We start from the raw sequence: 55959 nt of genomic DNA, 5'->3' as shown, positions 1-55959 counted from the left end.
TATCCACCAAAGGCCTTAGCGCGGCACTTACATGGGCGGCGTCGAGCTTCTCCAACTGAAAGTCAGCGGTATGTCCTTCACGGTCGCGAACAACCAAAACGGGTATCTGATCCGGCCCCGTTCCGCGTGTCTTGCCCACACCCCCGCGTTTACGGGGTGGGCGCGGCATCTCGCGCTGACCTTTGAATGACTCGAGAAAGAACGTTTCGTCGGCCTCGACAATGCCGCTTTCACGCGCATCGTGATGCGCCGCCACATCATGCAAAAACCGATGTCGCCAGCGAAATGAAGTGTTCTTGCTGACGCTGCAGTGTCGGGCCGCCGCTCTCACGGTCAATCCAGCAATGAGGGCTTGGGCATAATCCAGCCAGCAGTCCTTTTTGCGTAGGCGCGCCAAGGGTGTTCCAGTCAATGCATTGCACGTGCGCCGACAGACCTTGCAGCGATAGCGCTGCAAGCCACCACTGCGGCCCCATGAGGCCAGTTGCGCGGCGTCGGCGGCACAGTGCGGGCAGGCTTTCAGATCAGGGATGAGCTCTTCAAAGCCATCTCGCTGCACGTTGATCTGGAGAAAATGCTGAACGATGGACTTCTGTTTGATCGTGAGGCGATCAAGCCGAGCCAGTAGGTGTTGAAAGGGTTGGGCATCCATAACGGCACTCCTTGATGAGCACACGTCTTCAGTCTAGGCCTTGCAACAGTTAACGAGTACATAGCCATTAAAAAACCGGCCGTTGGCCGGTTTTTTATTTATCGCGCAATCAGCGCTTCATTGAGGCGGAAAGATGCGGCTGGATGGCCGTCAGCACTGCCTTGAAGCACTTGGTGTTGCCGGCGACGATCTGGCCTTTCTCGAGGAATTCGTGGCCACCGGTGAAGTCGCTGACCAGGCCGCCTGCTTCCTGAATCAGCAGGGCGCCGGCTGCCATGTCCCATTCGGACAGGCCGAATTCCCAGAAGGCATCGAAACGGCCTGCGGCCACGTAGGCCAGGTCCAGGCTGGCGGCGCCCGCACGACGAACGCCGGCTGTCTGGCCGACCAGGTTGCGGAACATGCCCAGGTAGTTTTCCAGGTTGTCGAGCTGGCTGTCGCGGAATGGGAAGCCGGTGCCGAGCAGGGCGCCTTCCAGGCTCTTGCGTGAGCTGACGCGCAGGCGACGGCCGTTGAGGGCGGCGCCACGGCCACGGCTGGCGGTGAATTCTTCCTGGCGTACCGGGTCGATGACCACGGCATGCTCCAGTCGGCCGCGGTACTTGCAGGCCAGGCTGACGGCGAAATGCGGCACACCACGGATAAAGTTGGTGGTGCCGTCCAGTGGATCGATGATCCACAGGTAGTCGGCGCCGTCGCCGCTGCCTTCGATCAGGCCGCCTTCCTCGCCGAGGAAGCCGTGGGTCGGATAAGCCTTGCGCAGCGCTTGGATGATCAGCAACTCGGCAGAGCGATCGATCTCAGTCACGTAATCCTTGGCATCTTTCTCGTCGACCGAGATGACGTCCAAGCGTTCGATCGAGCGGAAAATCATTTCACCGGCGCTACGGGCTGCGCGCAGGGCGATATTCAGCATGGGCTGCATGGGCGATTCACCTGGGTTGTTAAAGAAAGCCGGCAATATTAGCAGAAAAGGCTGGTGGATGAAGTGCCGTCTGTGTCGTGCATGGCATTACCCTGGGTGGTTCTGTAAGCTTTGCTGCCCTTGGCTGCCCATGTGAGCGTTTGCGTTGCTGCAAAATATTCGAGTGGTTCTGGTTAATACCAGTCATCCCGGCAATATCGGTGGTGCTGCGCGCGCCATGAAAAACATGGGTCTGTCGCGCCTGGTGCTGGTCGAGCCGATGGACTTTCCCAGTGGCGATGCGGTGGCTCGGGCCTCGGGGGCGACCGATGTGCTTGAGGCTGCGCAGGTGGTCGGCACGCTTGAAGAGGCGCTGGTCGGTTGCAGCCTGGTGCTGGGGACCAGTGCGCGCGATCGACGCATTCCCTGGCCGTTGCTCGATCCGCGCGAGTGCGGGCTGGCCGCGTGCGAGCAGGCTTTGCAGGGGGGCGAAGTGGCTTTGGTGTTCGGTCGTGAATACGCCGGCCTGACCAACGAGGAACTGCAGCGTTGCCATTTTCATGTGCACATTCCGTCCGATCCGGATTTTAGTTCGCTGAACCTGGCGGCGGCCGTGCAGGTGCTGGCCTATGAGGTGCGCATGGCCTGGTTGGCGGCGCAGAATAAGCCGACCAAGACGCTCAAGTTGGAGACCACGGCGATTCAGAGTTCCCAACCGGTGACGGCGGACGAGTTGGAGTCGTTTTATGCGCATCTGCAGCTCGCCCTGGTCGAGATCGGTTTTCTCGATCCGGCCAAGCCGCGGCACTTGATGAGCCGCTTGCGGCGCCTGTACGGTCGTAGTGGTATCAGTAAGCTGGAAATCAATATCTTGCGTGGCATTTTGACGGAAACCGTCAAGGCGGCGCGTGGTGAGCACCTTAAACAGGGGAAAACTGATGTTTGAGCGCATGCGGGAAGATATCCAGAGCGTATTCCATCGCGATCCGGCGGCGCGCAATGCGCTTGAGGTGGTGACCTGCTACCCGGGCCTGCATGCGGTCTGGTTGCATCGTCTGGCGCATGCGCTGTGGACGTCCGGTTGGAAATGGTTGGCGCGGGTGGTCTCCAATCTGGGGCGCTGGCTGACCGGGATCGAGATCCATCCGGGGGCGAAGATCGGTCGGCGCTTCTTCATCGATCATGGCATGGGCATCGTCATCGGCGAGACGGCCGAAATCGGCAACGATGTCACCCTGTATCAGGGCGTGACTCTGGGCGGTACCAGTTGGAACAAGGGCAAGCGCCATCCGACGCTGGAAGATGGTGTGGTGGTCGGTGCTGGGGCCAAGGTGCTCGGGCCGTTCACGGTGGGCGCGGGGGCCAAGATCGGCTCCAATGCGGTGGTGACCAAGGAGGTGCCGGCGGGGGCGACTGCGGTCGGTATTCCTGGGCGGATCATCGTCAAGGTGGATGACGAGCAGGCAGCCAAGCGTCAGGCCATGGCGGAAAAACTGGGCTTCGATGCCTATGGCGTCGGACAGGACATGCCAGATCCGGTGGCGCGCGCCATTGGCCAGTTGCTCGATCACTTGCAGGCGGTTGATGCGCGCCTGGAAGGCATGTGCAATGCGCTTAACGAGTTGGGCAGTGACTACTGCGCCAAGGAGTTGCCGGCGTTGCGCGACGAGGACTTCGTTGGCGTGTGCAAGGATCAGGATGGCAAGCCGGTAGCGTGATGCGCGCGGGCGAGTGCTTTGCTATGCTGGGCGCCCTCCGGGTGCGGCTAATCCCGAGTAAAGCACTAGGTCTTATAGTTGACTTGAATACTCGGGAATTGCATACTCGCTGCAAATTGTGATCCCGTGGTAACTCCCTTATGCGACTGACCACCAAAGGCCGTTACGCCGTTACCGCCATGCTCGATCTGGCGCTACATGCGCAGCATGGGCCGGTGTCCCTGGCCGATATCTCCGAGCGTCAGGGTATCTCCCTGTCATACCTTGAGCAGCTGTTCGCCAAGCTGCGTCGGAGTAATCTGGTTTCCAGCGTGCGTGGTCCCGGCGGTGGTTACCAGTTGTCCCGCGACATGCAGGGTATCCAGGTAGCCGAAGTAATCGATGCAGTCAACGAGTCGGTCGATGCCACGCGCTGTCAAGGGCAGGGCGATTGCCATGGCGGTGAGACTTGCCTGACCCATCATCTGTGGTGCGACCTGAGTCAGCAGATTCATGAGTTCCTCAGTGGCATCAGTTTGGCTGATCTGGTGACGCGCCGCGAAGTGCAGGAAATCGCGCAGTCTCAGGATCAGCGGCGCAGTAATGGCAGGATGCCGCACCTAGATAAGATTGCAGCATCCACCGTCGATTGAACGTAGGGTGCCGGCCCGCGTGGCCAGAAACCTGATTAGGAGAAGATCAATGAAATTGCCGATTTACCTCGATTATTCCGCCACCACCCCGGTCGATCCGCGTGTGGCGCAAAAGATGAGTGAGTGTTTGCTGGTCGATGGCAACTTCGGCAATCCGGCATCGCGCTCCCATGTGTTTGGCTGGAAGGCCGAGGAGGCTGTTGAGAATGGTCGCCGTCAGGTCGCCGAGCTGGTCAATGCAGACCCGCGCGAGATCGTCTGGACCTCCGGTGCCACAGAGTCGGACAACCTGGCAATCAAGGGCATTGCGCACTTCTACAGTGGCAAGGGCAAGCACATCGTCACCTCGAAGATCGAGCACAAGGCGGTGCTAGACACTACCCGCCAGTTGGAGCGCGAAGGCTTCGAGGTGACCTATATCGAGCCGGGTGAAGACGGGCTGATTACTCCGGCCATGGTCGAGGCGGCGCTGCGCGAGGACACCATTCTGGTGTCGATCATGCATGTGAACAACGAAATTGGCACCATCAACGATATCGCGGGCATCGGTGAAGTGACTCGCGCGCGCGGCGTGTTCTTCCACGTCGATGCGGCGCAGTCCACCGGCAAGGTGGCTATCGATCTGGAAAAACTCAAGGTCGACCTGATGTCCTTCTCGGCGCACAAGACCTACGGGCCCAAGGGCGTTGGTGCGCTCTACGTCCGGCGCAAGCCGCGCGTGCGCCTGGAAGCGCAGACCCATGGCGGTGGTCATGAGCGCGGTATGCGCTCCGGCACCCTGGCGACTCACCAGATCGTCGGCATGGGCGAAGCCTTCCGTATTGCCAAGGAAGAAATGGTCCAGGAAAACCAGCGCATCAAGGCGTTGCGTGATCGTTTCTTCGAGCAGGTCGATGGCCTGGAAGAGTTGTACGTGAACGGCAGCATGACCTCGCGAGTGCCGCACAACCTCAACCTCAGCTTCAACTATGTCGAAGGCGAGTCGTTGATCATGGCGCTCAAGGATCTGGCGGTATCGTCGGGTTCGGCCTGTACCTCGGCTTCACTTGAGCCCTCGTATGTGTTGCGCGCCCTGGGTCGTAACGACGAGTTGGCGCACAGCTCGATCCGTTTCACCTTCGGCCGGTTCTCCACCGAAGAAGAGATCGACTACGCCGCGCAGAAAGTTCGCGAGGCGGTCACCAAACTGCGCGATTTGTCGCCGCTGTGGGATATGTTCAAAGAGGGTGTCGATCTGTCCAAGGTCGAGTGGGCTGCACACTAAAGCTGCCGTTGAGCAGCCCCTGATGAGAGAGGAATACCAGCATGGCTTACAGTGAAAAGGTCATTGACCACTACGAAAACCCGCGCAACGTAGGCAAGATGGACGCGGAAGATCCGGATGTCGGTACCGGCATGGTCGGCGCCCCGGCGTGTGGCGACGTGATGCGCTTGCAGATCAAGGTCAACGAGCAGGGCGTGATTGAAGACGCCAAGTTCAAGACCTATGGCTGCGGTTCCGCGATTGCCTCCAGCTCCCTCGCCACCGAGTGGATGAAGGGTAAGACCCTGGATGAGGCGGAAACCATCAAGAACACCCACCTCGCCGAAGAGTTGGCGTTGCCGCCGGTGAAAATCCACTGCTCGGTACTCGCCGAGGACGCCATCAAGGCGGCCGTGCGTGATTACAAGCAGAAGAAAGGCTTGCTCTAAGGAGGTTGTCGATGGCTATCAGCATGACCGAAGCTGCCGCTCAGCACGTGCGGCGTTCGCTTGAAGGGCGCGGTAAGGGCGACGGCATCCGCCTGGCCGTGCGCACTACTGGCTGTTCGGGCCTGGCTTATGTGCTGGAGTTCGTCGACGAGGCCGCCAGCGAAGACCAGGTGTTCGAGACTCACGGGGTCAAGGTGATCATAGATCCCAAGAGCCTGGTGTACCTCGACGGTACTGAGCTGGACTTCGTCAAGGAAGGTTTGAACGAAGGCTTCAAGTTCAACAATCCTAACGTGCGCGGCGAATGTGGCTGCGGCGAAAGCTTTAATATCTGAGGCATTTGTGGGTAGTCCTTGTCATTTCGCCCTGTTCGCTCTGCAACCAAGCTTCCGTCTGGATCTGGAGCAGTTGGCCGTGCGTTATCGCGAGCTGGCGCGCACTGTCCATCCGGATCGTTTCGCCGATGCCTCTGATCGTGAGCAACGCTTGGCGCTGGAGCATTCGGCCAGCCTCAATGAGGCTTATAGCACGCTGAAAAGCTCGCCCAAGCGCGCGCGTTACCTGTTGGCATTGGGCGGGCCGGAATTGCCCCTGGAAGTCACGGTGCAAGACCCGGACTTCCTGCTGCAGCAGATGCATTGGCGTGAAGAATTGGAAGATCTGCAAGATAGCGCCGATTTGGCGGGCGTGGCGACGTTCAAGCGCCGCCTGAAGATTGCTCAGGATGAGTTGAACGAGAGCTTTGCCGTTTGTTGGGATGATTCGTTGCGTCGCGCCGAGGCCGAGCGCCTGATGCGCCGCATGCAGTTTCTCGACAAGCTTTCCCACGAAGTGCGCCAGCTGGAAGAGCGCCTCGACGATTAACCCTCGCGCAGCCAACGTGGCACGCCTGATATACAGATAAGCATTTATTAATCATGGCCTTACTGCAGATCGCTGAGCCCGGACAGAGCCCCCAGCCCCACCAGCGTCGGTTGGCGGTTGGGATTGATCTGGGAACCACTAATTCGCTGGTCGCAGCCCTGCGCAGCGGCCTATCCGAGCCGATCGCCGATGCCGCAGGGCAGGTCATCCTGCCTTCAGCGGTGCGCTATCACGTCGACCATGTCGAGGTCGGCGAGGCCGCCAGGCTGGCCGCATCGGCTGACCCGCTGAATACCGTGCTGTCAGTCAAGCGCCTGATGGGGCGTGGCCTGGCCGACGTCAAGCAATTGGGCGAGCAGTTGCCCTATCGCTTTGTCGGCGGCGAGTCGCACATGCCCTTCATTGCTACGGTGCAGGGGCCGAAAAGTCCGGTCGAAGTGTCTGCCGATATCCTCAAGGTGCTGCGTCAGCGTGCCGAAGCCGCCCTGGGTGGCGAGCTGGTCGGTGCGGTAATCACGGTGCCGGCCTACTTCGATGACTCCCAGCGCCAGGCCACCAAGGATGCGGCGCGTCTGGCCGGCTTGAATGTGCTGCGCTTGCTCAATGAGCCGACCGCTGCGGCTGTGGCCTATGGTCTGGACCAGCATGCCGAGGGCGTGGTGGCGATTTATGACCTGGGCGGCGGTACCTTCGATATTTCCATTTTGCGTCTGACCGGCGGGGTTTTCGAGGTATTGGCCACCGGTGGTGACAGTGCCTTGGGTGGTGATGACTTCGATCATGCGATTGCTGGCTGGATAATCGAACAGGCCGGTCTGTCTGCCGATCTCGATCCGGGCGAGCAGCGCAGTCTGTTGCAGGCCGCCTGCGCGGCCAAGGAAGCCCTGACCAGTTGTGCTGCGGCCCAGCTCAGTTATGGAACCTGGCAGGGGCAGTTGAGTCGCGAGCAGTTCGACGCATTGATCGAGCCAATGCTGGCGCGCAGCCTCAAGGCCTGTCGGCGAGCCGTGCGCGATGCCGGAATCGAGCTGGAAGAGGTCGAGGCCGTGGTCATGGTCGGTGGTTCGACTCGCGTGCCGCGCGTGCGCCAGGCGGTCGCCGAGATGTTCGCCCGCGAGCCCTTGAGCGATATCGATCCGGATCAGGTGGTGGCCATTGGTGCCGCGATCCAGGCCGATGCCCTGGCGGGTAACAAGCGTGCAGAGGGTGACGAGCTGTTACTGCTGGACGTGATTCCGTTGTCGCTTGGCCTGGAAACCATGGGCGGGCTGATGGAGAAGGTCATTCCGCGCAACACCACCATTCCGGTGGCGCGTGCTCAGGACTTCACCACCTATAAAGATGGCCAGACGGCCATGATGATTCATGTGCTGCAAGGTGAGCGCGAGCTGATCAGCGATTGCCGCTCCCTGGCGCGTTTCGAGTTGCGCGGTATTCCGCCAATGGTCGCCGGTTCGGCGAAGATTCGTGTGACCTTCCAGGTCGATGCCGATGGCTTGCTCGGCGTGGCGGCCCGCGAGCTGGCTTCGGGGGTGGAGGCGAGCATTCAGGTCAAGCCGTCTTACGGGCTTACCGATGGCGAAATCGCGCGAATGCTGCAGGACTCTTTCAAGAATGCCGGTGACGACAAGGTCGCCCGTGTATTGCGTGAACTGCAGGTGGATGCTCAGCGTCTGCTCGAGGCGGTAGAGGCTGCCTTGCAAGCCGACGGTGAACGTTTGCTGGGCGCCGATGAGCGCCTGGCTATCGATGCGCAAATGCAGCAGTTGCGCGCGCTGATGGCGAGTAACGATGGCCTGGCCATCGAGCAACAGACCAAGCGCTTGACCCAGTTGACCGATGCCTTTGCCGCTCGTCGCCTGGATGCCACGGTCAAAGCCGCATTGGCTGGCCGTAGTCTTAATGAAATTGAGGAATAAGCATGCCGCAGGTGATTTTTCTGCCCAACGCCGACCACTGCCCTGAAGGGCTGGTGATCGAAGCGCAGTCGGGCGAAACCGTGCTCAACGTCGCGCTTCGCCACGGTATCGGCATCGAGCATGCCTGTGAGAAATCCTGTGCCTGTACGACGTGTCACGTGGTGGTTCGCGAGGGGTTTGCTTCTATGGAGCCATCCGACGAACTCGAAGACGATATGCTGGACAAGGCCTGGGGGCTGGAGCCTAATTCGCGGCTGTCTTGTCAGGCTGTGGTGGCTGAGCAGGATCTGGTGGTCGAGATCCCCAGGTACACCATCAATCAAGTGTCCGAAGGGCACTGAATATTCGGCATAAGGAGCAGGTCATGAGCCTAAAATGGTCCGATGTGCTGGAAGTCGCGATCCAGTTGGCGGAAAGCAAGCCTGACATCGATCCGCGTTTCGTCAATTTTGTCGACCTGCATCGCTGGGTGCTGGCGTTGCCGGATTTTTCCGACGATCCGCAGCGTGGTGGCGAGAAAGTGCTTGAGGCCATTCAGGCCGCCTGGATCGAAGAGGCGGATTGAGCCAGCTGTAAGTCATAAGCGGCAAGCTTCACGCGAGTTGGTATTTGCCCGAACCATGGGCGCCAACGCTTGCTTGGCGCTGCTCTTATATTTCCCCCCCAAACCCGCGTATAATTCGCGGGTTTAATTTTTCGTATTACCCATCGTTTCTGGAGTTACACATGGCTGTTCAACGTACTTTTTCCATCATCAAGCCTGACGCTGTTGCCAAGAATGTTATCGGCGAGATCGTTAGCCGTTTCGAAAAAGCCGGCCTGCGCGTCGTTGCCTCGAAAATGGTCCAGCTGTCCGAGCGCGAAGCTGGCGGTTTTTACGCCGAGCACAGCGAGCGCGGCTTCTTCAAGGATCTGGTCGCTTTCATGGTTTCGGGTCCGGTCATCGTGCAGGTGCTGGAAGGTGAAGATGCTATCGCCAAGAACCGTGAGCTGATGGGCGCAACCAACCCGAAAGAAGCGGCTGCCGGCACCATTCGCGCCGATTTCGCCGTATCCATCGACGAGAACGCGGTACACGGTTCCGATTCCGAGGCGTCCGCCGCCCGTGAAATCGCCTACTTCTTCTCCGCTACCGAGGTATGTGCGCGCATTCGCTAAGGCGACGCGTGCGAGGGTGAAGCCATGACTGAAGCTACCGGCAAAATTAATCTACTGGGTCTGACCCAGGCAGAGATGGAACAATTCTTCGAGGACATCGGGGAAAAACGTTTCCGTGCCGGTCAGTTGATGAAGTGGATTCACCACTTTGGCGTCGATGATTTCGATGTCATGAGCAACGTCAGCAAGGCCTTGCGGGAAAAACTCAAGGCCTGTGCTGAAATTCGTGGCCCGGAAGTGGTCAGCGAAGATATTTCTACTGATGGCACGCGCAAGTGGGTAGTGCGGGTGGCGTCAGGCAGTTGTGTGGAGACCGTGTATATCCCGCAAGGTTCGCGCGGCACCCTGTGCGTTTCTTCGCAGGCGGGTTGCGCACTGGATTGCAGCTTCTGCTCCACGGGCAAACAGGGTTTCAATAGCGATCTGACAGCCGCCGAAGTGATCGGTCAGGTGTGGATCGCCAGCAAGTCGTTCGGTAGCGTGCCCGCCAGATCCGATCGCGCCATCACCAATGTGGTGATGATGGGCATGGGCGAACCACTGCTGAACTTCGACAACGTGGTCGCCGCCATGAAGATCATGATGGACGACCTCGGTTATGGCATCTCCAAGCGCAAGGTGACCCTGTCCACTTCGGGCGTGGTGCCGATGATCGACAAACTGGGTGAAGTCATCGATGTATCCCTGGCGCTGTCGTTGCACGCGCCGAACGATGAGTTGCGCAACCAGTTGGTGCCGATCAACAAGAAGTATCCGCTGGAGATGTTGCTGGCGGCCTGCCAGCGTTATGTCTCGCGCCTCGGCGAGAAGCGTGTGCTGACCATCGAGTACACCCTGCTCAAGGATGTCAACGATAAGCCCGAGCATGCTGAGCAGATGATCGCACTTCTGCAAAATGTACCTTGCAAGATCAACCTGATTCCGTTTAATCCCTTCCCCTTCTCGGGTTACGAGCGGCCGAGCAACAATGCCATTCGCCGTTTCCAGGATCTGCTGCACAAAGCCGGGCACAATGTCACCGTGCGTACTCCGCGCGGCGAAGACATCGATGCTGCCTGCGGCCAGTTGGTCGGCCAGGTCATGGATCGTACCCGTCGTAGCGAGCGCTACATTGCCGTGCGTGAGTTGAGTAGCGAGGCCGAGACGCCGAGTTCCGCCGCCAATCGAACTTGAAGAGAGGATACCCATGACCCTGCGCCCAGCGCTGTTCTTGTTAATCGCCAGCCTGTTGGCCGGCTGTGTGTCGACAGGCGATGTCGACCCGATGAGAACCGACAAGGGGCGTGACGGTGCGCGTGATGCCTACATTCAGTTGGGGCTCGGCTACCTGCAGCAAGGCGCTAGTGGACGGGCCAAGGTACCGTTGAAAAAGGCGCTCGACCTCGACCCGAGCAGCGCGGATGCACATGCGGCTCTGGCGTTGGTGTTTCAGCGCGAAATGGAATACAAGCTGGCCGATGAGCATTATCGCATCGCGTTATCGCAACGCAGCGACGATGCCCGGCTGCTGAATAACTACGGTGGCTTCCTGTTCGAGCAGGAGCGCTATCAGGAGGCGCTCGAGCATTATCAGCAAGCTTCACGGGATACCCTTTACCCCGAGCGTTCACGGGTGTTCGAGAACCTTGGCTTGACGGCCATGAAGCTCAATCAGCGCGAACAGGCGAAAGCCTATTTCGAGCGCTCGCTCCGCCTGAATAGCCGCCAGCCCCGGGCACTACTCGAGATGGCCGTAATGCTCTACGAGGAGGAGCAATATGTGCCGGCGCGCGGCTATTACGATAGCTACAGCCTGCTGGCCGAGCAGAATGCGCGTAGCCTGTTGCTCGGCGCGAGCCTGGCGACCATCTTCCAGGATCGCGACACGGCTGCCAGCCTGGGTCTGCAATTGAAGCGTTTTTATCCCGGTACGCCGGAATATCAGCAATATCGGTCGGAGCAATGATGAAAGTGGCGCATCCTGAAGTTGTAACAACCCAGCGCGTCAATCCCGGTGAGTCACTGCGCGAGGCGCGCGAGAGCAAGGGCTGGGCCGTTGATGAAGTGGCCGGCCAACTGAATCTCTCGCCACTGCGCCTGAGTCAGATCGAAGCGGGTGCGTTCGATAAATTGCCGGGCAATACCTTTGCCCGTGGCTACGTTCGCGCTTATGGAAAACTCCTAGGCATGGATCAGAGTCGTCTGGTCCTGGAGTTCGATCAGTTCACTGGTAGTGACGCCGTAGGTAGCGATGTACACAGCCTGGGCCACATCGAGGAACCGGTACGTTACTCACAACGCATCCTGCGTTTCGTCAGTTTTGCCTTGCTGGTGGCGCTGGCGGGCGTCGGTTTTTACTGGTGGCAAGAGCAGGCCGCGCGGCTTGCCGGTGAGTCGCCTGTAACCAGTATCGAGCAGGTTGAAGTAGACGGTGCCGATGGCATGACCCAGATTCATCCTCTGGATGAGCCTGAAGATCAGGCCGTGCTGGCGGCTCAGGGGGGGGCTGAGTTGAACCTGATGCCTGCCATCACCGAAGTAGCCGCGGAGTCGGAATTGGACGGCGCTGCAGAGCAGGCAGCGGCTGAGCCGGCTGGCGAAGAGCTGCAGGCCGAACTTGCTGCTGCCGACAGCCCCGCACCGGCCAACACTACCGAGTCGCTGGCCGTCGCTGCCGGCGAGGGCATGGTAAGTGTCAGCTATGTCGCTGACTGCTGGACACAGTTGACCGATGCCAGTGGCAAGGTACTGTTCAGTGCGCTCAAGCGTAAGGGCGATAGTTTGCAGCTCGCCGGCAAGGCGCCGCTGGAGTTACGCCTGGGCTTTGCCCGTGGTGCGCAGGTGAGCTACAACGGTCAGGCGGTCGATGTGACGCCCTATATCACGGGTGAAACCGCACGTATCAAGTTGGGTGGTCAGTAAGATGCATTGCGAATCGCCGATCAAGCGTCGTCTGACGCGCAAGATTTGGGTTGGCTCGGTACCGGTGGGCGGCGATGCACCCATCGCTGTGCAGAGCATGACCAATACCGATACCAACGATGTGGCGGCAACAGTGGCCCAAGTCCGTCGTCTGCAAGATGCCGGTGCGGATATCGTGCGTATTTCGGTGCCGGACATGGACGCCGCCGAAGCCTTTGGCCGGATCAAGCAACAGGTCAGCCTGCCGCTGGTGGCGGATATCCACTTCGATTATCAGATCGCCCTACGGGTGGCCGAGTTGGGCGTCGATTGCCTGCGCATCAATCCGGGCAATATCGGCCGTGCAGACCGGGTCAAGGCGGTGGTCGAGGCGGCCCGTGATCGAGGTATCTCGATTCGCATCGGGGTCAACGCCGGTTCGCTGGAAAAAGACCTGCAGAAGAAATACGGCGAGCCGACCCCGGAAGCACTGGTCGAGTCGGCGCTACGCCATGTAGAGCATCTGGATCGTTTGAACTTCCCGGACTTCAAGGTCAGCGTCAAAGCCTCCGATGTGTTCATGGCGGTGGAGGCCTATCGACTGCTGTCCAAGCAGATCGAACAACCTTTGCACCTGGGCATCACCGAGGCCGGTGGCCTGCGCTCGGGTACTGTGAAGTCGGCAGTGGGGCTGGGCATGCTGCTGGCCGAGGGAATTGGCGATACCATCCGCATCTCCCTGGCCGCTGACCCGGTGGAAGAGATCAAGGTTGGCTTCGATATTCTCAAGTCGCTGCGTCTGCGTTCACGCGGGATCAACTTCATCGCCTGCCCGAGCTGCTCGCGGCAGAATTTCGATGTGGTGAAGACCATGAACGACCTCGAGGGCCGCCTGGAAGACCTGCTGGTGCCGCTGGATGTGGCGGTGATTGGCTGTGTGGTCAATGGACCGGGCGAAGCCAAGGAAGCGGACATCGGCCTCACTGGCGGCTCGCCGAGCAACTTGATCTATATCGATGGCAAGCCGGCGCAAAAATTGAACAACGACAACCTGGTGGATCAGCTGGAAAAGCTGATACGCCAGAAGGCGGCCGAGAAGGTCGCTGCTGACGCCGCGGTCATCGTGCGCAGCTAACCCTGTTAAGGAAATGAATTGAGCAAGTCCCTGCAAGCCATTCGTGGCATGAACGATATCCTGCCCGAGCAGACTCCGCTTTGGCGTTACTTTGAAGACAGCGTGGCGCGCCTGCTGGATGGCTATGGCTATCGGCAGATACGTATGCCGATCGTCGAGTTCACCGAGCTGTTCAAACGCTCGATCGGCGAAGTGACCGACATCGTCGAAAAAGAGATGTACACCTTCGAGGATCGCAACGGTGATTCCCTGACCCTGCGTCCAGAAGGCACTGCCGCCTGCGTGCGGGCCGTGCTAGAGCACGGTCTGGCCGGTGGCGGGCAAACCCAGAAGCTCTGGTATATCGGGCCGATGTTCCGGCACGAACGTCCGCAGAAGGGGCGTTATCGCCAATTTCACCAAATTGGTGTCGAAGTCTTCAATATCGATGGCCCGGATATCGACGCCGAGTTGATCATTCTGACCTGGCGTCTGTGGGGCCTGCTCGGTATTCGCGATGCAGTCACCCTGGAGCTGAACAGTCTGGGCACCAGCGCGGCGCGAGCGGTCTATCGCGAAGCCCTGGTCGAGTACCTCACGGCCCGCGCCGAGCAGCTGGATGAAGACAGTCGCCGGCGCATGACCAGTAATCCGCTGCGTGTGCTCGACAGCAAGCACCCGGAGACCCAGGCGCTGCTGGCCGACGCGCCGAAGCTGGCCGATTACCTGGACGACGAATCGCTGCTGCATTTCGGCGGACTCAAGGCGCGCCTGGATGCGGCTGGGGTTCCTTACGTGATCAATCCCAAGTTGGTGCGTGGCCTGGATTACTACAGCAAGACTGTGTTCGAGTGGGTGACCGATCAGCTCGGTGCCCAGGGCACCGTCTGCGCCGGCGGTCGCTACGATGGCCTGGTCGAGCAGATGGGTGGCAAACCGACGCCGGGCGTGGGTTTCGCCATGGGTATCGAGCGCCTGGTGCTGCTGATCGAAACCTTGGACAAAGTACCGGCTGAAATCTCCCGGCAGGTCGATGTTTACCTGTGTGCTCTGGGTGAGCCTGCGGAATTGGCGGCCTTGGCCTTGGCCGAGCGCCTGCGTGATCAGCTGCCGGCTCTGCGTTTGCAGGTCAATGCCGGCGCAGGCAGTTTCAAGAGTCAACTGAAGAAGGCCGACAAGAGCGGTGCGCTTTACGCCTTGGTCATGGGTGAAGACGAACTGGCCCAGCAAGTGGTAGGTTGCAAGCCGCTGCGGGGCCAGGGTGAACAACAAAGTATCGCCTGGTTGGCATTGGCCGACCATTTGGCGACCTGCGTCTTGCAGGCCTGACAGGCAGTTAAGCGATTTAGCGAATAGGAGTATCTGGGGTGGTTTCGCGTACCGATGATGAAGAGCTGGCGGTAATCAAGGATTGGTGGCAGCGCAACGGCAAGCCATTGCTCACTGGCAGCGCATTGGCGCTGGTGGTGGTGTTTGGCTGGCAGGGCTGGCAGAAATACCAGACCAACCAGGCTCATGGCGCTTCGATGGTTTATCAGCAATTGCTGGAAACCGCATTGAATCCGAGTGGTCAGCCTGATCCGGGCAAGGTCGCTGAATTGGCCAACAGGCTCAAGAGCGATTTTGCCGGCAGTCACTATGCCCAGTACGGCAGTCTGTTCGTCGCCAAGGTAGCAGTAGAGTCCGGCAAGCTGGACGATGCCGCGACCGAGTTGCAAGCGATTGTCGATAAGCCGGTTGACGACACGCTGGCTGAATTGGCCCGTCAGCGTCTGGCCCGTGTTCTGGCTACGCAGGACAAAGTCGAAGAGGCACTCACGCTGCTCGAGGGAGATGCTGATCAAGCCTACCTCGCCAGCCGTGAAGAACTTAAAGGCGACCTGCTGGTGAAATTGGGTCGCAGCGATGATGCCTATAGCGCCTATGTAAAAGCCAAGGCGGCGCTTGCCGAAGAGGCCGCTGTGGGTGGCTTGCAAATGAAGCTCGACGATTTGGCCAAAGGGGATGCGTGACGTGATGCGTTGGAAAAATGCCGCACTGCTGGCCCTGGCCGTTTTGGCTGTAGGTTGCAGCAGCAACAGTAAAAAGGAATTGCCGCCTGCCGATCTGCCTGACTTCGAAGAAGAAGTAGTGCTGCAGAAGGAGTGGAGCCGTTCGATCGGTGAAGGCCAGGGCAAAACCTTCAACATGCTGGTGCCCGCTGTCGAGGGTGACAGCATTTATGCGGCCGATGTTGAAGGCCTGGTCATGGCGCTCGATCGCATGACGGGTAAGGTGATCTGGAAAGAAGACCTGGATCTACCGGTTTCGGGTGCCGTCGGTGCCGGTTACGGCCTGGTGGTTGTCGGCACGCTGAAAGGCGAGATCATTGCCCTCGATGCCAGCTCCGGTGAGGAAAAGTGGCGCGCGCAGGTGGCCAGTGAAGTGCTCGCCGCCCCGGCGATCAATGGCGACATCGTGCTGGTGCAGACCCAGGAAGATAGCCTTATTGCCCTGGATGCCGATACTGGTAGCCAGCGCTGGATCTTTGAAAACACCCCGGCAGTTCTGACCCTGCGTGGCACTGGCAGCCCGGTGCTGACCAACCGCCTGGCAATCGCCGGCTTGTCCAGTGGCAAGGTGATTGCCCTCGATGCCCAGCGCGGTATCCCGGTTTGGGAACAGCGCGTGGCGATTCCGCAAGGGCGTTCCGAGCTTGAGCGCGTGGTGGACATCGACGGAGGCCCGTTGCTTTCGGGTGGCAAACTGTATGTCGTCAGCTACCAGGGTCGTGTGGCTGCGCTGGATTTGGAAAGCGGTCGGGTGCTGTGGCAGCGCGAAGCCTCCAGTTCGGTCGGCGTGGCCCAGGGTTTCGGCAACGTCTACGTCAGCCTGGCTAACGGTACGGTAGAAGGCATCGACGAGCGTTCCTCCTCGGCGCTGTGGAGCAACGATGCTCTGGCGCGTCGCCAGTTGTCGGCGCCGGAAGTGTTTTCCAGCTATATAGCCTTCGGCGATCTGGAAGGTTACCTGCACCTGATCAGCCAGGTGGATGGGCGGTTTGTCGGACGTACGCGCATCGATAGCGATGGCTTGCGTGCTCGTCCGCTGGTGGCCGGTGCCTGGCTGTATGCGTTTGGCAATGGTGGCAAGCTGGTCGCACTGACCATCAAGTGAACCACTGTTAGCGGGCTTGGCTATGCTGCACGGCAATGCTGTGCGGCTGGCTGTGCGGCTGGCTGTTTCGCCCTGTGAATTCCGGCCGCTGCCCATGCAGCGGCTTTTGTATTTTTTGAATTAACGAAGTGGAGAGCCTAATGGTTCCCGTAATTGCCCTGGTGGGCCGCCCTAACGTCGGCAAGTCCACCCTATTTAACCGCTTGACCAAAAGCCGCGACGCGATTGTCGGCGACCTGTCTGGTCTGACCCGTGATCGCCAATACGGTGAGGCCAAGTGGCAGGGGCGAACCTATATCGTCATCGACACCGGCGGTATTTCCGGTGATGAAGAGGGTATCGACGCGAAGATGGCCGAGCAGTCGCTGCAGGCCATCGAAGAGGCCGATGCCGTCTTGTTTATGGTGGACGCCCGCGCCGGTTTGTCGGCGGCGGACCAGATGATTGGCGAGCACCTGCGCAAGCGCAACAAGCGCAGCTTCCTGGTGATCAACAAGGTCGACAATATCGACCCTGACATGGCCCGTGCCGAGTTCGCCTCCATGGCGATGGGCGAGTCCCTGGCGATTGCCGGTGCCCATGGGCGTGGCATCACCCAGATGCTCGAAGCTGTTTTGGGGTCTTTCCCCAAGGATGCAACCGAGCTGCCAGAGGGTGAGGAAGAAGAAATTGTCCTCGAAGGTCAGGAAGCCAAGCGCATCCCGGGCCCGAGCGAGAAGGACGGTATCAAGCTGGCGATCATTGGCCGGCCCAACGTCGGCAAGTCGACCCTGGTTAACCGCATGCTCGGTGAAGACCGGGTCATCGTCTATGACGAGGCCGGCACCACCCGCGACAGCATCTATATCCCGTTCGAGCGCGATGGTGAGAAGTACACCCTGATCGACACCGCCGGCGTGCGTCGCCGCGGCAAGATCTTCGAGGCGGTGGAAAAATTCTCGGTGGTCAAGACCCTGCAGGCGATCCAGGACTCCAACGTGGTGGTGTTCGTCATGGATGCCCGCGAAGGGGTGGTCGATCACGATCTCAACCTGCTCGGCTTCGTCCTGGAAAGCGGTCGTGCCCTGGTTATCGCCCTGAACAAATGGGATGGCATGGAGCCCAGCGAACGCGACTACGTGAAGGTCGAGTTGCAACGGCGGTTGTTCTTCGTCGACTTCGCCGATATTCACTTCATCTCGGCCTTGCACGGTACCGGTGTCGGTCATCTGTACAAATCGGTGCAGGACTCGTTCAAGTCGGCGATTACTCGCTGGCCGACTAACCGCCTGACCCAGATTCTCGAAGATGCGGTCGGCGATCACGCGCCACCAATGGTCAGGAACCGCCGGATCAAGCTGCGTTATGCTCACCTCGGCGGGGCCAACCCGCCGCTGATCGTGATCCACGGCAACCAGGTAGATGCGGTGCCCAAGTCTTATGTGCGCTACCTGGAAAACACCTACCGGCGAGTACTCAAGCTGGTCGGTACGCCGATCCGCATCGAGTTCAAGGGTGGCGAAAACCCTTACGAGGGTAATAAGAATACCCTCACCGACCGCCAGGTGAACAAGAAGCGCCGCATGATGAGCCACCACAAGAAGGCCGAGAAGAAGCGCAAGGACAAAAAATAGCCACAAGCTTCGGGCCGCAAGCCGAAGCAGTACGTAGGGCGGGTGAAACCCGCCGGCCCGGTTTTTTTTGGCGGGTTGCACCCGCCCTACGGAATAACGCGATGCTCCATAGCAAACTGCCGAATGTCGGCACCACCATCTTCACCCGCATGTCGCAGCTCGCCGTGGAAACCGGCGCGCTCAACCTGTCCCAGGGCTTTCCCGATTTCGATGGCCCGCAGGCTTTGCGCGAGGCGGTCGGTCGGCACATAGCCGCCGGGCATAACCAGTACGCGCCTATGACCGGTTTGCCGGCGCTGCGCGAGCAGGTGGCGGCGAAGATCGCGCGCAGCTATGGCCGTACAGCCAATGCCGATACTGAAATCACCATTACCCCAGGGGCGACCCAGGCGATCTTCTGCGCCATTCAGGCGCTGATTCATCCAGGTGATGAAGTGATCGTCTTCGATCCTTGCTACGACAGCTACGAACCCTCGGTTGAATTGGCCGGAGGGCGCTGCGTGCATGTGCCGCTGGCCTTGCCCGGCTTTGCCATCGATTGGCAGGTATTGACCGATGCGCTGAGCGACAAGACCCGCCTGATCATCCTCAATAGCCCGCACAACCCCAGTGGTGCGTTGATCTCGCGGGCCGAGCTGGATCAGTTGGCGGCGCTGATCCGTGAGCGCGACATCTACCTGCTCAGTGACGAAGTCTATGAGCATCTGGTGTTCGCCGGGGTCAGGCATGCCAGCGTGCTGGCCCATGAAGAGCTGTATCAGCGTGCCTTCGTGGTCAGCTCGTTCGGTAAGACCTACCACGTCACCGGTTGGAAGACCGGCTATGTGGTGGCGCCGCCGGCCTTGAGCGCCGAGTTGCGCAAGGTGCACCAGTACGTCAGCTTCTGCGGCGTCACCCCGCTGCAGTGGGCACTGGCCGACTTCATGGCCGAGCATCCCGAGCATGTCGAGGAGTTGCCGGCGTTCTATCAAGCCAAACGCGACCTGTTCTGCGACCTGCTGGTCGAATCGCGCTTCAGCTTCAGTCGCGCCGCCGGCAGCTATTTTCAGCTGGTCGATTATTCGACGATTCGCGATGACCTGGATGATCTGGCGATGGCCGAGTGGATGACCCGCGAGCATGGCGTGGCGACCATTCCAGTGTCGGTGTTCTACCAACAACCGCCTAAGGGCCTGCGCCTGCTGCGCTTGTGCTTCGCCAAACGCGAGGAGACCCTGCGTCAAGCAGCGGAGAAACTATGCGCGATATAAACCTATTGCCCGACCTTGAACTGGCGCTGATCCAGACCGAACTGGCCTGGCATGATCCCGAAGCCAATCGCACACATTTTCAGGCTTTGCTGGAGCAGGCCCGAGGCGCCGACCTGATCGTGCTGCCGGAGATGTTCACCACCGGCTTCTCCATGGACTCCGCCAGCCTGGCTGAGCCGGAGAATGGCCCAACCAGCCAGTGGTTGCTGGAGCAGGCCGCGCGGATGCAGGCGGTTATCTGCGGCAGCCTGATCATTCAGGCGGCCGATGGCACTTACCGCAATCGTCTGCTCTGGGCACGTCCGGATGGCTCGCTGGCACACTACGACAAGCGTCATCTGTTCCGTATGGTCGGCGAGCACCAGCACTTCAGCGCTGGCGAAGCACAAGTGCTACTGGAGTTGAAGGGCTGGCAGATTCGCCCGCTGATCTGCTACGACCTGCGCTTCCCGACCTGGAGTCGCGATGCGCATAACACCGATTTGCTGCTGTACACCGCCAACTGGCCGGCGGCGCGGCGCCAGCACTGGAACCGGCTGTTGCCAGCGCGGGCGATCGAGAACCTGTGCTACGTGGCGGCCGTGAACCGCATCGGCTCGGATGGCAAGGGCCACCCCTACAGTGGCGACTCCCAGGTGCTGGACTTTCAGGGCGAGCCGCTGCTAGCGGCAGGGGATGCGGGCGGGGTGTTCCGGGTCAGCCTGTCCGGCTCCGCGCTTGCCAGTTATCGCGAGCGCTTTCCTGCGTATCTGGATGCCGATGACTTTAGCTTGCTGGAGTGAAGGTCTGGACTGTCACTGTTTCAGGTAGTGGTCGTAGATCGCCTGGTAGCGACCGCTGGCCTTGAGCTGTTCGAGGCCGGCATTGAAGTCGTCGCGAATCTGCCGGTCGCGAAACAGGGGGCGGTAGTTCTGCGGGGCTTCCTCGGTGAAGGGGTGCAGATCGACGGTCTTGGCTTTGAACAGGTTGGTACGTTCCAGGAGCAACTCGAAATAGCGGTAGATGCTCTTGTCGCTGAGCACCAGATCGAAACGGCCCTTGTTCAGACCAAGCACCTGCAGTTCCTGATTGTTCTGTTCAAAATACAAACCCGCCTTCTGGGTGGCGGCCAACCATTCCGGGTAGCGCCGGGCCGCCCCCGGGAACGCCACCACGCTGAGCCCCTTGAGATCCTTGGGCGTGTTGATCTCGAGGTGGCGACTGTTCAGGCTGATGAAGACGTTGTCGTAGATCACCGCCGGGTTGCCATAGTGAGCGCCGGCCGCGCCCAGGTCCTGACCGAGATCGGTCATGGCGGCGTCTACCTCGCCCCGGCGAAAAGCCAGCGGCACCCGGGCCAGGGGAAAGTAGCGGGGTTCGAGTTTGTGCCCGCGAAAGGCCAACGCCTCGCCTATGACGTCCAGTTCGATGCCGCTGTCGCTCTCCGGAAAGCAGAAGGGCGGAATCTTCTCGCCGAAGGCCATGACCACTTGCGCGGCGCTGCCTGGACCACTGATGCCGAGCAGGAGGCTGAGCAACAGCCAGCGGCTCAATCGGGTGCAGTGGTTCATCGGTGTACCTGGGGTGGTCGTGAACGAAGGCAACCAGTGTAGTGGGTTGCCTGCGCCCTGTGTGAAGCGAGTTGCGCGCTCAGGCCGCTTGCGCCTCGGCCTGGGCCAGTACGCGGTTCAAGGCGCTGAACAGGGCGCGGAAGCTCGCCGTGGTGAGGTTCTCGTCGATGCCGATACCGTGCAGGGCGCGGCCGCCGTTGACCCTCAACTCGATATAGGCCGCGGCCTTGGCGTTGGTGCCGGCGCCGATGGCGTGCTCGCTGTAGTCCATGATTTCCACGGCCACCGGCAAACCGGCGACCAGGGCTTCCAGTGGGCCCTTGCCGATGCCGCGCCAGTGTTGAGTCTCTCCTTTGCTGAGCACTTCCACGTCCACCGCGCTGGTGCCGTTCTCTTCCTGCAGGCGATGGCCCTTAAGCGCATAAGGCGCGGTGGCTTGCAGGTATTCGCGCTCGAGCAGTTGGTGGATCTGCCCGGCGCTCATTTCCAGGCCGAGGCGATCGGTTTCCTTCTGCACCACCTGGCTGAACTCGATCTGCATGCGTCGCGGCAGGCAGATGCCGTATTCCTGTTCCAGCAAATAGCTGATGCCGCCCTTGCCCGACTGGCTGTTGACCCGAATCACCGCCTCGTAGCTGCGGCCAATATCGGCCGGGTCGATTGGCAGATAGGGCACTTCCCAGATGCCATTCGGGTCTTGCTGGCTGAGGCCCTTGCGGATCGCGTCTTGGTGCGAGCCGGAAAACGCGGTATGCACCAGGTCGCCGACATAGGGGTGGCGTGGGTGCACGGGCAGCTGGTTGCACTCCTCGACCACCTTGCGCACGTTATCGATGTCGGAGAAATCCAGGCCCGGGTGGATGCCCTGGGTGTAGAGGTTCAGCGCCAGGTTGACCAGGTCGACGTTGCCGGTGCGCTCGCCGTTGCCGAACAGGCAACCTTCGACGCGATCGGCGCCGGCCATCAGGCCCAGCTCGCTGGCGGCCACGCCGGTGCCGCGGTCGTTGTGGGTGTGCAGGCTGATCAGCACGCTGTCACGGCGGCTGATATGGCGGCCGAACCATTCGATCTGGTCGGCGTAGACGTTGGGTGTGGCCACTTCCACGGTGGCCGGCAGGTTGAGGATCACCTTGTTGCTCGGCGTCGGCTGCCAGACATCGAGCACCGCATCGCAGACTTCCACGGCGAACGCCAGTTCGGTGGAGGTGAAGACTTCCGGCGAGTACTGGAAGGTCCACTGGGTGTCCGGCTGCTGGGCGGCCAGGTCCTTGATGATCTGCGCGGCATTCACCGCGATATTGACCACGCCCGCCTGGTCCTGGTTGAAGACGATGCGGCGGAAGCTCGGGGCGGTGGCGTTGTAGACGTGGACGATGGCCTGCTTGGCGCCCTTGAGTGACTCGAAGGTGCGGCTGATCAGGTCTTCGCGGGCCTGGGTCAGCACCTGGATGGTGGTGTCGTCCGGGATATGCCCGTCTTCGATCAGGGTGCGCACGAAGTCGAAGTCGGTCTGCGAGGCGGACGGGAAGCCCACTTCGATCTGCTTGATGCCGACCTGCACCAGGGTCTTGAAGAAGCGCAGCTTCTTCGCCGCATCCATCGGCTCGATCAGCGACTGGTTGCCGTCACGCAGGTCCGAGCTGCACCAGATCGGTACTGCGGTAATGGTCTTCGACGGCCAGCTGCGGTCCGGCAAATCGATGGCCGCAAAGGCGCGGTACTTGCTGGACGGGTCTTTGCGCATGCTCATGGGGTAATCCTTTTGACGGCGACCGGAGAGGGTGGCCAGGCGAAGTCGAGATCGGTGCGGCGCTTCGGTTCAGTCACGCAGTCGCTGGCTGACCAGGCGGAGGTTGGCATGTTGCCGCGGCAGAATCAGGCTGTGGGTAGCGTTCATGGCGTCAACCCTATCCGGCGCGATCAAAGCTGGCAAGTGATGCGATAAAATTGGTGATATCGATCTATTTCATGACTTATGCGCAATTATATTGCGTGGAGGCGGGCGGCGCTGCTCGGCGATTGTGCAGTGCTTTGCCCCGGCCATCCGTGCGCTGTGGCCAGGGCTATGTGGCGGTATCAGTGTTCCGTTTGCGCGGCTCGGCTGCGTCCCAGTTCACGCATGTCCGCACCACTGGGGTGTTGGAACACGCGCAGGCCGAACTCAGGCAGGATCGCCAGTAGGTGGTCGAAGATATCCGACTGGGTGCTCTCGTAACTGCCCCAGGCAATGGTGTTGGTGAAGCAATAGAGCTGCAGCGGCAGGCCGTCGGCCGTCGGGCTGAGCTGGCGTACCAGTTGGGTCATGTCCTGGTTAATCTGCGGGTGTTGGCGCAGGTAGTGCTCCACATAGGCACGGAAGGTGCCGATATTGGTGATGCGGCGGGTGTTGGCTGGCTCCTGGCCGTCTTCGGCCAGTGCGCTGTTCCAGCTGAGCAACTCGCTGTGCTTGTTCTTCAGGTATTGCTTGAGCAGGCTGACGCGCTGCAGGCGGGTTATTTCCTCCGGGTTGAGGAAGCCGATGCTGGTCTGGTCGAGGTACAGGTTGCGCATGATCCGCCGTCCGCCGCACTCCTGCATGCCGCGCCAGTTCTTGAATGGGTCGCTGATAAAGCGCTTGGTCGGGATGCTGGTGATGGTCTTGTCCCAGTTCTGCACCTTGACCGTGTGCAGGGCGATGTCGATCACGTCGCCATCGGCATTCAGTTGCGGCATTTCTATCCAGTCCCCCACACGCACGATGTCGTTGGAGGAGATCTGCACGCTGGCCACCAGCGACAGAATGGTGTCCTGGAAAATCAGCATCAATACGGCGGCCATGGCGCCAAGGCCGGAGAGCAGGATCAGGGGTGAGCGGTCGATCAGGGTGGCGATGATCAGGATGCTGGAGACCACGTACAGGATGATCTTGACGACCTGCAGGTAGCCTTTGATCGGGTGCAGGTGAGCATCCTTGCGGCGCTGGTGGAGCAGATTGGCGATGTCCAGCAGGGCGCTCAGGGCCAGGGCGATGGTCAGCACGATAAAGCCGCTGCAGACGTTGCGCACCACCGCCACAGCAGTCTCCGGCAGGCCGGGTATGGCGGTGACGCCGGCAGACAGCAGCAGTGCCGGGACAATGTTCGACAGCCGCTTGATGATGCCGAAGTCTTGCCATTGGGCATCGCCGGCCTGGCGCAGCAGGCGATACAGGCCGCGTACCAGAATGCGCTTGACCAGCCAGTTGGATAGCCAGGCGGCGATGATCAGCAGTGCGGAGAAGGTCAGGGTTTGCAGTTCTGGGTGGGCGCTCAGCCAGTCGAGCCAGCCGTTGAATTCGTTACGCATGTTTCAACTCCGGGTTGCACGGATAGGTCGGCATGCGTCGATGCATGCCTGGCCGTCTGTGGTGTTCAGGATGCAGGGGGTGCCGGCGGGTTCAGCGAATGAACGTCTTGCTCACTTCGCGAAACAGCGGGTTGCCGGCCTGCTCGAGCCATTCGAAGGCGACCATTTCCCGCGACACGATGCTGGCGCCGGCTTGCTGCATGCGTGCCAGGGCCAGCGCCTTGTCCGAGGCCTGGCGCGAGCCGACGGCCTCAGCCACTACGAAGACCTGGCGGCCCTGGGCGAGCAGGTCGAGTACGGTCTGCAGCACGCAGACATGCGCTTCGCTGCCGCACACCACGAACTGCGCGCGTTCACCGCCGGGGCGCTTGAACAGCTCGCCTTCGCTGACTGCAGAAAAATGCAGCTTCTCGATGATGGCCTCGTCTGGGTGGCCGTCGCGCAAGGACGGGATCGTCTGCCCCAGGCCCTTGCTGTACTGCTCGGTGAGCAGCACGGGCACGCCGATGCGCTGCGCCACCTGCTGCAACCACAAGGCATTTTCGGCCAGTGTGGCGCTGTCATGGATGACCGGAAACAGGCGGGCCTGAATGTCGATGATCAGCAGGGTTGAAGTCTCGGCTTTGATTCGCATCAACAGTCCCTCGGTAAGTCACTGGAGCACGGCAATGTTTCAGGGTTTGAATGCCCCGATAAAAATGGCCGGGTCGATCCGCGCATCATTCAGGCTGACGTTCCAGTGCAAATGCGGCCCGGTGGCGCGACCGGTGGCGCCGACCTTGCCGAGCACGCCGCCGCGCGGCAGTTCGTCGCCGACCTTGACGCCGATTTCCGAGAGGTGGCAGAACATGCTGATCAGGCCCTGGCCGTGGTCGACGAACACGGTCTTGCCGTTGAAGAAGTAGTCGCCGATCAGGATTACCTGTCCTGCCGCCGGCGCCTGGACCGGGGTGCCGCGCTTGGCGGCGAAGTCCAGGCCGGAATGTGGGTTGCGTTCTTCGCCATTGAAGAAGCGGCGCAGGCCGAAGGGGCTGGACAGTGGCCCGCTGACAGGCTTGTCGAACAGCAGGTTGCTCGGCTGGCGGGCACTGAATTGCTGGTAGGCGCGGGTCTGCTCGGCGAGTTCGCGGTTGATGCGCTTGAGGTTGGCGGCGTTCGGGTTGACCTGCTGCTGGTTCTTGATGGTGATGCGTTGCTCGGCGTAGTGCTTGCCGCCGACCTGGAAGCTCAGGCGCTGAGTGTCGTTCACCTTGATCTGCTGACTGCCGGGTTTAGTCGTCAGGGGCAGGCCGACGATGGCGACCCAGCGCTGCCCGTCTTCGTGGATCACCAGCACCGGTTTGCCTTGGTAAGTGGTGCGGGGTGCGCTGGCAGCCGGCCCCAGGTCGATCACGGCGACGCCGCCGGGTACCGGCTGGTTGAGCAGGCGGGTGATAAAACCTTCGGCCTGCACGGGCAGGGCGAGGCAAAGGGTGACTAGCAAGGCAAGAAAACGCATGCGGTATCCCGAGTGTAGGGTGGATGCCGTTGTGCTCATCCACCTGATGATTGATCAGTCCAGCAGCGACAGGGTCGCCGGCTGCACGTGGTTGTCTTCGACCCGCACATCCAACTCGCCTTCGGCCAGGCGTGCTTTCAGGCGCTGGCCGGTGTGGGTGTCGGCGGCGCGGCGCACGGCCCGGCCGCGCTCGTCGAGGAGAATGCTGTAGCCGCGGCCGAGGGTGGCCAGCGGGCTGACCGCATTTAGGGTCTGCACCTGGCTTTGCAATTGCAGACGGCGTTGCTTCAGGCCTTCGCGCATGGCCCGTGGCAGGCGCTCGGCGAGGCTGCCCAGGCGCTGGCGCAGCAGTTGCAACGTGCGCTCGGGATGCTGGCCGGCCAGGCGGGTGTGCAGGCGCGCGAGGCGTTCGCGGCGGTTGTTCAGCTGGCGCTCGAAGGCCCGTGCCAGGCGCATTTCCAGATCGTCCAGGCGCTGGGCGTGCTGGCGCAGGCGTTCGCCGGGGTGGCGCAGGCGCCGGGTCAGGCCATCCAGGCGCAGGCGTTCGCGCTCCAGGCGGTTGTGCATGCGCATGATCAGGCGGCGCTGCAGGCTGTGCAGGCGCTGCACCAGCTCGCTGGCGTCGGGGGCCAGCAGTTCGGCGGCGGCCGAGGGCGTGGGGGCGCGTACGTCGGCGACGAAATCGCAGATGGAGACGTCGGTTTCGTGGCCGACCGCGCTGACGATCGGTGTGACGCAGGCCGCGACCGCGCGTGCCACGGCTTCTTCGTTGAAGCTCCAGAGGTCTTCCAGCGAACCGCCGCCACGCGCCAGGATCAGTGCGTCGAAGCCCTGGCGGTCGGCCAGTTGCAGGGCGCGGATGATCTGCGCGCTGGCTTCGCGGCCCTGTACGGCCGTGGGGATCAGGGTCAGGGCGACCTGCGGGGCGCGGCGGCGGAACACACTGATGATGTCGCGGATTACCGCGCCGGTCGGCGAGCTGACGATGCCGATGCGCTTGGGATGGGCGGGCAGGGCGATTTTGCGCTCAGTGGCGAACAGACCTTCGGCGCTGAGTTTGTCTTTCAGCGCCTCGAAGGCCAGGCGCAGGGCGCCGTCGCCGGCCGGCTCGACGCTGTCGAGAATCAACTGGTAATCACCGCGCCCTTCAAACAGCGAGACCTTGCCGCGCACCTTGACCGCCAGGCCATCGCGCAAGGCCTGACGAACCTTGGTCGCGCTCTGTCGGAACAGGGCGCAGCGTACCTGGGCCTGACTATCTTTAAGAGTGAAGTAGATATGCCCGGAGGCCGGCTTGGCCAGGTTGGAAATTTCCCCCTCGACCCAGATGCCAGAGAACACATCTTCCAGCAGCAAGCGTGCGCGGTTATTGAGCTGGCTGACGCTGAGCACTTCGCGGTCGAGGTTCAGGCGTTGGAACGGGTCTTTGATCATGCCCGGCATGATAAAGGCTTTGCCAGGCCGACCATAGGCCGTTTGCCTTGACCGGCGGCGCCGGGCCATTAACAGGCCGTTGAAAAACTACCTACGTTGCCGATACGGCGTTAAAAACAGGCTCGGAATGCTCATTTACAGCTCGTAAACTCTGCTTCCTCGCCTGTTTTTGCCTTGTCTCGGCTGCCTCGCCTACGTTTTTCAACGGCCTGTTAAGCTGCGCGGCTATAACCTCGGAACAGAGTCTTTCATGAGCGAACAGCAAGCCATCATAGTGCCGAAAATCTCCAGCTTTCCCGGGCATGAAGCCAGGGCGCGGGCGATTGTGCGCTGGCTGGTGCAGCAGAATGTTATTGAGGCGCAGCTAAGCACCTGCGGCCGAACGTTCAACAAAATGGCCTATGGCGTTGCCCCGGGTGCCCGGCGGGTGGTCGAGCAGCCGCAGTTATTGCCTTTCGCCCAGCCGGTCAATGGTCTGGAAATCGTCTACAAACGCTGCATCTTTACCCCGCTGCACGATTTTCTCGAGGAGGCCGGTTGTCCGCAGTGTCGCAAGGAGGTTGGCGTGGAGCTGTTCGATCGCCTGGAGGACTGGATGCCCGGCCATACCGACACCTTCATCTGCCCGCTATGCAGTCACGAAGACGACATCAATGGCTTCCTGTTTCTGCAGCCCTGCGGCTTTTCCAATCTGGGCTTTATCTTCAATAACTGGGCCGAGGCGGGTTTCAAACAGAGCTTTCTCGACGAATTCGCCGACCGACTGGGTTACCCGCTGTCCGTGGTTGAGGTCAAGCTGTAACGCCTGCTTGGCAGGCGCGTGCGCTGGCTGCGACAGGGCGCGGCATCACGGCCGATTGTTTGCATTGAGTGAAGGGGCTTGCCTGAGTATAATGGCGCGCTTCCAATTTCCCGCCTGGGAGCCCCCGCCATGCTGCGTATCAGTCAAGAAGCTCTTACCTTCGACGACGTTCTACTTGTTCCTGGTTACTCCGATGTTCTGCCGAAGGATGTCAATCTCAAGACTCGCTTGACTCGTAGTATCGAGCTGAATATTCCGTTGCTCTCTGCGGCAATGGACACCGTTACCGAAGCCCGTCTGGCGATTGCCATGGCCCAGGAAGGTGGCATTGGCATTATTCACAAGAACATGACCATCGAGCAGCAGGCGCTCGAGGTGCGCAAGGTCAAGCGCTACGAGTCCGGCGTGGTCAAGGACCCGATCACCATCGATGCCGACGCCAGCGTTGGCGATCTGTTCGACCTGACTCGGCAGAACAACATCTCCGGCGTGCCGGTATTGTCCAGTGGCGACCTGGTTGGCATCGTCACTTCGCGTGACGTGCGCTTTGAAAACCGCTTGGACGCCAAGGTACGCGAAGTGATGACGCCCAAAGAGCGTCTGGTCACGGTCAAGGAAGGCGAAGATACCCAGGTGGTGCGCGAGTTGTTGCACAAGCACCGTATCGAACGCGTGCTGATCGTCGACGACAGTTTCCGTCTCAAGGGCATGATGACCGTCAACGACATCGAAAAGGCCAAGGCCTATCCGCTGGCGAGCAAGGACGACCAGGGTCGCCTGCGCGTCGGCGCGGCGGTCGGTACTGGTGCCGATACCGGCGAGCGGGTTGCTGCGTTGGCGGCGGCAGGTGTCGATGTGATCATCGTCGACACCGCCCACGGCCACTCCAAAGGGGTGATCGACCGTGTGCGTTGGGTCAAGCAGAACTTCCCTGAAGTACAGGTAATCGGCGGCAATATCGCCACCGGCGATGCAGCCAAGGCGCTGGTCGACGCTGGCGCCGATGCGGTCAAGGTCGGTATCGGTCCGGGTTCGATCTGCACCACGCGGATCGTCGCCGGGGTGGGTGTGCCGCAGATTTCCGCCGTGGCCAATGTTGCTGCCGCACTGGAAGGCACCGGCGTTCCGCTGATCGCCGACGGCGGCATCCGCTTCTCCGGTGACCTGTCCAAGGCCATCGTGGCGGGTGCATCCTGCGTCATGATCGGCTCGATGCTGGCCGGTACCGAAGAAGCACCGGGCGAAGTCGAGCTGTTCCAGGGGCGTTCCTACAAGGCTTATCGTGGCATGGGCTCGCTGGGCGCCATGTCCCAGACCCAGGGTTCCTCGGATCGCTATTTCCAGGATTCCTCCGCCGGTGCCGAGAAGCTGGTGCCGGAAGGCATCGAAGGTCGCGTGCCTTACAAGGGCGCCATGAGCGCTATCGTTCATCAGATGATGGGCGGTTTGCGTGCTTCCATGGGCTATACCGGCAGCGCCACCATCGAAGAGATGCGCACCAAGCCGCAATTTGTGCGCATCACCGGTGCCGGCATGGCCGAGTCTCACGTACACGACGTGCAGATCACCAAGGAAGCGCCGAACTACCGAGTCGGCTAAAAAATGGATGTGCCGCTGCTGCGCTTGCGCCAGCGGCGTTGGAGAGGAGCTCGACACTGGCTTGCCAGTGAACGTCCGAAGGACGGCCCGAAAGGGCGAACGGAGTGAGTAAATGCTCATTTGCTACAGCAAACTGCGCTTCCTCGCTCCTCTCCGCGATCCCCATGGATGGGGTGAATGCAGCCAGCCCAAAGGGATCGGGCGCTGCCTTGCTGGCACTGCGCTGGCGACGTGGCAAATCCATTTTTGAAAATTGTTCAGGCACGGGGCTGCTGCTGTTGAGAACGACGGGGCAGCCCCTTGTCATTTGTGAATTTCGCTACGAGAGACGGCCATGGCTCATCAAGACATCCACGCCCACCGCATCCTGATCCTCGACTTCGGCTCCCAATACACCCAGCTGATTGCCCGCCGCGTGCGCGAGATTGGTGTGTATTGCGAGTTGCACCCGTTCGACATGAGCGACGATGACATCCGTGCTTTCGCCCCGCGCGGCATCATCCTCGCCGGTGGCCCGGAGTCGGTGCATGAAGCCGACAGCCCGCGCGCGCCGAAAGCGGTGTTCGACCTCGGCGTGCCGGTTTTTGGTATCTGCTACGGCATGCAGACCATGGCCGAGCAACTGGGCGGTAAGGTTGAAGGTTCCGAGCTGCGTGAATTCGGTTATGCCCGTGTTGACGTGGTCGGTAAGAGCCGTCTGCTTGATGGCATCGAAGACCACATCGACGCCGACGGCCTGTTCGGCCTCGACGTGTGGATGAGCCACGGTGACAAGGTCACCAAGTTGCCGCAGGACTTCCACATCCTGGCCAGCACGCCGAGCTGCCCGATTGCCGGCATGTTCAACGATGCCCTCGGCTACTACGGCGTGCAGTTCCACCCGGAAGTGACTCACACCAAGCAGGGCGGTCGCATCCTTTCGCGCTTCATCCTCGACATCTGCCAGTGTGAAGCGCTGTGGACGCCGGCGAAGATTGCTGAAGACGCCATCGCCAACGTGCGTGCCCAGGTTGGCAGCGCCAACGTGCTGCTCGGTCTGTCTGGCGGTGTGGACTCTTCGGTGGTTGCCGCGTTGCTGCACAAGGCCATCGGCGATCAGCTGACCTGCGTATTTGTCGACAACGGCCTGCTGCGCTTGCACGAAGGCGAGCAAGTGATGGCCATGTTCGCCGAGAACATGGGCGTCAAAGTGATTCGTGCCAACGCGCAGGAGCAGTTCCTGAATAACTTGGCCGGCGAGTCCGACCCGGAGAAGAAACGCAAGATCATCGGTCGCACCTTTATCGACGTGTTCGATGCCGAGTCCTGCAAGCTGGGCAACATCAAGTTCCTCGCTCAAGGCACCATCTACCCGGACGTGATCGAGTCGGCTGGCGCGAAAAGCGGCAAGGCTCACGTGATCAAGTCGCACCACAACGTCGGTGGCCTGCCGGAAGAGATGAACCTGAAGCTGGTCGAGCCGCTGCGCGAACTGTTCAAGGACGAAGTGCGCCGCCTGGGTCTTGAACTCGGTCTGCCGTACGACATGGTTTACCGTCATCCATTCCCGGGCCCAGGCTTGGGTGTGCGCATTCTCGGTGAAGTGAAGAAGGAGTACGCCGACCTGCTGCGTCGTGCCGACCACATCTTTATCGAAGAGCTGCGCAAGGCCGACTGGTACCACAAGGTTAGCCAGGCGTTTGTGGTGTTCCAGCCGGTGAAGTCGGTTGGCGTGGTCGGCGATGGCCGTCGTTACGCCTGGGTTGTCGCCCTGCGCGCCGTGGAAACCGTCGACTTCATGACCGCCCGTTGGGCGCACCTGCCTTACGAGCTGCTGGAAACCGTCAGCGGGCGCATCATCAATGAGATCGAAGGCATCTCCCGCGTCACCTACGACGTGTCGAGCAAACCGCCTGCCACCATCGAGTGGGAATGATGCGTTAGCGGGGCGGCTTCCTGGTCGTCGGCCATGCAGCGTTGCGTCCTCGCTTTTAATGCTCACGTACTGCAGTACGCTGCGCTTAAAAGCTCCGGGGCGCCTTGCCTGGCCTTAGCCCAGTAGCCCTTTTTCTGCGTCGCCTGTTCGATTTTAAAAGCTTCTAAAAAGCCGATCCGTCAGAGGTCGGCTATTACATGCCTACCTTGCTTTCCCGATGGGCCCAGCGTTTTGTTCTAGAAAGTCCCCCTATCTAGAGGTGTCTGTACCCATGTCATTTACACGTCGACAACTTCTCGGTGGCCTGCTTGGTTTGACCGCCGTAGGGCTGGGTACCGGCGGCGTGCGCTACTGGCTAGGGCGTGCAGAAAACCAGGCGAGCCATGACTACGAGTTGATTGCCGCGCCGCTCGATATCGAGCTGGTACCCGGGCACATGACCCCAGCCTGGGCCTATGGTGGGCAGGCGCCGGGCGTGGAAATTCGCTCGCGCCAGGGCGATTGGCTGCGGGTGCGCTTTATCAATCACCTGGATGAGCCGAGCACCATTCACTGGCATGGTATTCGCCTGCCGCTGGAAATGGACGGTGTGCCCTACGTCTCGCAGTTGCCGGTACTGCCGGGCGAGTATTTCGACTACCGCTTCAAGACCGAAGACGCCGGCAATTTCTGGTACCACCCGCACCTGTCCAGCGCCGGGCAACTGGGCCGCGGACTGGTCGGTCCACTGATTGTCGAGGAGCGCGAGCCGAGCGGGTTCAGGCATGAACGCACGCTGAGTCTGAAGACCTGGCATATCGACGAGCAGGGCGCCTTCACCGCGTTCAGTGTGCCGCGCGAGGCGGCCCGCGAAGGTACGCGCGGACGCTTGAGCAGCATCAACGGCAAGTCACGGCCGACCCTGGAACTGCCGGCCGGGCAGGTGGTACGCCTGCGGCTGTTGAACCTGGACAACACCGTGACCTACCGCCTCAATCTACCCGGTGCCGAAGTGCGCATTTATGCGCTGGACGGCCACCCGATCGAGCCGCGCGCGCTGGGTAAGGAGTACTGGTTGGGGCCTGGCATGCGTATCGATCTGGCTGTTCGCGTGCCGGCGGCTGGTCAGGAGCTGTCGCTGCGCAACGGGCCGATGCGCCTGGCCACCCTGAAAAGCACTGCGACGACTGAAAGCGCGGGCGACTGGCCGGCGCGGCTGCCGCGCAATCCGGTAGCGGAGCCCGATCTGGCGCGGGCCGAGACCCTGCGGTTCAACTTCGAGTGGTCGGCGACGCTGGCTGGTGTGGACGACAAGGGGCCGGCCAAGTATTGGCAGATCAACGGCCAGGCCTGGGACATCAATGACAAGACCTGCGCGGATCGGCCCATCGCCAGCCTGAAGAAGGACGGCCATTACATCTTCGAGCTGCGCAACATGGCCCAGTACCTGCACCCGATCCACCTGCACGGGTTGGCGTTCAAGGTGATCTCGTCCAATCGCAAGAAGATCATTCCGTATTTCACCGACACTTATCTGCTGGGTAAGAATGAGGTCGCGCGAATCGCCTTCGTCGCAGATAACCCCGGCATCTGGATGTTCCATTGCCATGTCATCGATCATATGGAAACCGGCCTGATGGCCGCGATCGAGGTGGCCTGATGCGCCAGGCAAAGATCATCGACCGCAGCCAGGATCAGCATTACATGCGCGAAGCCCTGGCCCTGGCCGCCGAAGGCGCAGCCCTGGGCGAGGTGCCGGTCGGCGCCGTGCTGGTGCAGGATGGCGTGATCGTCGGGCGCGGCTTCAACTGCCCGATATCCAGTCACGACCCCAGCGCGCACGCCGAGATGGTGGCGATTCGCGCCGCAGCGCAGGCCGCCGACAACTACCGCCTGCCGGGCAGCACCCTGTATGTGACCCTGGAGCCGTGCAGCATGTGCGCCGGGCTGATCGTGCATGCGCGGATTCAACGGGTGGTGTATGGCGCCACCGAGCCCAAGGCCGGGGTGGCGCTGAGTCGTGGCGAGTTCTTCAGTCAGGCGTTTCTCAATCATCGGGTGCTGATCGAGGGCGGAGTGCTGGCCGAGGAGTGCGGCGCAGTACTCAGCGAATTCTTCAAAACGCGGCGCGCAACGCGGTAGAGGCCTTCTCCACTTCAGGCCGGCGGCGTATAGCCCAAATAAGCCTAGTGTCGAAACAGCGTTGAAATGTCGGTTCAGTGCCAGACCATAGTGGGGGTGGCTGGCAAACTGGAGCGCGTAAGTTGATCGTGGGAGGCGCTTTAGCGGCGCTGGCGCGCAGCGCCCTCGAACGAGGCCGTCGCGGCTAAAGCCCCTCCCACCAGTGCCTCGCTATCGGTCAGGTTCGAGCGTTGCAGGCGTTCCACGGATTTCATCCAGGCTACCAAGCTGATGCGAATCGCTGCGCTCAAACTACGCGGCCCGCGCTACTGCTGGTTGGTGACGGTGAGGTGTTTGGGTCAAGCGCTGGGTAGTTCATCATGCGTTACAGCGGCGGTAGTTCTTCCTGCGGCGGCGTCTTGTTCACCCCAGGCGTGTGCAGATTGCTGGCGGCCATTTGGCCACCTTCCAGCTGCGGCTGAGTGACCCAGGTGAGGATGTCGTAATAGCGGCGGATGTTGCGCACGAAATGCACCGGTTCACCGCCACGGGCATAGCCGTAGCGGGTCTTGCTGTACCACTGCTTCTGCGCCAGGCGGGGCAGGATCTTCTGCACATCCAGCCACTTGTTCGGATTGAGCCCCTCGGCCTCGGTGAGCTTGCGCGCATCTTCCAGGTGGCCGCCGCCGACGTTGTAGGCGGCCAGGGCAAACCAGGTGCGATCAGGCTCTTCGATGCTGTCGGGCAGCTGATCCTTCACCCGCACGATGTACTTGGCGCCACCGTCGATACTCTGCTTGGGATCGAGGCGGTTGGATACGCCCATGGCCTGAGCGGTGCGCAGGGTCAGCATCATCAAGCCGCGCACCCCGGTTTTCGAGGTGGCGGTGGGTTGCCAGAGTGATTCCTGATAGCCCATGGCGGCCAGCAGGCGCCAGTCGACCTGATTGACCTGTGCCGCCTTGCGGAAATCCTTCTCATAGCGGGGCAGGCGTTGTTGCAGGTGCTTGGCGAACGTGTAGGCGCCGACGTAACCCAGCACGTCGACGTGACCGTAGTAGCGTTCCTTCAAGCGTTGCAGGCTGCCGTTTTGCTGGGCGCGATCGAGAAAGCGGTTGATCTCGTCGAGCAGGCTGTTGTCTTCGCCGGGCGCGACAGCCCAGGCCAGGCTTTGCGAGTCGCCGAGGTCGAAGGCCACCCGCACGTTGGGGAAGTACACCTGGTTCATCGCCAGTTCGTTGGAGTCGACCAGGGTCAGGTCGATTTGTCCCTCGTCGACCATGCGCAGCAGGTCGACCACTTCCTCCTCCGCCGACTCTTCGTAGTTCAGCTCCGGTAGTTTGACTTTCAATTTGGCCAACTGCTCGGCGTGGCTGCTGCCCTTGAGTACCAGGATGCGCTTGCCGATCAGCTCATCTGGACGAGTGGGGCGACGCTGGCCATGGCGGTAGATGATTTGTGGCGTGACTTGCAAATAGGGCATGGAGAAGCGAGCGATCTGTTGCCGTCCCTCGCTTGCTACCAGGCCGGCGGCGGCCAATACCGGGCCATTCTCCTTGCCGAGGCTGGTAAACAGATCGTCGAGGTTATCGGCGGTCTCGATTTGTAGCTCCAGGCCCAGGTCGGCGGCAAAGCGTTTGACCAGCTCGTACTCGAAGCCGGTTTCGCCGTTGCGATCCTGGAAGTAGGTGGCCGGGCTGTTACGAGTGATCACCCGCAGTACACCCTCCGCCTTGACGCGCTCAAGGGCGCTGGGTTCTTCAGCGCAGCTGGCGAGCACTAGGAGGATTCCGATCGCCGAGAGCCAGTGGGCGCAGCGTGTGCGGAACGCAGATTGAGCAAACATTGGCGCAGTATACGCAAAGCGGGGGGCTCGCCATATCTCGGCAGTGCAGGCAATAGTTCTGCTGCCTCCACGGGTGCCGCGGCGAGCGCTTTAGGCTAGAATGCACGGCCTCAAAGTACACCCCTTCCCAGAGGCTGTCCCCGATGTTGATCCTGCGCGGCGCTCCCGCCCTTTCTGCTTTTCGCCACGGTAAATTGCTTGAGCAACTGACCAGCAAAGTACCCGCTGTGACTGGGCTGTATGCCGAGTTCGCGCATTTTGCCGATGTCACCGGGGTGCTCAGCACCGATGAAGAACAGGTGCTGGCCCGTCTGCTGAAGTACGGCCCGAGTGTGCCGGTGCAGGAGCCCAGCGGCCGTCTGCTCCTGACCATTCCGCGTTTCGGTACCATCTCGCCCTGGTCGAGCAAGGCCAGCGACATCGCGCGCAACTGCGGTCTGGCGAAGATCCAGCGCATCGAGCGCGGCATCGCCTACTACGTCGCCGGTGAGTTGAGCGAAGCCGAGATGCAGCTGGTCGCGGGCTTGCTGCATGACCGCATGACTCAGCTGGTGTTGACTGATGTGCAGGGCGCCGCTGCGCTGTTCAGCCACGCCGGGCCCAAGCCGCTGACTGCGGTGGATGTGCTTGGCGGCGGTCGCGCCGCCCTGGAGCAGGCCAACGTCGAGCTGGGTCTGGCCCTGGCCGAAGACGAAATCGATTACCTGGTCAGCAGCTTCAATGACCTGAAGCGCAACCCGCACGACATCGAATTGATGATGTTCGCCCAGGCCAACTCCGAGCATTGCCGGCACAAGATCTTCAATGCCAGCTGGGATATCGACGGCGAGAGCCAGGATAAGTCGCTGTTCGGCATGATCAAGAACACCAACGAACTGCATGGCGAGGGCGTGCTCTCGGCTTATAAAGACAATGCCGCGGTGATCGTTGGTCACTCTGCCGGTCGTTTCTACCCGAACGCGGAAACCCGTCAATACGCTGCCCATCAGGAGCCGGTGCATATCCTGATGAAGGTGGAAACCCATAACCACCCGACCGCCATCGCGCCGTTCCCCGGTGCGGCCACTGGCTCCGGTGGCGAGATCCGTGACGAGGGCGCTACCGGCCGCGGTGCCAAGCCCAAGGCCGGGTTGACCGGTTTCAGCGTCTCCAACTTGCAGATCCCTGGCTTCGAACAGCCGTGGGAAGTGCCCTATGGCAAGCCGGAACGCATCGTCACGGCGCTGGACATCATGCTTGAAGGCCCGCTCGGTGGCGCGGCGTTCAACAACGAATTCGGTCGTCCGGCGTTGACCGGCTATTTCCGTACCTTCGAGCAGGCGGTCGATTCTCCTCGCGGCTTCGAGGTGCGTGGTTACCATAAGCCGATCATGCTCGCTGGCGGCATGGGTAACATCCGCGCCGATCACGTGCAGAAAGGTGAAGTCACCATCGGCTCCAAGTTGATCGTGCTGGGTGGCCCGGCCATGTTGATCGGTCTGGGCGGCGGCGCCGCCTCGTCGATGGCCACGGGCACCAGCTCGGCTGATCTGGATTTCGCCTCGGTGCAGCGCGAAAACCCGGAAATGGAGCGGCGCTGTCAGGAAGTGATCGACCGCTGCTGGCAGCTTGGCGAGCACAACCCGATCAGCTTTATTCATGACGTTGGTGCCGGCGGCTTGTCCAATGCCTTCCCCGAACTGGTCAACGATGCAGGTCGCGGTGGGCGTTTCGAACTGCGCAATGTGCCCAATGACGAGCCGGGCATGGCGCCCCATGAGATATGGAGCAACGAATCCCAGGAACGCTACGTGCTGGCCGTCGATGCCGCCGAATTCGAGCGGTTCAAGGCGATTTGCGAGCGCGAGCGTTGCCCGTTCGCGGTGGTCGGTGAGGCCACCGAAGAGCCGCACCTGACCGTTGCCGACAGCCATTTCGGTAACAAGGCGGTGGACATGCCGCTCAATGTGCTGCTCGGCAAGGCGCCGCGCATGCACCGTTCGGCAAGCCGCGAAGCCGAGCAGGGCGATGATTTCGATGCCAGTGGCCTGGCGATCGACGATGCCCTGACCCGTGTGCTGCATCACCCGGCCGTGGCCAGCAAGAGCTTCCTGATCACCATCGGCGACCGCACCATCACCGGTCTGGTCGCGCGCGATCAGATGGTCGGTCCGTGGCAGGTGCCCGTGGCCGATTGTGCGGTCACCGCCACCAGTTTCGACGTCTATACCGGCGAAGCCATGGCCATGGGCGAGCGCACGCCGCTGGCCTTGCTGGATGCGGCCGCATCGGGGCGTATTGCCATTGGCGAGACCTTGACCAATCTGGCCGCGGCGCGGATCGAGAAGATTTCCGACATCAAACTGTCCGCCAACTGGATGGCCGCCGCTGGCCACCCAGGCGAAGACGCCCGCCTGTACGACACGGTCAAAGCCGTGGGCATGCAGCTGTGTCCGGAACTGGGGATCAGTATCCCGGTGGGCAAGGATTCGATGTCGATGAAAACCCGCTGGCAGGATGACGGCGCGGAGAAGAGCGTAACCTCGCCGCTGTCGCTGATCGTTACCGGCTTTGCCCCGGTCAGCGATATCCGCAAGACAATGACTCCGCAACTGCGCATGAACAAGGGCGAAACCGACCTGATCCTGATCGACCTGGGTCGCGGGCAGAACCGTATGGGCGCCTCGATTCTGGCTCAGGTGTATGGGCAGATCGGCAGGCAGGCCCCCGACGTCGACGACGCCGAAGACCTCAAGGCATTCTTCGCGGTGATCCAGGGGCTGAACGCCGATGGTCACCTGCTGGCCTACCATGACCGTTCCGACGGCGGCCTGCTGGTCAGCGCGCTGGAAATGGCCTTCGCCGGCCATTGCGGCCTGCAGCTGTCGCTCGACTCACTGGCCGGCAGCCCTGAGGAACTGGCTGCTGTGCTGTTCAATGAAGAGCTGGGTGCGCTGATCCAGGTGCATAAGGACGCCACGCCGCAGGTGCTGACGCAGTTCAGCGCGGCGGGGCTTGATTGCGTGGCGGTGATCGGTCAGCCGGTCAACAATGACGAGGTCGCGATCAGCTTCCAAGGCCAGCCGGTATTCGCCAGCCAGCGTCGCTTGCTGCATCGGCAGTGGAGCGAAACCAGCTACCAGATCCAGCGCCTGCGCGACAACGTCCAGTGCGCCGAGCAGGAGTTCGATGCACTGCTTGAGGAAGACAATCCGGGCCTCAGCATCAAACTGGATTTCGACGTCAACCAGGACATCGCCGCGCCCTACATCAAGAAGGGCCTGCGTCCACAAATTGCCGTGCTGCGTGAGCAGGGCGTCAACGGCCAGGTGGAAATGGCCGCCGCCTTCGACCGTGCCGGTTTCAGCGCGATCGACGTGCACATGAGCGATATCCTCGCCGGCCGTGTCGACCTGGAGGCCTTCAAGGGTCTGGTCGCCTGCGGCGGCTTCTCCTATGGCGACGTGCTCGGCGCCGGTGAGGGTTGGGCCAAGTCGATCCTGTTCAACAACCGTGCCCGTGATGGCTTCCAGGCCTTTTTCGAGCGCAAGGACAGCTTTTCCCTTGGCGTGTGCAACGGTTGCCAGATGATGTCCAACCTGCACGAGCTGATCCCGGGCAGCGAGTTCTGGCCGCACTTCGTGCGCAACCGTTCGGAGCAATTCGAGGCGCGGGTGGCCATGGTTCAGGTGCAGGAGTCGGCCTCGATCTTCCTGCGCGGCATGGCCGGTTCGCGCATGCCGATCGCCATCGCCCACGGTGAGGGCCATGCCGAGTTTGAGAGCGAGGAAGCCCTGCTCGAAGCCGATCTCTCCGGTTGCGTGGCCATGCGCTTTATCGACAACCACGGCAAGGTCAGCGAAACCTATCCGGCCAACCCCAATGGCTCGCCGCGTGGCATTACCGGCCTGACCAGCCGCGACGGTCGGGTGACCATCATGATGCCGCACCCGGAGCGGGTATTCCGCGCCGTGCAGAATTCCTGGCAGCCGGACGAGTGGCAGGAAGATGCCGGCTGGCTGCGCATGTTCCGCAACGCGCGGGTCTGGGTGGACTGACCGCGAGCCTTGGGCTCTTCAGCGCCCTCTCCCAATGCGGGAGAGGGCCAGCAGCCACCCTGGAGCCTCCTTTTTTCGGTCTTTGAGGCGCAGCGCAGCAACTCGGATGTTGTCTGGGCTGGTCTAACCATTGTCCCCGGAGTACATCCGGGCTTGCGCTGTTGATGGCTGAAAGCGATGTTCCAATCCTCCCGAAGTCCGTCAGGTCAAACCCGGCGAGACGCATCTGTTGTGCCGTTGCGGGCGTTCGTCCGCGCTACCCGATTGTGCTCCCGGATGCTGCGCTGGACTGCGCCTCGAACCGCAGCGCGAGCAGCGTCTGTTGCTCTGTCGCTGTGGTCAGTCGCAGCGCCTGCCCTATTGCGATGGCAGCCACAACCCGCCGGTCGATGGCCTGCGGGTGCGCTGGCGGCGCTTTGTCAGGGGTGATTAAGACTTGCTGGCTTATAACCAATTGCTCTAATAAGGAAATGGATGATCTGCCATTCCGACGCTCCAATATGGAGTTGTGAACTGGGCCATGGGTGCTGGATAAGGCAAAATGCCATTATTGCTGTGGCAGGGCGATCCTGAGGTCCGGGTTTGCCGTATTCGTCGATGCATTATGGAGAGCTCGATGTACAAGCTGTGTTTCTACGTCCCGGAAAGCCATCTTGAGCAGATCAAACAGGCTGTTTTCGCGGCAGGCGCCGGACGCATCGGTAACTACGACAGCTGCTGTTGGCAGGCCCTGGGCCAGGGCCAGTACCGGCCGTTGGTGGGTAGCGCGCCTTTCCTCGGCCAGCAGGGGCAGGTGCACCAGGTCGCTGAATGGAAAGTCGAACTGGTGGTGGCCGACGAGCTGTTGCACGACTCGGTCAAGGCGATGAAAAAGGCCCATCCCTATGAGACACCTGCCTTCGAGGTTATGCGCCTGTCCGACCTGCAGTTCTGAGAGGGTGTGAAAGCATTCTCGTGGCGGTGCTCGATATTGCCCAATCTCTGGGTGCTGGGTGCTGGGTGCTGGGTGCTGGGTGCGGCGCCGAGGCTGCCGGCGGCGAGTACGAGAAGTGCGGCGGAAACCATCGTGCTGAAGTTGTTAACTAATTTGTTCCTCCCGGTCAGCTGGTTCGTGTCCAGCCTGATCCGTTCGATTAGTCAATTTCGGCGTCCGAGGCCCTGATACTGCTTTGCCGCTCCTCACCATCGCGGGCTATGACTGGTCGCCGCGCCTTAGCTCAGAACCTCGGGTATCCGACTTGAGTTAACCCGCTAACCGGCCCGACCACTGGGTGCGCGTTTCAGACGGCGACGTTCAGGCGTACGTCAATGTTGCCGCGGGTGGCGTTGGAGTACGGGCAGACCTGGTGAGCTGCGTCGACCAGTTCCTCGGCGGCGGCCTGTGCAAGGCCCGGCAGGCTGATGTTGAGTTGCACTTCCAGGCCGAAGCCACCGGGAATCTGGCCGATGCCGACCTTGCCAGTGATCGAGGTGTCTGCCGGCAGGGCCAGTTTCTTCTGGCTGGCGACGAACTTCAGCGCACCGATGAAGCAGGCCGAGTAGCCGGCAGCGAACAGCTGTTCCGGGTTGCTCGCTTCGCCGCCCTGGCCGCCCAGTTCGCGCGGGGTGGTCAGTTTCACGTCGAGGAAACCGTCGGAGGAAACGGCGCGGCCGTCACGCCCACCAGTGGCGGTGGCGCTAGCGGTGTAAAGGGCTTGGATGGTTTGCATGGCGATGTCTCCCGGTTAGTTTGTTGCCTAAAGTATTGCGCGCAAAGTAAGTGCGTGGCTGAAATTTAGTTCGATTTAATTTAGTGCGCAATATATTTATAAGATTAAATAGTTATACGCATTTGTATTTTATGGAATAAGTGGGGCTGGCTGCGAATTTCAGGCGGGGCGTTGGCGGGGCGGGGCGGGGACAAAGACTAGCGATCGGCAGGGTGCGCCGGTACCTGGGTTAGAGCGACTGTTGTAGCTTGTTGCGCAGGGCTAGCACTTCCTCCTTGAGCGCCATTAGCTCGGCCGTGCTGTGCCCGCTGGCCTCGACTATGCAAGCGGGGAAGCGCTCGGCCTGCTGTTGCAGGGCACAGCCCTGTTCGGTCAGGTACAGCTCGACCACGCGCTCGTCAACGCTGCTACGGGTGCGCTTGAGCAGGCCTTCGGCTTCCAGGCGCTTGAGCAGTGGCGTCAGCGAACCGGGGTCGGTCAACAGGCGGGCGCTGATCTCGCCGACGGTGATGCCGTCGCGTTCCCACAGCACCAGCATGGCCAGGTACTGCGGGTAGGTCAGGCCGATGCTCTGCAGCAGCGGCTTGTAGGCCTTAGTCATCAGCAGGGAGGTCGAATACAGGGCGAAGCACAGCTGGTTGTCCAGCAATAGCGCGGCGCAGGTGTGGGGCTGGGTCATGGGGCGATCCCGCGATCAGGTGATTAGCACAATAAGTTATCGCGCAAGATTAACGTGTGCAAATCTTTGCTTTCGCGACGCGTGCAGGCTGACGGGCGGATTTGTCCGCAACCCAGCAATGAGCGAATGGCGCAAGCGCCAAGCCATGGGCCGCAAGAGAAGGCCTTGCGGCCATCAGGGCCTGATCTCGATCAGGGTGCCGTCCTTGACCAGGCTCCAGATTTCACGGATGTCATCGTTTTTCATGGCGATACAGCCTTCGGTCCAGTCCAGTGTGTGGAAGAACCACTCCGGGTACTCCTCGTCCAGCGGCGTGCCGTGAATCATGATCATGCCGCCGGGTGGCACGCCTTGCGCGCGGGCGTGGGCCTGATCGCGGGCATTGGGGTAGGAGATGTGCAAGGACAGTTGGTATTTCTCGCTGGTTTTACGCCAATCGATCCAATAGAAGCCTTCCGGCGTGCGCCGATCGCCCTCGCGTTGTTTGGCGCCATTGGCCTGCTTGCCGAGGGACACCCGGTAGGATTTGAGTGTTTCGCCGCGGCTGATCAGGTGCAGTCGGCGTTCCGACTTGACCACCAGTACCTTGTCGATCAGCGGGGCCTCCTGCATGGGCGTGGCAGTGGCGTGAACATTAGCGGTAAGGGACAAACAGAGCAGAATGAGTAACCAGCGCATCGGAGCGGTATCCCGGGGATCAATGAACTTTCTTGTAGTGTGCGCGCAAGGCTTCCAGCGGTTCGTTGCGTACCGGGTAAACGTGCTGCCGGCGGTCAGCAAAGTAGCATTCTAAGGTACGCCCGATAGTCGGGAAAGCCAGCTCAGACCAGGGGATCTCGGATTCCTCGAATAGCTGCACTTCGAGGCTCTCTTCGCCAACAGCGAAATCCAGGTCAGCCAGTTCGGCACGGAAGAACAGGTACACCTGATTGATATGCGGCAGGTCGAACAGGGTGTAGAGGTTCAGGTCGTGTACCCGGGCGCAGGCTTCCTCGTGGGTTTCGCGCGCAGCAGCCTGCTCCAGGGTTTCACCGTTCTCCATGAAGCCGGCCGGCAGGGTCCAGAAACCACGACGCGGTTCTATGGCGCGGCGGCACAACAGTACGCGCTGGCCCCACACCGGCAAGCAGCCGGCGACTATTCGCGGGTTCTGGTAATGAATGGTGTGGCAGTGCTCGCACACATGGCGCAAGCGGTTGTCGCCCTCGGGGATTTTCAGGGTCACAGGGCTGCCGCACTGGCTGCAGAACTTCATGGGGAATCCTCTTTGTCACCCACATTTTGGCGCGTGATGGGGCCGGGCGGCAAGCGCGATCAGGCGCTGCAGCGACTCCCTGAATGATCGTCGCGAGCGTTGCCGAGCTTGGGGCGAGGGTGACTTTCGTGCAATCATCGAAACAAGAATAAAGACTGAGAATCTCCATGCTGGACGATCTGCTCCACCGCGTGCGCGGCTACAACCCGCGTCTTCTGGAGACTGACCGCAACTTCCCCGAGGCGGCGGTGTTGGTTCCTCTCACCCGCAACGACCAACCGGAAGTGGTGTTGACCTTGCGCGCCAGTGGCCTGTCCACTCACGGCGGCGAGGTGGCTTTTCCCGGCGGTCGACGGGATCCGGAAGATGCCGATCTGATTCGTACCGCACTGCGTGAGGCCGAAGAGGAAATCGGTCTGGCGCCGGGGCTGGTCGAGGTGATCGGGCCGCTCAGCACCCTGATTTCGCGTCACGGCATTCAGGTCACGCCCTACGTCGGGCTGGTGCCGGATTACGTCGAATACCTGGCCAACGATGATGAAATCGCCTCGGTGTTCTCGGTGCCCCTGGAGTTCTTTCGCGGCGATCCGCGCGAGATGACCCATCGCATCGACTACCTCGGGCAGAGCTGGTACGTGCCGAGTTACCGTTATGGCGAATACAAGATCTGGGGGCTTACTGCGATCATGCTGGTGGAACTGGTCAATCTGGTCTATGACGCCGACATCAATCTGCATCAACCATCTGAGCACTTCATCACGCTCCGCTAATTGCGCGAAAGCGCAGATCAATCGCGAAACGAGGGTCAATCAATGAAATATCGCCTGGGGCAATCCAGCGTCGACGTCCACCCCGAGAGCTGGGTGGCACCGAACGCCACGCTGGTCGGCAAGGTCAAGCTGGAGCAGGGTGCCAGCGTCTGGTTCGGCGCGGTGTTGCGCGGCGACAACGAGCTGATCCACATCGGCGAGCAGAGCAACGTGCAGGACGGCACCGTGATGCATACCGACATGGGCTTTCCGCTGACGCTCGGCAAGGGCGTGACCATCGGCCATAACGCCATGCTGCATGGCTGCACGGTCGGCGATTACAGCCTGATTGGCATCAATGCGGTGGTGCTCAACGGCGCGAAAATCGGCAAGTACTGCATCATCGGCGCCAACACCCTGATCGGCGAAGGCAAGGAAATTCCCGACGGCTCCCTGGTAATCGGTTCGCCAGGCAAGGTGGTGCGCGAGCTGAGCGAGGCGCAAAAGACCATGCTCGAGGCCAGCGCCGCGCACTATGCGCATAACGCTCAGCGTTACGCGCGCGACCTGGTCGAGCAGGAAGACTGATGGGGCACGAACGCCCCGTTGTCTCGCCCTGCGTGCAGATATGTGCGCTGGACGATGACGACATCTGTATCGGTTGCCAGCGTAATGTTGCCGAAATCACCCGCTGGGGCCGCATGGGCAATGCCGAGCGTCGTCAGGTGTTGCTGCTTTGTCATGCGCGGGCGCAAGCCCAGGGTGTACTGCTCTAACTCCACTGCCTGGTGGCCTTGTATCCCTGTTAGTTCGAGGAGCCTTCATGCCCCGTATCGGAACCCCATTGTCGCCGAGTGCGACTCGCGTCTTGCTCTGTGGCTCTGGTGAGCTGGGCAAGGAAGTGGTGATCGAACTGCAGCGCCTCGGCGTCGAGGTGATCGCCGTGGATCGCTATGTCAATGCCCCGGCGATGCAGGTGGCACATCGCAGCCATGTGATCGATATGCTCGATGGCGCGGCGTTGCGTGCGGTGATCGAGTTGGAACAGCCGCATTACATCGTGCCCGAGATCGAGGCGATTGCCACGGCGACGCTGGTCGAGCTGGAGAGCGAAGGTTTTACCGTGATTCCCAGCGCCCGTGCCGCGCAGTTGACCATGAACCGCGAGGGTATCCGCCGTCTCGCGGCCGAAGAGTTGGGCTTGCCGACTTCGCCATACCAGTTTGCCGACTCGCTCGAGGCGTGCCGGGCGGCGGTGCAGCAGATCGGCTTTCCCTGTCTGATCAAGCCGATCATGAGCTCGTCGGGTAAAGGCCAGTCGCTGCTGAAAACTATCGATGACCTGCAGGCGGCCTGGGAGTACGCCCAGGCGGGTGGTCGCGCCGGTCAGGGGCGAGTGATCGTCGAGGGCTTTATCGATTTCGACTATGAGATTGCCCTGCTGACGGTGCGGCATGCCGGCGGCACCAGCTTCTGTGCGCCGGTCGGCCACCGTCAGGTCAAGGGCGACTATCAGGAATCCTGGCAGCCGCAGCCGATGAGTGCGAAGGCCCAGGCCGAGGCCGAGCGCATTGCCCTGGCCGTCACGGACGCGCTGGGCGGTCGCGGTCTGTTTGGCGTCGAGTTGTTCGTCAAGGGCGATCAGGTCTGGTTCTGCGAAGTCTCGCCGCGTCCCCACGATACCGGTCTGGTCACGCTGATTTCCCAAGATCTGTCCGAGTTCGCCCTGCATGCGCGGGCCATTCTCGGCCTGCCGATTCCGCTTATTCGTCAGCTCGGCCCCTCCGCGTCGGCGGTGCTGCTGGTGCAGGGTGAATCGCGGCAGGTCAGTTTTGCCAATCTCGCTGCGGCGTTGGCCGAACCGGACACGGCGCTGCGTTTGTTCGGCAAGCCCGAAGTCAGTGGTCAGCGGCGCATGGGGGTGGCCTTGGCGCGCGATGAGTCGCTGCAGGCGGCGCGTGACAAGGCCACTCGTGCGGCGCAGGCGGTCTGCGTCGAGCTGTGAGCCCGCTGCGCGCATATGCCTGGTGGCTGACGGTGCTGGCTTTGTCGCCTGTGCTGGTGCCGCTAGCCATACGCACGCGCAGGCAGGCACTTAGGCTGCCGCCAGCCGAAGGTCCGCAGCGCGGGTTGGCTGGGGCTGACCTGGCGGGCGAGCCATTGCGCTTGCTGGTGTTGGGTGAATCCACGGTGGTGGGTGTTGGCGTGAGCTGCTTGCGGGCGGCGCTGGTGGGGCAGTTGGCCGAGGCGCTGGCGGTTCGGCAAGGCAGGCCGGTGGCCTGGCGTGCCTGTGGTGAAAATGGCATCACCGCCGCGCAGGCGTGTGAGCGGTTGTTGCCGCAGGTGCTGGACGAGCCGTTCGATCTGGCGCTGTTGGTCTTCGGTGTCAACGACGCCAGCCATCTCACGTCGCTGCAGTGCTGGCGCGTTGCGCTCGGCAACATGGCCGAGGCGCTGGCTCAGCGTGGTGCGCAGGTGGCGTTCAGCGGTGTGCCACCGCTGCAGCATTTCAGTGCCTTGCCCTGGCTGCTACGGCAGGTGTTCGGCGTGCGTGCAGCCTTGCTCGATACCTGCTTGCTCCAGCTCGCCGCTCGCCTCGGGGTGGAGCATCATCCGCTGAGTCTGGAGTTTTCCGCGGATTACCTGGCGGTCGACGGCTACCACCCATCGAGTCTCGGTTATCGGGCCTGGGCCGAGGGCCTGGCGGCTAGTGGACTGTTTGGTCGGCTCGAGTAGTCAATTTCGGCGCCTGAGGCCCTGATGTTGTTCCTCGCCAGGGCGGACCATGACTCGTCGCAGGCGACGTGTCTCAGAGCCTCAGGTATCCGCCTTGAGTTAACCAACTCACCGCACCAGCCACTAGTCTGCCGGTGTTTCGCTCGGTGCCGTAGCGCTGGTCTTCCAGGCTCGTACGCTTTTCACCCGATTCTCCGACGACTGCAGGATTTCCAGGCGGTAAGGGCCGATCTTCAGGCACACAGCACTGTCAGGGATGCTTTCCAGCGCTTCGGTGATCAGGCCGTTAAGGGTCTTGGGGCCGTCGCAGGGCAGGTGCCAGCCGAGCGTCTTGTTGACCTCGCGAATGTACGCGGCGCCATCGATGACCTGGGTGCCATCTTCTTGCGGATGAATGTCCGGGCTGCGCAGGGTGTCCTGATTGCTGAAGTCACCGACAATTTCTTCGAGGATGTCTTCCAGAGTCACGATGCCAATCACATCGCCGTACTCGTCGACGACGATGCCGATCCGGCGTTTCTGTTTCTGGAAGTTAATCAGCTGAGTCGATAGCGGTGTGTTCTCCGGCACGAAGTAGGGTTCGTTGCAGGCGGCGAGCAAGTCTTCCTTGGTCAGCTGGTTGTGCCCCATCAGGCGTGCGATCTGGCGCATGTGCACGATGCCTTCGACCTGGTTGATGTCGTGGCGAAACACAGGCAGGCGCGTGTGAGTCGTGGTGGTGAGCAGGTTGATGATGGTCTCGATATCGTTTTCCAGGTCGATGCCGGTGACTTCGTTGCGCGGGATCATGATGTCGTCGACCGTGACCTTCTCCAGGTCGAGGATGCCGAGCAGCATGTTCTGGCGGTTTTTCGGCAGTTCATGGCCGGACTCGCGCACCACGCTGCGCAGTTCCTCGGTGGTCAAGCTGTCGTTGTTTTTACTGGCCGGGTCGACACCCAGTAGCCTGAGCAGGCCGTTGCTGATCCAGCCGAGCAGGATGACCAGCGGGTAGAACAGTTTGAGCAGTATCAGCAGCGGCAGGCTGAACGGGTAGGCAACTTTTTCCGGGTGCAGGGCGGCCAGGGTTTTCGGGGTGATTTCACCGAAAATCAGCAGCGCCAGGGTCAGGCCTATGGTGGCGATCGCGATCCCTGCTTCGCCCCAGAGCTGAATGGCCAGCACGGTGGCGATGGCCGAGGCGAGAATATTGACGAAGTTGTTGCCGATCAGAATGGTGCCGAGCAGGCGATCCGGGCGGCTGAGCAGGTCGCTGACCCGCTTGGCGCCACGGTGCCCTTCTTTGGCCAGATGGCGCAGGCGATAACGATTGAGGCTGAGGATGCCGGTTTCCGAGCTGGAGAAGAACGCCGAGCAGGCGAGCAGGAAAATCAGCAGGCCGAGCAGAAAGCCAGGGTGAGCGTTGTCCACGGAAATGGCCTAGATATGCAGAATGAATTCGCGAACCAGCTTGCTGCCGAAGTAGGCCAGCATCAGTAGGCAGAAGCCGGCCAGGGTCCAGCGGATTGCCTTGTGCCCGCGCCAGCCGAGCTGGTGGCGGCCCCAGAGCAGGACGGCGAAGACGATCCAGGCGAAGCAGGAAAGGATGGTTTTATGCACAAGGTGCTGGGCAAGCAGGTCATCGATGAAGATCGCGCCGGACAGCAATGACAGCGACAGCAGGATCCAGCCGGCCCAGAGAAAGCCGAACAACAGGCTTTCCATGGTTTGCAGCGGGGGGAAGTTCCTGATCAGTCCAGACGGGTGCTTGTGCTTGAGCTGATGATCCTGCAGCAATAGCAGCAGTGCCTGGAACACGGCAATGGTCAGCATGCCGTAGGCCATGATCGACAGCAGGATGTGGGCGAGAATACCTGGCGCTTCATTGATCGACTTGAGGGTGCCGGACGGCATGAGCTGCGCCAGTAATACGGTCAGGCCACCCAGCGGGAATAGCAGCAGCAGCAGATTTTCTACCGGGATGCGGGCGCAGGCGAGCAGGGTCAGTGCGATCACGGCATAGGCGATCAGGCTGGCGGCATTGAAGAAGTCGAGCGACAGGCCGGACGCGTGGCTCATCTGCAAAAACAGGCTGGCACCATGGAAGAGCAGGGCAAGCACGCCGAGTAGCACCAGCAGGCGTTTGTCGGGCGTACTGCGCTGGCTGAGGCGCAGACCTTGGTAGAAGGTGGCGCCGGCATAGAGACTGGCAGCAGCGAGGCTGGGAAGCAGAGGGTGCATAAATCCTTGTTAGGCAAGCCCGAAAGGCGCTGAGTGTGGCATACAACGAGCATTTCACGAAAGACCGCTGACAGTGTCGGTGGGTGGGAGTCTCCGATATAATCGCTGGTCTGTTGCAAGCCCACCCTCGGCTCGATAGGGCCTGAAAGGAACGTGCATGTTCGAAAATCTGACCGACCGCCTCTCGCAGACGCTGCGCAATGTCACTGGCAAAGCCCGGCTGACAGAAGACAATATCAAGGACACCTTGCGCGAAGTGCGCATGGCGTTGCTCGAAGCTGACGTCGCGTTGCCGGTGGTCAAGGACTTCGTAGGCAAGGTCAAAGACCGTGCGGTCGGTACCGAGGTGTCGAAAAGCCTGACGCCGGGCCAGGCTTTCGTGAAGATCGTGCGTGCCGAACTGGAAGCGCTGATGGGCGCGGCCAACGAAGACCTGGCGCTGAATGCCGTGCCGCCCGCCGTGGTGCTGATGGCGGGTCTGCAGGGCGCCGGTAAAACCACCACGGTCGGCAAGCTGGCGCGCTTTCTCAAGGAGCGCAAGAAGAAGACCGTCATGGTTGTGTCCGCCGACGTTTACCGTCCCGCGGCAATCAAACAGTTGGAAACCCTGGCTGCCGAGGTCGGGGTGACCTTCTTTCCCTCGGACCTCAGTCAGAAGCCGGTGGCGATTGCCGAGGCGGCAATCAAGGAAGCCAGGCTCAAATTCATCGATGTGGTGATCGTCGATACCGCCGGTCGCCTGGCCATCGATGCCGAAATGATGGCAGAGATTCAGGCGCTGCATGCGGCGATCAAGCCGGCCGAGACCTTGTTCGTGGTCGATGCGATGACCGGTCAGGATGCTGCCAATACCGCCAAGGCCTTCGGTGATGCGTTACCGCTGACCGGTGTGGTGTTGACCAAGGTCGATGGTGATGCGCGTGGTGGTGCGGCCTTGTCGGTGCGGCATATCACCGGCAAGCCGATCAAGTTTATCGGTATGGGCGAGAAGAGTGATGCGCTGGAGCCGTTCCATCCGGATCGTATCGCTTCGCGCATCCTCGGCATGGGCGATGTACTCAGCCTGATCGAGCAGGCCGAGCAGACCCTCGATCGCGAGAAAGCCGACAAGCTGACCAAGAAGCTGAAGAAGGGCAAGGGCTTCGATCTCGAAGACTTCCGTGACCAGTTGCAGCAGATGAAGAGCATGGGTGGGCTCGGCGGCCTGATGGACAAGTTGCCGCAGATGGGTGGCGTCAACCCGGCGCAGATGGGCAACGCCCAGGGTGCGGCCGAGAAGCAGTTCAAGCAGATGGAGGCCATCATCAATTCGATGACCCCGGGCGAGCGACGTGATCCTGAAGTCATCAGCGGTTCGCGCAAGCGCCGTATCGCCATGGGTTCCGGGACTCAGGTGCAGGATATCGGTCGCCTGATCAAGCAGCACAAGCAGATGCAGAAGATGATGAAGAAATTCACGGCCAAGGGCGGCATGGCCAAGATGATGCGTGGCATGGGCGGTATGATGCCGGGCGGTATGCCGAAGATGTAGCTGTGAGTAACACGCTGCAGGTAACAGGCTCATGCTTGAGGCTTGTAGTGGTCCTTTCATGAAGCCTTTTCCGTCTTTCGGAAAAAGACTTTGCAAAAGTACCGATAATCCTTAGAATATGCGGCCTTTCGGGCCTCGTGCCCTATGCATGCATTTTTAGTTTTGCAGCACCGACTACAGGAAAGAAGTTCAATGGTAACCATCCGTCTTGCCCGTGGCGGCTCCAAAAAGCGCCCGTTTTACCACCTCACCGTGACCAACAGCCGCAATCCGCGCGATGGTCGTTTCGTTGAGCGTATTGGTTTCTTCAACCCGGTTGCTTCGGGTGCCGAGATCAAGCTGTCCATCGACCAAGAGCGTGCCACTTACTGGCTCGGTCAGGGTGCACAGCCGTCTGAGCGTGTTGCTCAGCTGCTCAAGGAAGCTGCCAAGGCTGCTGCCTAAGCAACCTTATGAGCATGAAGCCAGCCCCCGCCGAGGACTTAGTGGTTCTTGGCAAGATAGTTTCGGTGCATGGCATAAAAGGAGAGGTGAAGGTTTTTTCCTTTACTGATCCTTTGACCAACGTGCTCGATTACCCTCGCTGGACGCTCAGGCGTGACAACGAGGTGAAACAAGTCGAAGTAGCCAGTGGCCGCCTGCAAGGCAAGGTTCTGGTAGCAAGGCTCAAGGGTCTCGATGATCGCGAGGTAGCGCGTACCTTCGCCGGTTTTGAGATTAGTGTGCCGCGCAGCCAATTGCCTGACCTGAGCGAAGGCGAGTTCTACTGGTATCAGTTGGAAGGTCTCAAGGTTATCGATCAGGCAGGGCAGTTGCTCGGCAAGATTGAGCAGTTATTCGAGACCGGCGCCAACGATGTGATTGTGGTCAAACCCTGCACCGACAGCCTGGATGATCGTGAGCGCCTGTTGCCCTATACGGAGCAATGCGTGTTGTCGATTGACCTTGGCGCTGGCGAAATGCGGGTCGACTGGGATGCGGACTTCTAAGCCTGATGCCAAATCTGCGCGTTGAAGTCATTACGCTGTTCCCGGAAATGTTTACCGCAATCAGCGATTACGGCATCACCAGTCGTGCGGTGAAACAGGGCTTGTTGCAATTGACCTGTTGGAACCCGCGGAGCTACACCGCAGACCGCCATCACACTGTTGATGATCGGCCTTTCGGTGGCGGTCCGGGCATGGTGATGAAGATCAAGCCGCTTGAGGATGCCTTGCTCGATGCCAGGCAGGCCGCAGGTGTAAAAGCGAAGGTGATTTACCTCTCGCCGCAGGGTCGTCAGCTGACGCAGTCAGCCGTACGCGAACTGGCCAACGAGGAGGCTTTGATCCTCATTGCCGGGCGCTACGAAGGTGTCGATGAGCGTTTCATTGAAACGCATGTCGATGAAGAATGGTCGATTGGGGATTACGTCCTGTCTGGCGGTGAGCTGCCGGCCATGGTGCTGATCGATGCGGTGACGCGCCTCTTGCCTGGTGCATTGGGTCATGCAAGTTCGGCCGAGGAGGATTCCTTTACGGATGGCCTGCTCGACTGCCCGCATTACACTCGTCCGGAGGTGTATGCGGATAAGCGTGTTCCTGAGGTGCTGCTCGGCGGCAACCACGAACACATCCGGCGCTGGCGTTTACAGCAGTCCCTCGGTCGGACCTGGGAACGCCGTGTCGATCTTCTGGATAGCCGCTCGCTTTCTGGAGAAGAGAAAAAGCTGCTGGAGGAATACATCCGCCAGCGGGACGATAGTTAATGTATCGATGACCGGCCAGACGGCTTGTCTTAGGAGCGCAGCATGACCAACAAGATCATTCAGCAAATCGAAGCTGAGCAGATGGGCAAAGTAGTCCCTCCCTTCTCCCCGGGTGACACCATTGTCGTCCAGGTAAAAGTGAAGGAAGGCGACCGTGAGCGTCTGCAGGCATTCGAAGGCGTGGTAATCGCCAAGCGTAACCGTGGTCTGAACAGTGCCTTCACTGTGCGCAAGATCTCCAACGGTGTTGGCGTAGAGCGTACTTTCCAGACCTACAGCCCGCTGGTCGACAGCCTGGCCGTCAAGCGTCGCGGTGACGTGCGTAAAGCCAAGCTTTACTACCTGCGTGACCTGTCCGGTAAGGCAGCACGTATCAAGGAAAAACTGGGCTAAGCCTCAGCTTCCTTATGAAAAGCAGCCTTCGGGCTGCTTTTTGCGTTTATGGGGCGGGCTGGACGTTGAGTGTTGCCTGGTCTGGGCCCCGATAAGCTGCCCGTCTGGCAGGCTGGTCAGCCTCAAGAAGCTACGCAGCGCTGTGGCTGCTCCGGCCATTGATTCAGGTCGTAATGGCATGGCAGCGGGAGAGCAGGAAGTTCGGCAAGGCGGTAATGACTCGGCTGGGAGAGGCGTCGGTCATTGTTGCGACGCGTAGTTATCCGGTTGCGATTGGCCGTGCGGATATCCGGCGGTGGCGTCTTCTAGCGCTCGGCCGGCTCGGTTGTGGGGTCTGCCAAGAGACTTGCGGTTGCCGAGTACCTGATGAGTGGATCATCTGAGGTGTTCTGCTCATGCCCGTATAGCTCAGGATCTGGCCGAAGCGTGAATACGCCAGTTTTGCTTGATCACCCAGTCAGGGCAGGTTGATTCGATCATTGCTCAGGTTGTCTGCAGGCTATTTTGCTCCGCGCCGGCGGTACTGGCTGTTTGCGTTTCGATGAGTGATACCAGGGTCCAGCCGGTCTGCGGTTGTAAGTTGTGGCCTGAAGTTGCCACATGCACCCAGCCCTCACGGTCGCGAGCGAACAGTAGGGTGGCGCGCGTGCCATACAGAGCCTGGTAATCGCTCCAGCCGAAGCTGTCGGTCAATGTTGTGTTGTACAGTTCGGCGCCGTGGGACAGGCGACTGGCTGCATGAGGATAGGTCAGGGGCTGACTGCCCAGCGGTCGACCACGGTGTTCGTCGCTGGCGCGGTGTTTGTCGCTGCGGCGACTTTCCTGGCCGCTTGCCAGGCTGAACAGGCGCGTGGCGCCGAACTCATGGCGGAAGCGCATGCTCGCCAGGGTGTTCAGTTCGCCGGCCGGCGACAGCGCCAGCAGGTGGCCGAGGCCGACCAGATCCAAGTGCGCCTCGGCATGTTGTGAGGCTGGGTTGCCGAAATAGGTCGGCAGGTTCTCCATGCGCGCGGCACGAATGTTTTCCCAGCTTGAGTCGGTGAGCAGTACGCGACAGTTGAGTTGTTGCAGGGCCTTGCCAATCTCCCGGGCGACTGAATTGGCGCCAACGATGAGAAAGCCGCTGGGCGATGGTTCTGCCACCTTGAGCAGGGTTGCCAGTGGGCGGGCGGTGGCGCTCTGTAGCACCACGGTGCCGATGATGACCGCAAAAGTCAGGGGCACCAGCAGCTGGGCACCGTCGTGGCCGGACTCGCTCAGGCGGATGGCGAAGGTCGCCGAGACCGCTGCGGCGACTATGCCGCGCGGGGATATCCAGGCGAGCAGGGCGCGTTCGCGCCAGTTGAGGCTGGAGCCAAAGGTAGACAGCGCCACACTGAGCGGGCGAGCGACGAACTGAATGACGGCAAGCAGCAGCAAAACTGCCGGTCCCATTGCGAGCAGGGCGCTGAGGTCCAGGCGCGCGGCGAGCAGAATGAACAGGCCGGAAATCAGCAGCACGCTGAGGTTTTCCTTGAAGTGGAGGATGTGCCGGACGTCCACGCCCTTCATATTGGCCAGCCACATGCCCATCAGGGTGACGGCGAGCAGGCCGGACTCGTGCATGACCTGATTGGCGCCAATGAAAACCCCGAGGACGGTAGCCAGCACGGCGAGGTTGTGTAGGTAGTCTGGCAACCATTGCCGCCGCAGTACTTGTCCGAGTGCCCAGCCACCGGCCACGCCGAACAGGCTGCCGCAGAGGATCACCCCGGCGAAGGTGCCCAGGCCATGATTCCAGCCGTCGCCGTCACTGCTGGCAATAATGAAGCTGTAAACGACTACGGCAAGCAGCGCGCCAATCGGGTCGATGACAATACCTTCCCAGCGCAGGATGTTCGACACCGAGGCTTTCGGGCGCACCACGCGCAGCATCGGTACTATCACCGTGGGCCCGGTGACCAGGGTCAGGGTGCCGAACAGCAGAGCCATGTCCCAGGCGAAGTCGAGCAGGTAGTGGGTCGCGATGGCGATAGTCGCCCAGGTGGTCAGTGCGCCAACTGTTACCAAGCGTCTGACCACGCTGCCGATTTCGCGCCATTCGGACAAATGTAGGGTCAGGCTGCCTTCGAATAAGATCAGCGCCACAGACATCGAGACCATGGGGAATAGCAGTGGGCCGAACAGCACCTGTGGGTCAAGCCAGCCGAGAATCGGCCCCGCGAGTATGCCGCTGATCAGCAAAAACAGAATCGCCGGCAGGCGCAGGCGCCAGGCTAGCCACTGGCAGACGAGGGCGGTTGCGCCGATAGCCGTGAAGGCAAGGAGGATTTGTTGCTCGCCCATCGCTGATCCTTGTGCGCACACTACTAGTCGGGGATGACCAGGCTGTGAAAGACTAACCCGCTTTCAATTGCCGCCATAGCCCCCCATGCCCGCTATCGATCACCCACTGATTGACCGTTTTCTCGATGCCCTGTGGCTGGAGAAGGGCTTGTCCGTGCACACAAGGGCGGCTTATCGCAGCGATCTGGCGTTGTTCAATGGCTGGTTGCAGGCGCGTGATCTGGAGTTGCCCAGCGCCGGCCGTGAGTTGATTCTCGATCACCTGGCCTGGCGCTTGAACGAAGGTTACAAGGCTCGCTCCACGGCGCGGCTGATCTCGGGGTTGCGCGGCTTTTATCGGTTCTTGTTGCGTGAAGGGCTGATTGGCACCGATCCGACCCTGCAGGTTGACTTGCCGCAGCTCGGCAGGTTGTTGCCAAAATCCCTCTCGGAGGCGGATGTCGAGGCACTGCTGGCGGCACCGGACTTGGATGACCCGATCGGTCTGCGCGATCGTGCCATGCTCGAGGTGCTCTATGCCTGCGGCTTGCGGGTCAGCGAGCTGATCGGCCTGACCCTGGAGCAGGTCAATCTGCGGCAGGGCGTGCTGCGGGTGTTTGGCAAGGGCAGCAAGGAGCGTCTGGTGCCGCTGGGCGAAGAGGCGATCCTGTGGATCGAGCGCTACAGCAAGGAGGCGCGGCCGTTATTGCTGGGCGGCAAGCCCAGTGACGTGCTGTTTCCCAGCTTGCGTGGCGAGCAAATGACCCGGCAAACCTTCTGGCATCGAATCAAGCTGCAGGCCAGGGTGGCAGGTATTGCCAAAAGCCTTTCGCCGCACACCTTGCGTCATGCGTTTGCTACCCATCTGCTCAATCATGGTGCCGATCTGCGGGTGGTGCAGATGTTGCTGGGGCACAGCGATCTGTCGACCACGCAGATTTATACCCATATCGCTCGGGCGCGCCTGCAGGAGTTGCAT

At 61.1% G+C, this 55959-nt stretch carries 56 protein-coding genes (2 of these 56 cut by a window edge); 40 read left to right on the top strand and 16 right to left on the bottom strand.

Translation table 11 applies throughout. The features are described from left to right. Together VCJ09_RS18655 and suhB are read right to left on the bottom strand one after the other, a co-directional pair. Positions 1-652, bottom strand: the 5' portion of a protein-coding gene (locus tag VCJ09_RS18655; protein WP_324731573.1) for an IS1595 family transposase. It extends 314 nt beyond the left edge of the window; 652 of the gene's 966 nt are visible here — the first part of the coding sequence; the start codon lies at positions 650-652; its stop codon lies beyond the left edge, outside the window. A 109-nt stretch (positions 653-761) separates the two neighbouring features. Further along, positions 762-1577 (bottom strand): type III secretion system regulator SuhB, encoded by an 816-nt coding sequence (suhB, locus tag VCJ09_RS18650; RefSeq protein WP_079203006.1) that lies wholly within the window; start codon positions 1575-1577, stop codon positions 762-764. Positions 1578-1722: 145 nt separating this feature from the next. On the opposite strand from suhB, the gene trmJ reads away from it, so the two are divergent. The 21 genes from trmJ (at position 1723) to VCJ09_RS18545 (ending at position 20334) form a co-directional block, all read left to right on the top strand. Continuing rightward, positions 1723-2502, top strand: coding sequence for a tRNA (cytosine(32)/uridine(32)-2'-O)-methyltransferase TrmJ (gene trmJ, locus VCJ09_RS18645; protein WP_324731572.1), 780 nt, complete (start codon positions 1723-1725; stop codon positions 2500-2502). Further along, on the top strand, positions 2495-3274 hold the full coding sequence (cysE, locus tag VCJ09_RS18640; RefSeq protein ID WP_324731571.1) for a serine O-acetyltransferase: 780 nt from the start codon (positions 2495-2497) through the stop codon (positions 3272-3274). Before trmJ ends, cysE begins: the two co-directional genes overlap by 8 nt. Positions 3275-3414: 140 nt before the next feature. After that, on the top strand, positions 3415-3906 hold the full coding sequence (iscR, locus tag VCJ09_RS18635) for a Fe-S cluster assembly transcriptional regulator IscR (RefSeq protein WP_079203003.1): 492 nt from the start codon (positions 3415-3417) through the stop codon (positions 3904-3906). A 49-nt stretch (positions 3907-3955) separates the two neighbouring features. Then, entirely contained in the window at positions 3956-5170 is a 1215-nt protein-coding gene (locus tag VCJ09_RS18630) for an IscS subfamily cysteine desulfurase (protein WP_079203002.1), read from the top strand. 41 nt (positions 5171-5211) lie between these two features. Further along, the gene (iscU, locus tag VCJ09_RS18625; protein WP_079203001.1) at positions 5212-5598 is read left to right on the top strand and encodes a Fe-S cluster assembly scaffold IscU; all 387 of its coding nucleotides are present in this window, start codon (positions 5212-5214) and stop codon (positions 5596-5598) included. Between the two features lie 11 nt (positions 5599-5609). Further along, positions 5610-5933, top strand: a complete 324-nt coding sequence (gene iscA, locus VCJ09_RS18620; protein WP_079203000.1) for an iron-sulfur cluster assembly protein IscA — start codon at positions 5610-5612, stop codon at positions 5931-5933. 7 nt (positions 5934-5940) lie between these two features. Beyond that, positions 5941-6462 (top strand): co-chaperone HscB, encoded by a 522-nt coding sequence (gene hscB, locus VCJ09_RS18615; protein ID WP_324731570.1) that lies wholly within the window; start codon positions 5941-5943, stop codon positions 6460-6462. Between the two features lie 53 nt (positions 6463-6515). Then, complete coding sequence (hscA, locus tag VCJ09_RS18610; RefSeq protein ID WP_324731569.1) at positions 6516-8381, top strand: Fe-S protein assembly chaperone HscA; 1866 nt, start codon at positions 6516-6518, stop codon at positions 8379-8381. A gap of 2 nt (positions 8382-8383) precedes the next feature. Continuing rightward, on the top strand, positions 8384-8722 hold the full coding sequence (gene fdx / locus VCJ09_RS18605) for an ISC system 2Fe-2S type ferredoxin (protein ID WP_324731568.1): 339 nt from the start codon (positions 8384-8386) through the stop codon (positions 8720-8722). Positions 8723-8745: 23 nt separating this feature from the next. Next, positions 8746-8946 carry a Fe-S cluster assembly protein IscX gene (iscX, locus tag VCJ09_RS18600; protein ID WP_079202996.1) on the top strand — a complete coding sequence of 67 codons (201 nt, stop codon included), beginning with the start codon at positions 8746-8748 and terminating at the stop codon, positions 8944-8946. Positions 8947-9107: 161 nt separating this feature from the next. Then, entirely contained in the window at positions 9108-9539 is a 432-nt protein-coding gene (ndk, locus tag VCJ09_RS18595; protein ID WP_238039797.1) for a nucleoside-diphosphate kinase, read from the top strand. A 24-nt stretch (positions 9540-9563) separates the two neighbouring features. Next, positions 9564-10712, top strand: coding sequence for a 23S rRNA (adenine(2503)-C(2))-methyltransferase RlmN (gene rlmN / locus VCJ09_RS18590; protein ID WP_324731567.1), 1149 nt, complete (start codon positions 9564-9566; stop codon positions 10710-10712). A 13-nt stretch (positions 10713-10725) separates the two neighbouring features. Beyond that, positions 10726-11484 carry a type IV pilus biogenesis/stability protein PilW gene (pilW, locus tag VCJ09_RS18585; protein ID WP_324731566.1) on the top strand — a complete coding sequence of 253 codons (759 nt, stop codon included), beginning with the start codon at positions 10726-10728 and terminating at the stop codon, positions 11482-11484. Next, the gene (locus tag VCJ09_RS18580; RefSeq protein WP_324731565.1) at positions 11484-12440 is read left to right on the top strand and encodes a RodZ family helix-turn-helix domain-containing protein; all 957 of its coding nucleotides are present in this window, start codon (positions 11484-11486) and stop codon (positions 12438-12440) included. The genes pilW and VCJ09_RS18580 overlap by 1 nt, the downstream gene beginning before the upstream one ends. A gap of 1 nt (position 12441) precedes the next feature. Beyond that, complete coding sequence (gene ispG / locus VCJ09_RS18575; RefSeq protein ID WP_324731564.1) at positions 12442-13554, top strand: flavodoxin-dependent (E)-4-hydroxy-3-methylbut-2-enyl-diphosphate synthase; 1113 nt, start codon at positions 12442-12444, stop codon at positions 13552-13554. Positions 13555-13572: 18 nt separating this feature from the next. Continuing rightward, entirely contained in the window at positions 13573-14862 is a 1290-nt protein-coding gene (hisS, locus tag VCJ09_RS18570; RefSeq protein ID WP_324731563.1) for a histidine--tRNA ligase, read from the top strand. Between the two features lie 38 nt (positions 14863-14900). Next, the gene (locus VCJ09_RS18565) at positions 14901-15545 is read left to right on the top strand and encodes a tetratricopeptide repeat protein (protein WP_079202990.1); all 645 of its coding nucleotides are present in this window, start codon (positions 14901-14903) and stop codon (positions 15543-15545) included. Continuing rightward, entirely contained in the window at positions 15538-16689 is a 1152-nt protein-coding gene (gene bamB / locus VCJ09_RS18560; protein WP_324731562.1) for an outer membrane protein assembly factor BamB, read from the top strand. Before VCJ09_RS18565 ends, bamB begins: the two co-directional genes overlap by 8 nt. A gap of 140 nt (positions 16690-16829) precedes the next feature. After that, positions 16830-18302, top strand: coding sequence for a ribosome biogenesis GTPase Der (gene der, locus VCJ09_RS18555; protein ID WP_079202988.1), 1473 nt, complete (start codon positions 16830-16832; stop codon positions 18300-18302). Positions 18303-18403: 101 nt separating this feature from the next. Beyond that, positions 18404-19552 (top strand): pyridoxal phosphate-dependent aminotransferase, encoded by a 1149-nt coding sequence (locus tag VCJ09_RS18550; protein ID WP_324731561.1) that lies wholly within the window; start codon positions 18404-18406, stop codon positions 19550-19552. Next, complete coding sequence (locus tag VCJ09_RS18545) at positions 19540-20334, top strand: amidohydrolase (RefSeq protein WP_324731560.1); 795 nt, start codon at positions 19540-19542, stop codon at positions 20332-20334. The genes VCJ09_RS18550 and VCJ09_RS18545 overlap by 13 nt, the downstream gene beginning before the upstream one ends. 12 nt (positions 20335-20346) lie before the next feature. Here the strand turns inward: VCJ09_RS18545 and VCJ09_RS18540 are convergent, their stop codons facing one another. From VCJ09_RS18540 to xseA, 6 genes are all read right to left on the bottom strand, one after another. Continuing rightward, positions 20347-21102 carry a substrate-binding periplasmic protein gene (locus VCJ09_RS18540; protein WP_324731559.1) on the bottom strand — a complete coding sequence of 252 codons (756 nt, stop codon included), beginning with the start codon at positions 21100-21102 and terminating at the stop codon, positions 20347-20349. A gap of 79 nt (positions 21103-21181) precedes the next feature. Further along, on the bottom strand, positions 21182-22852 hold the full coding sequence (leuA, locus tag VCJ09_RS18535; RefSeq protein ID WP_324731558.1) for a 2-isopropylmalate synthase: 1671 nt from the start codon (positions 22850-22852) through the stop codon (positions 21182-21184). A 326-nt stretch (positions 22853-23178) separates the two neighbouring features. Continuing rightward, positions 23179-24426, bottom strand: a complete 1248-nt coding sequence (locus tag VCJ09_RS18530; protein WP_324731557.1) for a mechanosensitive ion channel family protein — start codon at positions 24424-24426, stop codon at positions 23179-23181. 91 nt (positions 24427-24517) lie between these two features. Further along, positions 24518-25060, bottom strand: coding sequence for a hydrolase (locus VCJ09_RS18525; protein ID WP_324731556.1), 543 nt, complete (start codon positions 25058-25060; stop codon positions 24518-24520). Positions 25061-25099: 39 nt separating this feature from the next. Beyond that, complete coding sequence (locus VCJ09_RS18520) at positions 25100-25924, bottom strand: peptidoglycan DD-metalloendopeptidase family protein (RefSeq protein ID WP_324731555.1); 825 nt, start codon at positions 25922-25924, stop codon at positions 25100-25102. 54 nt (positions 25925-25978) lie between these two features. Then, positions 25979-27358: an exodeoxyribonuclease VII large subunit gene (gene xseA, locus VCJ09_RS18515; RefSeq protein ID WP_324731554.1), complete on the bottom strand. Its 1380-nt coding sequence runs from the start codon at positions 27356-27358 to the stop codon at positions 25979-25981. Between the two features lie 250 nt (positions 27359-27608). Between xseA and VCJ09_RS18510 the strand changes: the two genes are divergently transcribed. The 5 genes from VCJ09_RS18510 (at position 27609) to tadA (ending at position 33795) form a co-directional block, all read left to right on the top strand. Further along, entirely contained in the window at positions 27609-28160 is a 552-nt protein-coding gene (locus VCJ09_RS18510; RefSeq protein WP_079202979.1) for a sugar ABC transporter ATPase, read from the top strand. A gap of 129 nt (positions 28161-28289) precedes the next feature. Further along, positions 28290-29759 carry an IMP dehydrogenase gene (gene guaB / locus VCJ09_RS18505; protein WP_324731553.1) on the top strand — a complete coding sequence of 490 codons (1470 nt, stop codon included), beginning with the start codon at positions 28290-28292 and terminating at the stop codon, positions 29757-29759. Positions 29760-30093: 334 nt separating this feature from the next. Beyond that, positions 30094-31674 carry a glutamine-hydrolyzing GMP synthase gene (gene guaA / locus VCJ09_RS18500; protein ID WP_324731552.1) on the top strand — a complete coding sequence of 527 codons (1581 nt, stop codon included), beginning with the start codon at positions 30094-30096 and terminating at the stop codon, positions 31672-31674. A gap of 271 nt (positions 31675-31945) precedes the next feature. Beyond that, entirely contained in the window at positions 31946-33313 is a 1368-nt protein-coding gene (locus VCJ09_RS18495; protein ID WP_324731551.1) for a multicopper oxidase family protein, read from the top strand. Continuing rightward, on the top strand, positions 33313-33795 hold the full coding sequence (gene tadA, locus VCJ09_RS18490) for a tRNA adenosine(34) deaminase TadA (protein ID WP_324731550.1): 483 nt from the start codon (positions 33313-33315) through the stop codon (positions 33793-33795). Before VCJ09_RS18495 ends, tadA begins: the two co-directional genes overlap by 1 nt. Before the next feature lie 364 nt (positions 33796-34159). On the opposite strand, the gene mltF is transcribed toward tadA, so the two are convergent. Then, positions 34160-35620, bottom strand: coding sequence for a membrane-bound lytic murein transglycosylase MltF (gene mltF / locus VCJ09_RS18485; protein WP_324731549.1), 1461 nt, complete (start codon positions 35618-35620; stop codon positions 34160-34162). Between the two features lie 143 nt (positions 35621-35763). On the opposite strand from mltF, the gene purL reads away from it, so the two are divergent. The 3 genes from purL to VCJ09_RS18470 all read left to right on the top strand — a co-directional run bounded on the left by purL (position 35764) and on the right by VCJ09_RS18470 (position 40591). Further along, positions 35764-39657, top strand: a complete 3894-nt coding sequence (gene purL, locus VCJ09_RS18480; RefSeq protein WP_324731548.1) for a phosphoribosylformylglycinamidine synthase — start codon at positions 35764-35766, stop codon at positions 39655-39657. A 229-nt stretch (positions 39658-39886) separates the two neighbouring features. Then, positions 39887-40090: a CDGSH iron-sulfur domain-containing protein gene (locus VCJ09_RS18475; RefSeq protein ID WP_324731547.1), complete on the top strand. Its 204-nt coding sequence runs from the start codon at positions 39887-39889 to the stop codon at positions 40088-40090. Between the two features lie 183 nt (positions 40091-40273). Further along, positions 40274-40591, top strand: coding sequence for a YqfO family protein (locus VCJ09_RS18470; RefSeq protein WP_324731546.1), 318 nt, complete (start codon positions 40274-40276; stop codon positions 40589-40591). A 346-nt stretch (positions 40592-40937) separates the two neighbouring features. Here the strand turns inward: VCJ09_RS18470 and VCJ09_RS18465 are convergent, their stop codons facing one another. The 4 genes from VCJ09_RS18465 to VCJ09_RS18450 form a co-directional block, all read right to left on the bottom strand. Continuing rightward, a complete protein-coding gene (locus tag VCJ09_RS18465) occupies positions 40938-41366 on the bottom strand; it encodes an organic hydroperoxide resistance protein (protein ID WP_324731545.1) in 429 nt (142 codons plus the stop codon). Positions 41367-41595: 229 nt separating this feature from the next. After that, entirely contained in the window at positions 41596-42045 is a 450-nt protein-coding gene (locus VCJ09_RS18460) for a MarR family winged helix-turn-helix transcriptional regulator (protein WP_324731544.1), read from the bottom strand. A 174-nt stretch (positions 42046-42219) separates the two neighbouring features. Further along, entirely contained in the window at positions 42220-42723 is a 504-nt protein-coding gene (locus VCJ09_RS18455; RefSeq protein WP_324731543.1) for a L,D-transpeptidase family protein, read from the bottom strand. Between the two features lie 19 nt (positions 42724-42742). After that, on the bottom strand, positions 42743-43300 hold the full coding sequence (locus tag VCJ09_RS18450) for an NUDIX hydrolase (RefSeq protein ID WP_324731542.1): 558 nt from the start codon (positions 43298-43300) through the stop codon (positions 42743-42745). Between the two features lie 167 nt (positions 43301-43467). Here VCJ09_RS18450 and VCJ09_RS18445 point away from each other — a divergent pair, with 167 nt between their 5' ends. The 5 genes from VCJ09_RS18445 to VCJ09_RS18425 are packed head-to-tail and all read left to right on the top strand — an operon-like array spanning position 43468 to position 46785. Further along, on the top strand, positions 43468-44070 hold the full coding sequence (locus VCJ09_RS18445) for a CoA pyrophosphatase (RefSeq protein ID WP_324731541.1): 603 nt from the start codon (positions 43468-43470) through the stop codon (positions 44068-44070). Positions 44071-44112: 42 nt separating this feature from the next. After that, a complete protein-coding gene (locus VCJ09_RS18440) occupies positions 44113-44637 on the top strand; it encodes a gamma carbonic anhydrase family protein (RefSeq protein WP_324731540.1) in 525 nt (174 codons plus the stop codon). After that, positions 44637-44825 carry a DUF1289 domain-containing protein gene (locus tag VCJ09_RS18435; protein ID WP_407692982.1) on the top strand — a complete coding sequence of 63 codons (189 nt, stop codon included), beginning with the start codon at positions 44637-44639 and terminating at the stop codon, positions 44823-44825. Before VCJ09_RS18440 ends, VCJ09_RS18435 begins: the two co-directional genes overlap by 1 nt. Positions 44826-44872: 47 nt before the next feature. Next, entirely contained in the window at positions 44873-46054 is a 1182-nt protein-coding gene (gene purT / locus VCJ09_RS18430; protein ID WP_324731539.1) for a formate-dependent phosphoribosylglycinamide formyltransferase, read from the top strand. Then, on the top strand, positions 46051-46785 hold the full coding sequence (locus tag VCJ09_RS18425) for an SGNH/GDSL hydrolase family protein (RefSeq protein ID WP_407692981.1): 735 nt from the start codon (positions 46051-46053) through the stop codon (positions 46783-46785). Before purT ends, VCJ09_RS18425 begins: the two co-directional genes overlap by 4 nt. A 123-nt stretch (positions 46786-46908) precedes the next feature. Here VCJ09_RS18425 and VCJ09_RS18420 read toward each other — a convergent pair whose 3' ends face one another. After that, positions 46909-48195: an HlyC/CorC family transporter gene (locus VCJ09_RS18420; RefSeq protein ID WP_079202962.1), complete on the bottom strand. Its 1287-nt coding sequence runs from the start codon at positions 48193-48195 to the stop codon at positions 46909-46911. A gap of 9 nt (positions 48196-48204) precedes the next feature. After that, positions 48205-49005: a cytochrome C assembly family protein gene (locus tag VCJ09_RS18415; protein ID WP_324731538.1), complete on the bottom strand. Its 801-nt coding sequence runs from the start codon at positions 49003-49005 to the stop codon at positions 48205-48207. 157 nt (positions 49006-49162) lie between these two features. Here VCJ09_RS18415 and ffh point away from each other — a divergent pair, with 157 nt between their 5' ends. The 5 genes from ffh to rplS all read left to right on the top strand — a co-directional run bounded on the left by ffh (position 49163) and on the right by rplS (position 52676). Then, a complete protein-coding gene (gene ffh, locus VCJ09_RS18410) occupies positions 49163-50536 on the top strand; it encodes a signal recognition particle protein (RefSeq protein ID WP_079202960.1) in 1374 nt (457 codons plus the stop codon). 192 nt (positions 50537-50728) lie between these two features. Further along, entirely contained in the window at positions 50729-50980 is a 252-nt protein-coding gene (gene rpsP / locus VCJ09_RS18405) for a 30S ribosomal protein S16 (RefSeq protein ID WP_079202959.1), read from the top strand. Positions 50981-50988: 8 nt separating this feature from the next. Next, complete coding sequence (gene rimM, locus VCJ09_RS18400; RefSeq protein ID WP_079202958.1) at positions 50989-51525, top strand: ribosome maturation factor RimM; 537 nt, start codon at positions 50989-50991, stop codon at positions 51523-51525. Between the two features lie 5 nt (positions 51526-51530). Next, positions 51531-52283: a tRNA (guanosine(37)-N1)-methyltransferase TrmD gene (gene trmD, locus VCJ09_RS18395; RefSeq protein WP_079202957.1), complete on the top strand. Its 753-nt coding sequence runs from the start codon at positions 51531-51533 to the stop codon at positions 52281-52283. Between the two features lie 42 nt (positions 52284-52325). After that, positions 52326-52676, top strand: a complete 351-nt coding sequence (gene rplS, locus VCJ09_RS18390; RefSeq protein WP_079202956.1) for a 50S ribosomal protein L19 — start codon at positions 52326-52328, stop codon at positions 52674-52676. Between the two features lie 483 nt (positions 52677-53159). Here rplS and VCJ09_RS18385 read toward each other — a convergent pair whose 3' ends face one another. After that, positions 53160-55001: a cation:proton antiporter gene (locus VCJ09_RS18385; RefSeq protein WP_324731537.1), complete on the bottom strand. Its 1842-nt coding sequence runs from the start codon at positions 54999-55001 to the stop codon at positions 53160-53162. Positions 55002-55086: 85 nt separating this feature from the next. Here VCJ09_RS18385 and xerD point away from each other — a divergent pair, with 85 nt between their 5' ends. Further along, positions 55087-55959, top strand: the 5' portion of a protein-coding gene (xerD, locus tag VCJ09_RS18380) for a site-specific tyrosine recombinase XerD (RefSeq protein ID WP_079202954.1). Its footprint extends 24 nt past the window's final position; 873 of the gene's 897 nt are visible here — the first part of the coding sequence; the start codon lies at positions 55087-55089; its stop codon lies off the right edge, out of view.

Source organism: Pseudomonas paeninsulae (genome assembly GCF_035621475.1).
In the GTDB taxonomy this organism is placed as follows: domain Bacteria; phylum Pseudomonadota; class Gammaproteobacteria; order Pseudomonadales; family Pseudomonadaceae; genus Aquipseudomonas; species Aquipseudomonas paeninsulae.
This window is presented reverse-complemented; position numbering and strand designations above follow the sequence as displayed.

What these genes read in the sequence shown, in the direction of transcription:
- suhB (WP_079203006.1), bottom strand. Translation starts at nt 1,577, where the DNA reads ATGCAGCCCATGCTGAATATCGCCCTGCGCGCAGCCCGTAGCGCCGGT.
- cysE (WP_324731571.1), top strand. Translation starts at nt 2,495, where the DNA reads ATGTTTGAGCGCATGCGGGAAGATATCCAGAGCGTATTCCATCGCGAT.
- iscR (WP_079203003.1), top strand. Translation starts at nt 3,415, where the DNA reads ATGCGACTGACCACCAAAGGCCGTTACGCCGTTACCGCCATGCTCGAT.
- VCJ09_RS18630 (WP_079203002.1), top strand. Translation starts at nt 3,956, where the DNA reads ATGAAATTGCCGATTTACCTCGATTATTCCGCCACCACCCCGGTCGAT.
- iscU (WP_079203001.1), top strand. Translation starts at nt 5,212, where the DNA reads ATGGCTTACAGTGAAAAGGTCATTGACCACTACGAAAACCCGCGCAAC.
- iscA (WP_079203000.1), top strand. Translation starts at nt 5,610, where the DNA reads ATGGCTATCAGCATGACCGAAGCTGCCGCTCAGCACGTGCGGCGTTCG.
- hscA (WP_324731569.1), top strand. Translation starts at nt 6,516, where the DNA reads ATGGCCTTACTGCAGATCGCTGAGCCCGGACAGAGCCCCCAGCCCCAC.
- fdx (WP_324731568.1), top strand. Translation starts at nt 8,384, where the DNA reads ATGCCGCAGGTGATTTTTCTGCCCAACGCCGACCACTGCCCTGAAGGG.
- iscX (WP_079202996.1), top strand. Translation starts at nt 8,746, where the DNA reads ATGAGCCTAAAATGGTCCGATGTGCTGGAAGTCGCGATCCAGTTGGCG.
- ndk (WP_238039797.1), top strand. Translation starts at nt 9,108, where the DNA reads ATGGCTGTTCAACGTACTTTTTCCATCATCAAGCCTGACGCTGTTGCC.
- rlmN (WP_324731567.1), top strand. Translation starts at nt 9,564, where the DNA reads ATGACTGAAGCTACCGGCAAAATTAATCTACTGGGTCTGACCCAGGCA.
- pilW (WP_324731566.1), top strand. Translation starts at nt 10,726, where the DNA reads ATGACCCTGCGCCCAGCGCTGTTCTTGTTAATCGCCAGCCTGTTGGCC.
- VCJ09_RS18580 (WP_324731565.1), top strand. Translation starts at nt 11,484, where the DNA reads ATGAAAGTGGCGCATCCTGAAGTTGTAACAACCCAGCGCGTCAATCCC.
- ispG (WP_324731564.1), top strand. Translation starts at nt 12,442, where the DNA reads ATGCATTGCGAATCGCCGATCAAGCGTCGTCTGACGCGCAAGATTTGG.
- bamB (WP_324731562.1), top strand. Translation starts at nt 15,538, where the DNA reads ATGCGTGACGTGATGCGTTGGAAAAATGCCGCACTGCTGGCCCTGGCC.
- der (WP_079202988.1), top strand. Translation starts at nt 16,830, where the DNA reads ATGGTTCCCGTAATTGCCCTGGTGGGCCGCCCTAACGTCGGCAAGTCC.
- VCJ09_RS18550 (WP_324731561.1), top strand. Translation starts at nt 18,404, where the DNA reads ATGCTCCATAGCAAACTGCCGAATGTCGGCACCACCATCTTCACCCGC.
- VCJ09_RS18545 (WP_324731560.1), top strand. Translation starts at nt 19,540, where the DNA reads ATGCGCGATATAAACCTATTGCCCGACCTTGAACTGGCGCTGATCCAG.
- VCJ09_RS18540 (WP_324731559.1), bottom strand. Translation starts at nt 21,102, where the DNA reads ATGAACCACTGCACCCGATTGAGCCGCTGGCTGTTGCTCAGCCTCCTG.
- leuA (WP_324731558.1), bottom strand. Translation starts at nt 22,852, where the DNA reads ATGAGCATGCGCAAAGACCCGTCCAGCAAGTACCGCGCCTTTGCGGCC.
- VCJ09_RS18530 (WP_324731557.1), bottom strand. Translation starts at nt 24,426, where the DNA reads ATGCGTAACGAATTCAACGGCTGGCTCGACTGGCTGAGCGCCCACCCA.
- VCJ09_RS18525 (WP_324731556.1), bottom strand. Translation starts at nt 25,060, where the DNA reads ATGCGAATCAAAGCCGAGACTTCAACCCTGCTGATCATCGACATTCAG.
- VCJ09_RS18520 (WP_324731555.1), bottom strand. Translation starts at nt 25,924, where the DNA reads ATGCGTTTTCTTGCCTTGCTAGTCACCCTTTGCCTCGCCCTGCCCGTG.
- xseA (WP_324731554.1), bottom strand. Translation starts at nt 27,358, where the DNA reads ATGATCAAAGACCCGTTCCAACGCCTGAACCTCGACCGCGAAGTGCTC.
- VCJ09_RS18510 (WP_079202979.1), top strand. Translation starts at nt 27,609, where the DNA reads ATGAGCGAACAGCAAGCCATCATAGTGCCGAAAATCTCCAGCTTTCCC.
- guaB (WP_324731553.1), top strand. Translation starts at nt 28,290, where the DNA reads ATGCTGCGTATCAGTCAAGAAGCTCTTACCTTCGACGACGTTCTACTT.
- guaA (WP_324731552.1), top strand. Translation starts at nt 30,094, where the DNA reads ATGGCTCATCAAGACATCCACGCCCACCGCATCCTGATCCTCGACTTC.
- VCJ09_RS18495 (WP_324731551.1), top strand. Translation starts at nt 31,946, where the DNA reads ATGTCATTTACACGTCGACAACTTCTCGGTGGCCTGCTTGGTTTGACC.
- tadA (WP_324731550.1), top strand. Translation starts at nt 33,313, where the DNA reads ATGCGCCAGGCAAAGATCATCGACCGCAGCCAGGATCAGCATTACATG.
- mltF (WP_324731549.1), bottom strand. Translation starts at nt 35,620, where the DNA reads ATGTTTGCTCAATCTGCGTTCCGCACACGCTGCGCCCACTGGCTCTCG.
- purL (WP_324731548.1), top strand. Translation starts at nt 35,764, where the DNA reads ATGTTGATCCTGCGCGGCGCTCCCGCCCTTTCTGCTTTTCGCCACGGT.
- VCJ09_RS18470 (WP_324731546.1), top strand. Translation starts at nt 40,274, where the DNA reads ATGTACAAGCTGTGTTTCTACGTCCCGGAAAGCCATCTTGAGCAGATC.
- VCJ09_RS18465 (WP_324731545.1), bottom strand. Translation starts at nt 41,366, where the DNA reads ATGCAAACCATCCAAGCCCTTTACACCGCTAGCGCCACCGCCACTGGT.
- VCJ09_RS18460 (WP_324731544.1), bottom strand. Translation starts at nt 42,045, where the DNA reads ATGACCCAGCCCCACACCTGCGCCGCGCTATTGCTGGACAACCAGCTG.
- VCJ09_RS18455 (WP_324731543.1), bottom strand. Translation starts at nt 42,723, where the DNA reads ATGCGCTGGTTACTCATTCTGCTCTGTTTGTCCCTTACCGCTAATGTT.
- VCJ09_RS18450 (WP_324731542.1), bottom strand. Translation starts at nt 43,300, where the DNA reads ATGAAGTTCTGCAGCCAGTGCGGCAGCCCTGTGACCCTGAAAATCCCC.
- VCJ09_RS18445 (WP_324731541.1), top strand. Translation starts at nt 43,468, where the DNA reads ATGCTGGACGATCTGCTCCACCGCGTGCGCGGCTACAACCCGCGTCTT.
- VCJ09_RS18440 (WP_324731540.1), top strand. Translation starts at nt 44,113, where the DNA reads ATGAAATATCGCCTGGGGCAATCCAGCGTCGACGTCCACCCCGAGAGC.
- VCJ09_RS18435 (WP_407692982.1), top strand. Translation starts at nt 44,637, where the DNA reads ATGGGGCACGAACGCCCCGTTGTCTCGCCCTGCGTGCAGATATGTGCG.
- purT (WP_324731539.1), top strand. Translation starts at nt 44,873, where the DNA reads ATGCCCCGTATCGGAACCCCATTGTCGCCGAGTGCGACTCGCGTCTTG.
- VCJ09_RS18415 (WP_324731538.1), bottom strand. Translation starts at nt 49,005, where the DNA reads ATGCACCCTCTGCTTCCCAGCCTCGCTGCTGCCAGTCTCTATGCCGGC.
- ffh (WP_079202960.1), top strand. Translation starts at nt 49,163, where the DNA reads ATGTTCGAAAATCTGACCGACCGCCTCTCGCAGACGCTGCGCAATGTC.
- rpsP (WP_079202959.1), top strand. Translation starts at nt 50,729, where the DNA reads ATGGTAACCATCCGTCTTGCCCGTGGCGGCTCCAAAAAGCGCCCGTTT.
- rimM (WP_079202958.1), top strand. Translation starts at nt 50,989, where the DNA reads ATGAGCATGAAGCCAGCCCCCGCCGAGGACTTAGTGGTTCTTGGCAAG.
- trmD (WP_079202957.1), top strand. Translation starts at nt 51,531, where the DNA reads ATGCCAAATCTGCGCGTTGAAGTCATTACGCTGTTCCCGGAAATGTTT.
- rplS (WP_079202956.1), top strand. Translation starts at nt 52,326, where the DNA reads ATGACCAACAAGATCATTCAGCAAATCGAAGCTGAGCAGATGGGCAAA.
- VCJ09_RS18385 (WP_324731537.1), bottom strand. Translation starts at nt 55,001, where the DNA reads ATGGGCGAGCAACAAATCCTCCTTGCCTTCACGGCTATCGGCGCAACC.